Raw genomic sequence first — 56812 nt, 5'->3', positions numbered from 1 at the left:
TCGATGCATTCAAAGAAGAATTCGCAAAAGCTGGCGCAACTCGCTTCGGTTCTGGTTGGGCTTGGTTAGTAGTAAACAATGGTGAGTTAGAAGTAACAAGCACTCCAAACCAAGATTCTCCTTTAACTGAAGGTAAAACGCCAGTTATCGGTTTAGATGTTTGGGAGCATGCTTACTACTTAAACTACCAAAACCGTCGTCCAGACTACATCGGTGCATTCTGGAACGTTGTAGATTGGAACGCTGCTGAAAAACGTTACCAAGAAGCAAAATAATTGTAACAAATATAGAAAAAGCTAGGGAAGAGCCCCTAGCTTTTTTCTATGCTTTCCTTTTACATAATTGGGCTTGTCTTTGGAAGACTAGAACATGAAGTAAAGGAGAGTTGTGTATGAAATGGAAACATATAATTGGTGACGTTGAAGTGAATCGGGATTTAGTGTTATTGCTCCTTATAGGAGGTTTATACACGCTCGCAATTTCTTTATCGAATACGTTTGTAAATATTTATTTATGGAAACAAACACAAAATTATGTGAATCTTGGCTTGTATAATTTAGCCAGCGTGGTATTACAGCCTCTCACATTTCTTGTAGGGGGGAAATTAGCGAAACGTATCGATCGCTCGATTTTATTACGAATAGGGGTAGGAACGCTCGCAATTTTTTTTATCGTTGTCTTAGTAGCAGGGAAAAGTGCTTCTCAGTATATTCTATTAATGGGGGCTCTTTTAGGAGTAGGATACGGTTTTTACTGGTTGGCTTTTAACTTATTGACATTTGAAATTACAGAACCAGAAACAAGAGATTTCTTTAATGGGTTTCTTGGACTTCTTACATCCTTCTCTGGGATGATTGGACCAATAGCAGCAGGATACACAATTTCACGTATGGAGAAATGGAGTGGCTATACTGTTATATTCTTTCTTTCATTAGTTCTATTTGCAATTGCTGTCGTCTTAAGCTTCTTTTTATCTAAAAGAGAATGTGAAGGGCGTTATGAAATCGTGCAAGTATTGAAAGAACGACGGATTGATAAAAATTGGGGAAAGATTACACGAGCTCATTTTTTCCAAGGATTGAGAGAAGGGACGTTTATTTTTGTCATTTCAGTATATGTTTATTTAGCAACTAATAGTGAGTTCGCATTAGGGAAATACAGTTTAGTGAACTCTGCTGTATCCTTTGTATGTTATTACTTAGTTGCTCGTATGTTAAAGAAGGAGTGGCGAAAAAAAGCAATTTTACTTGGGGGCATTATTTTATATGCTGTCGTCTTTTTAGTTATTTTCAATGTTACATACACGAAATTACTTATTTATGCGGCATGTATTGCGATTGCATATCCTATTTTACTTGTTCCGTACGGATCAATGACATATGACGTAATTGGTAGAGCGAAAAATGCGAGAGAATGGCGTGTGGAATATGTCGTTGTTCGGGAGTTATGGTTAAACGCCGGAAGAATCTGTTCCATTTTAAGTTTTTTATGTGCTGTACTATTCTTTCCACCTGAAAAAAGTTTACCTTACTTATTATGTATTTTAGGTGCTGGACATTTTCTTATTTATTTTGCAGTTAAAAATGTCAAATATGATGAGGGAAATGCGAGTAAAACAAGTGTTGTAACGCAAGAGAACGCGCAAAACCAAACTGAACCAGAAGGTTAACTTCTCGTTTGTTTTATGCTAGAATAGAAAAAGATGTAAGACAGCAGTGAGGACACCTGTATGAGGGTGTCCCTTTCACATTACATAGCTGTTGGTAGAGGGGGTTTGTATGAGCAAGAAGCAGAAGCAAAATAAGAAAAAGACCCACGTTCCTTTTCGATTAAACGTGTTGTTTTTCTGCGTGTTTTTAATGTTCTCCGCGGTTATTGTAAGGCTCGGATATGTACAAATTGTTCGCGGTGAAGAATATAAGAATGAAGTGGAGAAGAAAGAAAACTCAACGATAAGTAATCCTGTACCGCGTGGGAAAATATTTGACCGTTATGGGCGACCTGTAGTAGATAATGCAGCCATTCGTACTATTACATTTACAAAAATGAAGGGATCAACTGCAGAGGATCGCTTAGAAACAGCGAAAAAGCTAGCAGATTTGATTGAAGTACCGACAGATAAATTAACAGATCGCGATAAAAAAGATTATTGGCTTGCTATGCATAAAGAGGAAGCTAAAGAAAAAATTACGAATAAAGATCGTCAAGAGTTTAAAGATAAAAAAATTGATGATAAAGAATTAGACGAGCGTCAGCGAAGTCGTGTAACAGAAGAAGAGATTAATCAATTATCCGCAAAAGATCTAGAAATACTAGCGATTAAGAGTAAGATGGACGGCGGATATGCAATGACACCTCAAGTTCTTAAGAAAAATGCAACAGATGAAGAATATGCGATTATTAGTGAAAATTTAGCGCAATTACCGGGAGTAGATACAAGTGTTGATTGGGAACGAAAATATGCATATGATGGTGATTTGTTCCGAAGTGTACTTGGTGGTGTAACAACTTCTGACGAAGGTTTACCGAGAGAAAGACTAGATTACTATCTTGTTCGTGATTACAATCGAAATGACCGAGTAGGAAAAAGTTATCTTGAACAACAGTATGAAGATAGTCTGCACGGTACGAAAGCAGAAGTTAGAAATGTTACAGATAAAAACGGTAATATTTTAGAAACGATTAATGTATCAAAAGGACAAAGTGGTAATGACCTGAACTTAACAATTGATATGGAATTACAAAAGCGCGTGGAAGATATTCTTGCGAAGAATTTAATGAGGTTTAAAGGAAGCGAACCTCTTTTAGATCGCGCATTTGTTGTAATGATGAACCCAAAAAATGGTGAAGTTTTATCTATGGCGGGGAAACAATTAGTTAACGAAGATGGCCAAACGAAAGTAAATGACTTTGCATTAGGTACCATGACAAGTTCTTATCCGATGGGATCAACTGTAAAAGGTGCAACAGTACTTACTGGATATCAAACTGGTGCGATTCAACCAGGGGCAGTACAATTGGATGAACCAATTAAATTAAAAGGTACACCTACGAAGTCGTCTTGGAAAACGATGGGATATATTAATGACCTTACAGCTTTAAAAATGTCTTCTAACGTTTATATGTTTAAAACAGCGATGAATATCGCCGGTGTTCAGTATGTGAGAGGTGGTACGTTAGATATACCTCAAAAAGCATTTGATACGATGCGTTATTATTTCGGACAGTTTGGACTTGGTGTAAAAACAGGAATTGATTTACCGAATGAATCTGCTGGTCAGATGGGTAAGAGTAGTCAACCAGGTTTCTTACTAGATTTATCAATTGGACAGTATGATACGTATACACCGCTTCAATTAGCGCAATATATTTCGACGATTGCCAATGGCGGATATCGTATGCAACCACAAGTTGTAAAAGAAATTCGTCAACCGGCAGTGAAACCAGATGAAGTTGGGAAAGTTGTTCAATCTATGGAACCGAAAGTATTAAATCGTATTGATATGCCGGAATCGCAAATTAAACGCGTTCAAGAAGGATTTAGACAAGTGTATAATGATTCAGGTGGTACAGCTACAAAGTACTTTACAGGTGCAAAATATAAAGCTGCTGGGAAAACTGGTACAGCTCAAACTGTGTATGGCGGAGATAAAGAGATTGGTAGAAAGGCAAACGGTGAACGTGTGGAAACATATAACTTAACATTAGTAGGTTATGCGCCACTTGAAGATCCAGAAGTAGCATTCTCTGTTGTCGTTCCATGGGTACATGATGATAAGACTGGTATTAATGGATATATTGGTCGTGAAATTATGGACGCTTACTTTGATTTGAAAAACAAAGAAGTAAATGGTGAAGCTCCAAAAGATGATAAAGACAATAAAAACAAAGATCAAGATGATGAATAAAAAAGTTGTAAAAAAGCACACTATATGAAAAGATAGTGTGCTTTTTTTTATGGTTTATGCATATCGTGTAATAAATGTGGACAAGTATACAACATTGAAAAAACGCGGCTCTATAAATGATACTTGTATATGGTGGGATAGGGGATAAATATTTTATAGGGAAATCATCAGAGGAAATGAATAGCTACTACTGAATTAAAATTGTATCGTATGTTGATTTTTGTGGAACTTTACAAAACTTTTACAAACAATTAAAACCGAATTAATAGTTTAGCAGTATTCTTATATCTGTAATCCTGTTATTTCCGGTTACTTCTAGGAGGAAGAACACGTGAAATGGATGCGTACACCGATTAAGATTATCGTATTATCAATATGGTTCCTCTGTTTTGAAATGTCTACTGCATTTGCTTTAAATGATACGGGAGAAGTGAGAGTTGATGGATCCTCAACGGTTTTTCCTATTATAGAAGCAGTAGCGGAGGAATATACAAAGGTGCATCCAGACGTGAAAATTTCCATCAGTATTTCTGGAACTGGGGGAGGATTTAATCGTTTCAGTAAAGGAGAAGTAGATATAAATAATGCTTCGAGAGTAATGAAACAAGTCGAGAAAAATGAAATGAAGAAAAACTCTATTCAGTTCACACCTTTTGAGGTTGCTAACGACGGTCTTACGATTGTTGTGAATCGCCATAATACATGGGTAGACGATATGTCAGTAGACGAGTTACGACTACTTTGGAGTGAAGATGGAAGAGAGAAGCGATGGTCACAAATTCATTCAACATGGCCACGTGAACAAGTGAAGTTTTATGCACCAGGCGTAGACTCTGGTACGTATGATTATTTTCAAAATGTCATCTTACAAAATCATCGCATTATAAAAAAAGTCTCTTTGTCTGAAGATGATCAAGTTATTATGCAAGGGGTAATGAATGATAAACATGCCATTGCTTTTGTAGGATATGCTTATTATATGGCTAATCGAGATAAGGTGAAAGCAATAAAAGTAAATGGTGTATTTCCGACGAAAGAGACCATTCAATCAGGTAAGTATAAGCCGTTATCTAGGCCGCTACTTGCTTATGTGAATAATGCATCTATCCGAAATAAAATGAATGTAGCAAACTATGTTGAGTTTATGATTCAGCATGTCGGTAACCTCGCTGAAGAGGTCGGGTATGTAAAATTACGAAAAGAAAAATACAATGAACAGCTGCGTATGTTAACAGAAATAAAAAGGTAATGTCAGGGTGGAAAGGGGTTTTCATCTTTGGCTCATAATGACAAAAGTCAAATTACATTTTCTGTACAACATTTGATTGAAAGAAATACAAAACAAAGAAAAAAAACGCAGCGAATCAATCGAATAGTGCCTTTATTACTAAAAATAATTGCTAGCGTTTCTATTGTGACGACACTTGGAATTGTTTTTACGCTCTCTAATGAAACAATCATGTTTTTTCAAAAAATATCATTATACTCCTTTTTGACGGAGAAAGAATGGTTACCATTTTTTGAAGACCCTAAATTCGGTATATTACCACTCATATGTGGAACGTTCCTTATAACTGCAATTGCTATGTTTGTAGCAATTCCTATCGGTTTAGCGTGTGCCGTATTTTTAAGCGAATATGCTTCAAATAGTGCACGGAAAATATTAAAGCCGATGTTAGAGCTATTAGCAGGTATCCCGACAATTGTATATGGTTTTTTTGCATTAACAATTGTTACGCCGCTTTTACAAAGGCTTATACCAGATTTACAGTTTTTTAATGCGATTAGTCCAGGAATCGTTATCGGATTTATGATGATGCCTACCGTTGCATCTCTATCTGAAGACGCGATGAGAGCTGTGGCGAAAGGGACGAAAGAAGCTTCATTAGCACTCGGAGCGACGCGGTTTGAAATGGTAAAACAAGTGGTGTTTCCGTCCGCTTTTACAGGGATTATGGCAGCAATTATATTAGCGGCTTCTCGTGCAATTGGTGAAACGATGATTGTTGTAATTGCAGCAGGATCCACACCAAATGTATCGCTTGATCCGACACATTCAATTCAAACGTTAACAGCCTATATTGTGCAAGTAAGTTTAGGTGATGCTCCGCATGGAACGATTACGTATTACAGCATGTATGCTGTAGGTGCAACGTTATTTTTGTTTACCTTTATTATGAACATCATTTCGCAGTCTATTATGCGCCGTTTTAGGAGGATGACATAATATGCGAATGTTGAATCATAAAAAAATACAAAAAAACATGGCATCACGCTTTTTAAAAGATCGAATTTACAAATTGTTATTTTATATAGCAATTTTATTTTCAATCGTAATTTTGTTTTTGTTACTGTTTCAAATTGTTGAAAAAGGTATAAGTTATCTTTCAATAGATTTCTTTACAAATTTCGCTTCACGTAATCCGAAAGAAGCTGGTATTGCTGCAGCTTTGTCAGGGACAATATTATTTATGAGTATTGTTATACCTGTTTCTTTTATATTTGGAGTTGGAACAGCACTTTATTTAGAGCAATATGCGAAGGAATCTCTATTTAAAAAAATAATAGAGATTAATAATCAAACGTTAGCAGGAGTACCATCCGTTGTATTTGGATTGCTTGGTTTAACTATTTTTGTATATGCTCTTCATTTAGGAGAGAGTATAGTTGCAGCAGCGCTGACGATGAGTTTACTCGTTTTACCAACAGTTGTTGTGGCGAGTCAAGAAGCAATTCGATCAGTACCAAGTGTATTATTAGAGGGTTCTTACGGATTAGGTGCTACGAAGTGGCAAACGATGTATCAAATTGTATTGCCATATGCTTTCCCAGGGATTATAACGGGCTGTACGTTAGCGATATCAAGAGCAATTGGAGAAGCTGCACCACTATTAGTTATTGGGGCACTTGCGTTTGCAAATTATGTTCCATTTAGTATGTTTGATAGATTTACAGTTCTACCAATTCAAATTTTTAATTGGATGAGTAGGCCACAAGAAGAATTTCAGTATGTAGCAGCAGCTGGGATGATTGTTTTGTTAGGTTTGTTGCTATTTATCAATATATTTGTTTTATGGTTACGAAATCGAAAATAAGTTAGAAATGGATGGAAGGGGAATTCAAATGGTAGCAACAGTAGTAAATGTACAGGTGAAAAATGAAGAGAAAATCGAGACTGCGCCAAAGAAGGTAGTATTTGATACGAAAAACTTAAATTTATGGTACGGGGAAGACCATGCTTTAAAAGATATTAATTTAAGTATTCATGAGAATGAAGTTACAGCCATTATCGGTCCAAGTGGCTGTGGTAAATCAACTTACTTAAAAACATTAAATCGCATGGTAGAATTAGTACCGATCGTTCGAACTACAGGTGTAATTGAGTATAGAGAACGCAATATATTTGATAAATCATATCCAGTTGAAGAATTAAGAACGCATGTAGGAATGGTGTTCCAAAAGCCAAATCCATTTCCAAAATCTATTTATGAGAATGTAGCATACGGTCCAAAAATCCATGGTATTCGTGACAAAAAGACATTAGATGAAATTGTTGAAAAAAGTTTACGTGGAGCAGCGATTTGGGATGAGTTAAAAGATCGTTTGCACGATAATGCATACGGTTTATCTGGTGGACAGCAACAGCGTCTATGCATCGCACGCTGCTTAGCTATTGAGCCAGACGTTATTTTAATGGATGAGCCAACATCGGCATTAGACCCAATTTCAACATTAAAAGTAGAAGAATTAATTCAAGAGCTAAAGAAAGATTTTAGTATTGTTATCGTAACGCATAATATGCAACAAGCAGCGCGTATTTCAGACAAAACAGCTTTCTTCTTAAGCGGGGAAGTTGTGGAGTATACAGATACAAACAAATTATTTACGACTCCTTCAGATAAGCGTACAGAAGATTATATTACAGGTCGCTTTGGTTGATATCGTTTCAAAGCTAAGAGCAAATGCCCTCTTAACAGAGGGCATTTCTTATTTTATCTTACTGTTAATAGAGAAGTAATACTTCTCCTTATCTTAAGGTTTATTACAAGCATAAAAGCCCGATTGATGAGGGGTGATTAAAGTTTCACTTTTATATAATGGCACATAATATTGAGGGGGAAGAAAAATGGTAAGAGAACAGTTTCGAGGTGATTTAAAAGCGTTACAGCAAAAGGTGATCGAGCTTGGAGAATTAGCAAATGCGGCTTTATTGATTGCTATGGAAGGTCTGCATACAAGGGATGTAGAGAAAGCGTTAGAGGTCATTGATGGTGATTACCGCATGGATAATTTAGAAGAGGAAATAAACGATCTTGCGCTTATGCTCATTACGAAGCAGCAACCTGTAGCAAGTGACTTAAGAAGGATTTTTATTTCAATTAAAACAGCGACAGATTTAGAGCGTATTGCAGATCATGCTGTTAATATTGCAAAGGCTACAATTCGTCTTGGGGAAAAAGAAGTGGCTGTTAGTTTGCACAACCTGGATGAAATGTTTGCGGTTGCAAATGAGATGTTGCATTTAGCGTTAGAAGCATATGAACAAGAAAATTTAACTTTTGCGAAACAAATTGCTGAAATGGATGATTCCGTTGATGAAATATATGGAAAAGCAATTCGTGAGTTTATATCTTCGGTTCCAGAACAACCAGAAGCAATTACGCAAATTACACAATTATCATTTGTCGCGAGATATATTGAGCGTGTAGCAGATCATATTACAAATATTGCTGAAAATGTCTTTTATTTAGTAAAAGGAAAGCATTATTTATTGAATGAGTAGGAATTAAAGTAGGTGATGGGAAATCACCTACTTTTTTTAGTCAAAACATGACAAAAAAAGCTCGTTGTTTCCTTTAGTTTATGATGATAAGATGTATCATAATGTAATGGGAAAATTAGTATATATGTTGGTCGTTAATAAGTATTATTTAACAATTAATAGTAAGCGCTTTCTTGTTGTTTGAAATGTACGTTTTTATAGGTGAGAAATTTAATTATATGGTCTTCTAAATGAGGATTTGTTTAACTAATCAAGTTTATGCTGCTAGTTCATGTGGGATAGGGAATATACATATGGTATATGAAGTTACTGAACATTATATAAGTGGAGGCTGAAGTATATGAAGGGGGTTATTTTAGCTGGAGGAAAAGGAAGACGCCTTAGACCATTAACATGTAATACTCCAAAGCCGATGTTACCATTATTAGAAAAACCAGTTTTAGAATATAATATTGAGTTATTACGCCAGCATGGTATTCGTGAAATTGCAATTACTGTTCAATATATGAGTACGACCATTAAGCAATATTTTGGTGACGGTAGTAAATGGGGAGTTAACTTGTATTATTTTGAAGACTCTCCTCCGCTTGGCACAGCAGGGAGTATTAAACAAGCAGAACAATTTTTAGATGAAACATTTGTTGTGATAAGCGGGGATGCATTAACTGACTTTCAATTATCAGAAGGAATTAGGTTTCATGAACAAAAGAAAAGAATGGTAACAATGTTTGTGAAAGAAGTAGAAAATCCGCTCTCATTTGGATTGGTTGTAATAAATAAAGACCAGGAGGTTACACGATATATAGAAAAGCCGGGCTGGAATGAGGTAGTATCTAATGTTGTGAATACAGGCATATATATTATGGAGCCAGAAATCTTTTCTTACATACCGCCTAGACAATTTTGTGATTTCAGTCATGATGTGTTTCCGTTATTGGCAAACAAAAATGTATTATTCGCATATTTGTCAGAAGGTTATTGGTTAGATATCGGCACATTTAATCAATATCGACAAGCACAATTTGATTTGTTAACGAAAAAGTTACAAGTACCTATTCCTTATACGGAAGTATTACCGATGGTATGGATGGGAGAAGGGGTGACGATTGGTAAAGGGACGAAAATTCATGGCCCCTCTTTTATTGGAGAAGGAGTAAAGATTGGTACAGGAGCTGTAATTGAGCCATATTCTATTATTGGGAAAAATAGTATCGTTTCAAGTTATTCTCATCTTCAAAAAAGTATTGTTTTTGCGAATGCCCACATTGGGAAGTATTGTGAACTATTAGAAACGACAATAGGAGAGCGTACAATAGTTGAAGATGATGTTACACTGTTTCAAAAAAGCGTTGTAGCGGATCACTGTCATATCGGGAGAAGTACGGTAATTAAGCAAAAAGGAAAAGTATGGCCTTATAAGGCGATTGATAGTCATTCGATAGTAGGAGCGGCTGGTATTCAAGAGAGTGAAATGAGTGCAGGGTGGTTACAAAAAAGCCGCATTGTAGGAAGAGGGAATGTTGAAATTACTCCCCAGTTTATCGTGAAGATTGCGATGGCGTATGGTTCTCTTTTTAAAAAAGGAGAAAGTATATTAATTGGAAGTCAAGAAAATATAGAAACAACCTCTTATAAAAATTTATTTTTACATGCTATTCATGGTATAGGGATTCATACGATGGAATGTAAAGAAATGAACGAGTCACTTTTTCAATATAGTGTTCATCATTTGCAATGTGCAGGTGGTGTTTTCATTCAAGTGGAGAATGAGAATGAGATTGTTATAAAGTTATACGGTCAAGCTGGCATGCCGTTAACGTATAAGCAGCAAAAAGAGATAGAACAAGTATATATGTCCGAATTGTTTTATTACGTGATGGAGAAAGAAATGGGGCGTAATAAGCTGGTTCATGTTTCTATGAATGAGTATATAGAAGTTATATTGGAGCATATTGATATCGAGAAAATACAGATGCAGAAGTTTCATCTTCTTATTAATAAGAGAAATGATACGTTGCAACATTTACTTATGCTCTTTCTGCAAAGACTTGGTTGTACAGTTACATGGATTTATGCAAGCGAACAAAAAGATCATGTGAAAGCTTTGATGAAATCAAGTAAAGCGAATATGGCTCTTATATTTTCTGAGCAAGGAAATCATTTCGAGTTATACGATAAACATAGTAATATTTACCAAGGTACAGATTTGGAAGAGGTAGATATTCCAGATTTCTTACTCGAATCGACAGGAAATATTTACCCAATGTCTTTGAAGTTAGGGGAATGTTATCTTCTATTTTATACGCAGGATGAAAGAAAGGCGTTTCAAGTAAGGTGGAAGCGAGATATTTTATATCGGATTGGAAAATTATTTGAGCTAATAGCATTGCAAGGAAAAACGTTTCTCAGCATAGTGGAGCAATCACCTCCGCTCTATTTACTTTATGATGAAGTGGTATGTTCATGGAATGAAAAAGGGGAAATTATGAGGAAATTATTGGATGATATAGAAAGGAAGGGAGAAGGTATATTTGAAGGAGTACAGTTCAAATATACTGAAAAAGAGTGGTCTTATATCGTTTCTGACACAAAACAACCAAAATTTTTGGTGTATTCACATGCTAGAAACCCAGTAATAGCAAGGGAAAACATGAAAAATCTTATAGAAAAAATTAGACAATATCAAAAGGTGTAGAATTTTTATTTTAAAAGTGGTATTATAGTATAGTCTGATTTAAGTTATTAGTACTGGAGGGAAATAAGAATGCGTGTGAATATTACTCTAGCATGTACAGAATGCGGAGATCGTAACTATATCTCAAAGAAAAATAAACGTAACAACGCTGAGCGTATCGAGCTTAAAAAGTATTGCAAGCGTGACAAGAAGTCTACGTTACACCGTGAAACAAAGTAAGCAGTAGGAATATTTTCCTACTGTTTCTTTTTTTTATTCGATTCCTATGTTAAAAGTGATACACTATCAGCATAGAGTAAAGTGTCACTGTAAGGGGGAGAGTGTGTGAAAGCAGAGAAAGTACGTTTGCGTAAACAAATAATAGAACACATGAATTCTTTATCAGAAGAACAGTATACAACTTTATCAGAACAGATTGCATTTTCGTTGTATGCGGAAAAAGAGTGGGTTGAAGCTAAAACAATTGGAATTACTCTTTCAATGGAAAATGAAGTGAATACATATCCTATTATCGAAAAAGCTTGGGAAGAAGGAAAGAAAGTTGTAGTTCCTAAGTGTAATAAAGGAACAAGAACGATGTCTTTCCGGCAAATTAATAATTTTGATCAATTAGAAACGGTGTATATGAATTTACGTGAACCGATTCCCGGGCTTACGGAAGAAGTGAATATGGATGAAATTGATCTTCAAATTGTCCCAGGCGTAGCTTATACAGAACGAGGAGAGCGAATTGGGTACGGCGGTGGCTATTATGATCGTTATCTCGTGCATTATAAAGGGAAAACGCTATCATTAGCGTATGATTTTCAAATGGTAAAACACATTCCGGTAGAGCCATTTGATAAAAATATAGAAAAAATTATTACAGAAAAAGGAACAATGCTTACAAATAAGCTTGTATAGACAAATAAAAATTGACGAGACTTTTTCTTCTTGATTATAATAAAATATGTGAACGTTTTCTTATTATAATTTTTTATAGTAAGTGAGCATAGAGGGTGATGAAATGGTATCTATTTATGATATTCAGCAATTGCTAAAGAAATTTGGTACGATTATTTATACGGGAGATCGAATTGCTGATTTACAATTAATGCAAGATGAATTGCGTGAATTAAATCAATCACAGCTAATCGATCCACAAGACTATCAAACAGCTTTATTTTTATTGAAGCAAGAAATTCAAAAAGAGCTAAATAAGAATTAGATAAAGGTAGGTAAGCAACATGGAAGAGAAATGGTTAGTTGGTGTTGACCTTGGTGGTACAACGATTAAATTAGCATTTATTAATGTATACGGTGAAATTTTACATAAGTGGGAAATCCCTACGAATACAGGTGAGCAAGGAAAACATATTACACTTGATGTTGCGAAAGCAATTGATAAAAAGCTAGAAGAATTAGGCGAATTGAAGAGCAAGTTAATTGGTATTGGTATGGGAGCTCCTGGTCCTGTACATGTGGCGTCTGGAATGATTTATGAAGCGGTTAATTTAGGATGGAAAAACTATCCGCTAAAAGATTTATTAGAAGTAGAAACAGGATTACCTGTTGTTATTGATAATGATGCAAACTTAGCAGCGCTTGGTGAAATGTGGAAAGGTGCTGGTGAAGGTGCAAAAGATTTAATCTGTATGACACTTGGTACGGGCGTTGGTGGTGGTGTAATCGCCAATGGTGAGATTGTACACGGCGTGAGTGGTGCTGCTGGTGAGATTGGACATATTACAGTCGTTACAGAAAATGCTTTCCCATGTAATTGCGGAAAGTATGGTTGCTTAGAAACAGTAGCATCTGCGACAGGTATTGTACGTGTTGCTATGCAAAAAATACAAGAGACTAATAAAGAGAGCATGTTGCGTTCTATGTTAGCTGAAGAAGGACGTATTACATCAAAAGATGTCTTTGAAGCACTTGGACAAGGTGATGAATTAGCAGGTGAAGTAGTAGAAAAAGTAGCCTCTTATTTAGGATTAGCTGTAGCGAACCTTTCTAGTACATTGAACCCAGAGAAAATTGTTATTGGTGGAGGCGTGTCTAAAGCTGGAGATGCGCTATTAGAACCAATTCAACGCTATTTCGAGCAATACGCTTTCTCACGTGCTGTAAAGAGCACGAAGTTAGCTATTGCAACACTTGGTAATGATGCAGGTGTTATCGGAGGAGCTTGGCTTGTAAAAAAGCACAAATACGAAGCGAAGATGATATAAGTTGTGAAATATGAAAAGAGGAAGGGGGAACCCTTCCTCTTTTTGTGTGAAATCTCGATGAAGAATAAAGTGTAAACGAATTAAGCTGCTGGTGGATACCCGTTATATAGAACAGTCATGATCGTAAACCATCCGAAAACGAGTACAGTTGCAATTGCAAAGCCGCTCGCGAAAAAGTTTTTTTCACGAAGTGTTCTAAGCGTAGCAAATACAGCTAACAGAGTGACAAGTGTAAAAATAATAACAAGGCCCATACAATATCCTCCTCTGTCTACCCATTTCTTATTATGAGTTTTTGGAATATTTACTCTTTTATATTGTACATGTTTTAAAAATGATTGTCGAGATAGCATCCTTTCTTTTCCTCAGAGAAAGAAATGTTGTATCATTAAAAGTAAGTTTAATAACTGGAGGAGATTTTCATATGAAATGGATACAAATGCCGTTAGGCCCATTACAAACAAATGCTTATATTTTAATGAACGATCAAAAAGAGTGCATTATCTTTGACCCTGGTCATGAAGGTGAAAAGCTCGTTACATATTTACAAGAAGAACAATTAAAACCATTAGCTGTTTTATTAACACATGCTCACTTTGATCATATCGGTGCTGTTGATGCGGTAAGAGACACTTTTCATATTCCTGTGTACGTACATAAAGAAGAAGCAGATTGGTTAGGAGATGCAACTGTAAACGGCTCTCAAATTTTTATGATGAACCGCAGTATTACAGCAAAACCAGCGGATCATATTATTGATGCAGAAGGTACATTAACAATTGGATCATTTAATTTTGAAATTTTTGAGACACCAGGACATTCTCCAGGAAGTATTTCTTATTATAGTAAAGAGGCGAATGCTGTATTCTCAGGAGATGTATTGTTCCAAATGAGCATTGGAAGAACAGATTTACCTGGTGGAAGTTTCGCTGAATTAATTGGAAGTATTGAAGAGAAATTATTTGTATTACCAGATGAAACAGCGGTTTTATGTGGACATGGTCCAGAAACAAGCATTGGCTTTGAAAAAGAAAATAATCCGTTTTTACAATAAGGAGTCATTATGGGAATGGAGCTCATTTTAAGAGAATGGATGGGGAAAGAAAAGGATTATTCAATTTCATATAGTACGTATATGAACCTTGTATTGTATACAGAAGGTCATGGATATTATATGAAAGAACGTGAAAAGATTGGAAGACAAGGGGATTTTTTTACAAGTAGCAACGTATCCTCTGTGTTTGCAAAAACTTTTGCTAAACTTTTTATTCGTCTTGTTGAAAATGGTGAAGTTGCTCCGAATATTTGTGAAATTGGCGGAGGAACAGGGAAGTTTGCCTATGATGTTTTACAAGAATGGAAGCAAGTATCTCCAAAAACCTTTATTGATTTAAACTATTCAATGATTGAAGTGAGCCCCTTTCATAGAAAATTACAGCAGGAGCACCTTGGCTCATTTTCTAATGTATCGTACTATACCTCCTATAGTGAAATGGGAGATTCTTTCGAGGGAATTCTTTTTTCGAATGAGTTGTTTGATGCATTTCCTGTTGAAATAATTGAGAAAAGAAATGGTATGTTGTATGAAGTACGTATTACATATACAGAGGAAGGAAACCTTTCAGAAGTATGTAGGCCGTTAGATAAAAGAATTGGTCGCTATTTATTAAAATATAATATTCATATTGCTGAAGGGCAACGTTTTGAAGTACCAATTGTGATGGAGGAGTATATAAAAGAAATTGCGAAATGGTTTCAAAAAGGTATATGTATTACAGTTGATTACGGATACACAAAAGAAGAATGGATGCATCCAGCACACCGTGAAGGAAGTTTGCGAGGGTATTATCAGCATAAGCTAATACGTAACCCACTAGCGCATCCAGGTGAAATGGATCTTACTACTCATATTCATTGGGACGAGCTAAAGGAGATGTTTAGTATGCAAGGAATGAGTGCAGTATGGCATAAGAAACAATCTGAGTTCTTGTTAGCTGCAGGGATATTAGAACAGCTTACGAGCCATCAAGATATGAATCCTTTTTCTGAAACGCAAAAACAAAATCGAGCCGTTCGTTCTATGATTTTGAATGGAGGAGTAGGGAGTGCATTTGATGTTGTTATACATACAAAAGATATGCAACATTTACATTTGGATCGGTATGTAACAATATAAAAAACAAGACACAGTATATACTGTGTCTTGTTTTTTAATACGACTTATGTAGTATTATATATTTCCTCTCATGATATATATTTATATTAAAGATATGAGATGAAAAATATAGAATACGTTCTTTTTCTTCGATTATTAGTCCCTAACCTAATAATACGCGAACGAGTTGAATGATTGTTTCATTCTCTACTTTGTAATAAATTTCCAATCCTTTTCTTTCACTAGAAACGATTTTAGCGCTTTTTAATTTTGCTAAATGCTGTGAAATTGTAGATTGTGGCATGTTTAAGCCAGTATACATTGTAGAAACGTTGCTTGGACCGCGCTCGATTAATCCTTTTACGATACATAAACGAACAGGATGAGCTAGCACTTTTAATAATTCTGCATTACTTTCATATAGTTCTAATTCTTTTTGAAAGGTTTCTAACATGTTCTTTTCCACCTCCGTGTGAGCTATTATACCATACTATACATACCAAAAATTTAAAGAAAAGAAAATAGTTGTTGCAGAAAAAAAGTCCTAAAGTAAAGAAATTGTAAGAAAAGAGACCCTGATGTAAATAAAATAGGTAAATTAGCATGTTTTTGTAAAATGACATTTTTGGGTGAAAATTTCGATGCGTTTTAAAAATTGAAAGATATAGATATATTTGTAACACAATTTTATCATGATTTTCTTATTCTTTCAAATGAATATACGAAATTTTTAAAATAATATGACAAAGGAATTATAATGATATATATAGAATATAAAACAGGTTAAAAGAAAAGAAGCTGAATGTAATTCGCTTCTTTATGGTGATAATGAAATATTTGCTTACAGCTGATAAATCTTAGGATGATCAAGTCATTAGTCATTTATTCTAAAATTCATCTTTTAGCAACGTTAAAAACCTGTGATTCCATATGTTCTCATAAAAATCAATTGTCTCTTTTGCGGACATAAAAGGATTATTCAACGTAGAGGTTGTTTTCTGTACCATAAAGTTTTCGTATCCTAGTCCGTGGGCAAACTTAATCGTAGCATCCATACAGTACTCTGTTTGGGCGCCGCAAAATTCAATGCAATTTACAGATAATTGATCTAAAATTTCTTTTAAGTTTGTTTTATAAAATGAATTTGCATGTGTTTTTCTTACAAAAAAATCTTGTTCTTGAACATCTAAATCGGTATGAATAGCCCAAAGTTCTTTCTCGGGTACTAAATCATCATCACAATGTTGAACAAAAAGGATTGGTTTATTTAATTTTCTGTATGAATAAATTCTTTTATTTACTTTTGTTAGTAAGTTCTGTAAATCAAATAAATGCTCCTCGCTATAACATACGCCATTTTGTAAATCGATAACGATTAAAATATCTGAACAAATATCCATTATTTTCACCCCTTTTTATTTCTTAATATATCAATTAATCCATTATTTAGAAATAGATGATATACTTTTATTTTTTTATGGACTATAAGAAAAGAAGAAATTCAAATGAATATAACTAAAACGCAGAAAAAGAAGATATGAAAACCTAATCTCATATCTTCTTTTTCTCTATGCATTTACAGGTTCTTCTACATAAGAAAGGGCATTTTCAAAATCGGATATTAAATCGTTAACATTTTCAAGACCGACTGATAACCGAAGTAATGAATTAGAGATTCCTCTTTCATCACGAGCTTCTTGCGACAGTGCTGCATGTGACATTTTTGCTGGATAAGAAAGAATTGACTCTACAGCTCCTAAACTAACTGCAAAAACAGGTAATTTTACTTTTGATAAAAATTGGCGGAGTGCATCTTCTGACTGCAAAGTAAACGATAAGACCGCTCCAGCTGATGTTGCTTGAGATTGTTGAATATCAAATCCGAGATGTGTTTGTAATCCCGGATAATAGACATTTTGTACTTTAGCGTGCTCTTGTAAATAATGTGCGATTTTATTGGCATTTTTAGCTGAATGCTCGAGGCGTACGTGCAATGTTTTTAGACCGCGAAGTACGAGAGAACAATCTTGAGGTCCTAAAATAGCACCGAATGCATTTTGTAAAAATCCAAGCTTTTGAGCGAGTTCTGCATCTTTTACTACTGCTAATCCGGCAGTAACATCACTATGACCAGCAATAAATTTTGTAGCACTATGAAGAACGACATCAGCTCCAAGTTCAAGTGGTTTTTGGAATAGTGGTGTCAAAAATGTATTATCAACAAAAGTAAGAGCGCCAATAGATTTTGCGAGTTTAGAAACCTCGCGAATATCTGTCACTTTTAAAAGTGGGTTAGAAGGTGTTTCTACATAAAAGAGCCTTGTATTTGGTTTCATGTTTTGTTTTATTTCTTCTAAATTGGTCATATCAACAAATGTATGTGAAACACCGTAACGGGAGAGTACCTCAGTTATCACTCGGTAAGTGCCTCCGTACACATCTTCTGAAATGAGTACGTGATCACCTTGTGAAAGAAGGAGGAATGCAGTGGAAATCGCTGCAATGCCTGATGCAAAGGCGAATCCTTTTGTTCCGCCTTCTAATAAAGCAATGATATCTTCAAGAGCTTCACGAGTTGGATTTCCTGACCTGCTATAGTCATATTTTCCGAACGTATCTACATCAAACTGGTGAAAAGTTGATGTGTTATAAATAGGAACGTTCACAGCGCCTGTTTGCGAGTCATGTTTATATTGGTTGTGTAGTAAGAGTGTATCTATAGAATAGCTCATATTCTTACACCTTCTTTTACAAGTTTAATGGCTTGCTTTAAGTCTTGAATTAAATCGTTACTATTTTCAATGCCAACTGAGAATCGAAGAAGACGATTGCATACGCCGTTTGCTGTTCTAATTTCTTCAGGAATATCAGCATGTGTTTGCGTTGCTGGATAAGTCATTAAACTTTCTACACCACCAAGACTTTCGGCAAATGTAATTAAGGATAAAGATTGTAAGAATGGATTAATCCAAGCTTCATCTTTAAGGCGGAATGAAATCATGCCGCCTCTTCCTGGATAAAATACATCTGTCACCCCGTCTTCATCATTTAAATACGCAACAACTGCTTTCGCATTTTCTTCATGTTGTCTCATGCGAAGCGCTAACGTTTTCATACCGCGAATTAATAACCATGAGTCAAATGGGCTTAAAACTGCACCTGATGCATTATGATAATGAGCGATTTCCTCGCAAAGTTCCTTTCCTTTTGCAACGACAAGCCCGCTTAGTACATCGTTATGTCCCCCTAAATATTTCGTTGCGCTATGAAGTACAATGTCAGCACCTTCTGTTAATGGTTGCTGTATATAAGGTGTGTAGAATGTGTTGTCTACAATAAGAAGTAGTCCGTGCCTTTTCGCTACAGTTGCGACAGCAGCAATATCAGTAACTTGCATTAATGGATTAGTTGGAGTTTCTATGAAAATAGCCTTCGTTTCAGTTGTGATAGCTTGCTCAATTTGTTTAATAGACTGTGTATTTACGTATCTACATCGAACATTCCACTTTTTTTCATGCTCAGAAAATAATCGATACGTTCCCCCGTATAAATCTTCAGATACAATAAGTTCGTCTCCAGAGCGGAATAGAGAAAGGACGAGGAGAACAGCCGCCATCCCTGAACTACAGGCATAACCTTGTTCGCCATATTCTAAGTCTGCGATCGCCTGTTCTAAAAGACAGCGAGTTGGATTACCAGTTCGTGAATAGTCAAAGCCAGTAGATTTACCAATTCCTTCGTGGCGATAAGCGGTTGAGAAATAAACTGGTGGATTAACCGTTCCAGTTGTAGTTTCACTACGATTTCCGATTTGTGCTAGTTTTGTTTCGATTGTTGACATGTGAAAATTCCTCCTTTTTAAATTGAAACATTAAGTGAATATAAAATAAAAAAAGCCTTCTAAGAAGAAGGCTTTCGGTTTGAATAGAGTCTTCTTCTCATCTGTCAAATCTTTCACAATTTGCTGGAATTAGCACCTTATTAACAAAATGTTAATGGTTGCTGAGGCGTCACAGGGCCAGTCCCTCTACCTCTCTAGATAAGAATGTTCGTATGAAATTTTTATTATGTTTTTAACTTTACAATAAAAGATAATTGAATTGCAACTTTATTTTAAATAATTTTTATTTTTCTGCAAGTGTCATTGACTTTTAATTTTGTGCATGCTAAATTTATTAAAAAATTAACAAACATTGTTAAAAGGGGAACGCATTTCCTTTTAGCTACATAAATAAAATAATAAAGACAACTCTTATTGAGAGCGGTGGAGGGAAAGGCCCTGTGAAACCCGGCAACCTTCAAACGAAATGTTTGAAACGGTGCTAATACCTGCAAAACGAATGTTTTGCATAATAAGAGGAGGAACAATTATGTCCCCCTCTTCAAAGTGAAGAGGGGGTTTTTATATTGATAGAAATGAGGGAGATTCGTGAAATTACTAGATTTATTATCAAAAGGAATTGTAATAGGTGATGGTGCGGTTTGAACGTTATTGCATTCACATGGTTTGCAAAGTAGCTTTGAAGAATTGAACGTATCTGATCCAGATCTAATTATATCCATTCATAAACAATATGTAGCTGCTGGAGCAGATGTAATTCAAACGAATACGTATGGAGCAAATGAGGCGAAATTACGTATGTATGGTTTAGAAAATCAAGTTACAAAAATTAATAGAGCGGCAGTGAAATTGGCGAAAGCATCTGTGACAGATAAAAATGCAATTTTAGGAACAATTGGTGGTATGAAACATATCGGAGCTGTTACAACGACTGATATGGAAAGGGATTTTATGTTACTTGAACAGGCGGGGGCTTTACTAGAAGAACAGGTTGATGGATTACTATTAGAAACTTTTTATGATGAATTTGAATTACTTCATGCTGTTAAAGTGTTGCGTAAGCAAACGAATATTCCGATTGTTGCGCAATTAGCGTTACATGAAGCAGGTACGACTCAAAATGGAAATGATGTCAATGAAATATTAAAGCAGTTTATAGATTACGGTGCAAATGTTGTTGGATTGAATTGTCAACTGGGGCCGCTTCATATGACGGAAGCTTTCAAAATGATATCGATTCCGCAAAATGGCTATTTATCAGCATACCCAAATGCAGGTCTCCCGAATTATGTAGAGGGACGTTACGTATATGAGGGAAGTCCAGCTTATTTTGAAGCAATGACACCGAAATTTATTGAGCAAGGTATTCGGTTATTGGGTGGCTGTTGTGGTACGACTCCAGAACATATTCAAAGTATGAAGCGCGCTGTTGCGAATATTACCCCTGTAATCGAAAAAGAAACGATTCAAAGGCCAAAAGTCGTTCATACGCATGAGAAACGTTCGAAGGCTCACGTCACTCTAGCAGAGAAAGCAAAAAAACAAACGACAGTTGTAGTGGAATTAGATCCACCGAAAACGTTAGATACACAGCGTTTTTTTGAAGGAGCAAGAGCGTTAAAAAGAGCGGGAGCAGATGCTATTACTCTAGCAGATAATTCATTAGCATCGCCTCGTGTCTCTAATATGGCGATGGGTGCGTTATTAACGAAGCATGATATCCCAGTATTGACGCATTTAACGTGTAGAGATCATAACGTCATTGGACTACAATCTCATTTGTTAGGTTTATCGGCGTTAGGGATGGAAGAAGTGTTAGCTTTAACTGGTGATCCAGCGCGCGTTGGTGATTTTCCCGGTGCCACTTCTGTATATGATTTATCCTCTATTGAGCTTATTAAAATGATTAAAGAAATGAACGATGGACGTTCAATTTTAGGGAAATCAATTGGACCGGCGACAGGGTTTTCTGTAGGCGGCGCATTTAATCCTCACGTGAGGCACTTAAAAGCAGCGGTTAAGCGAATGGAACGAAAAATAGATGCTGGAGCGGAGTATTTTTTAACTCAGCCAATTTACGATATCAAGTTGATTGAAGAAGTGTATGAAGCGACAAAGCATTTGGAACAACCTATTTTTATTGGAATTATGCCGTTAGTAAGTAAGCGGAATGCAGATTTTCTTCATTTTGAGGTGCCGGGTATTACTCTTCCTGAAGAAATAAGAGAGAGAATGGATGGACATGAAACGAAAGAGGCAGCAATTGAGGAAGGGATTCGCATTTCACAAGAATTGGTCGACGCAGCGATGAAATATTTTAATGGTATTTATCTTATTACACCATTTTTAAAGTATGAAATTACAGAACATCTTGTTAAATATGTAAGAGAAAAGCAAGAAGTGAAAGAAGGTATTAATTGATGAAGTGTATAGAAGAAAAATTGAAAAATAGCATTTTAATATTAGATGGTGCAATGGGGACAATGATTCAGCAAGAGGATTTAACTGCTGAAGATTTCGGAGGAGAAGAGTACGAGGGCTGTAATGAATATTTAGTGGAAACAAGACCAGACGTTATTTTAAAGATTCATAAAGCTTATATTGAAGCTGGAGCGGATATTATTGAAACAAATACATTTGGGGCAACGAATATTGTACTAAGTGATTATGAGCTGTCTCATTTAGATGAAGAACTAAATGAAAAGGCAGCACTTTTGGCGAAGCAAGCTGTTAAAGAAAGCGGGAATGAAGTATATGTTGCGGGAGCGATGGGACCAACAACGAAAGCAATTAGTGTTACTGGTGGTGTGACTTTTGAAGAATTGATTGAAGCTTATACAAGGCAGGCACGAGGATTATTAAAAGGAGAAGTTGATGTATTACTCGTTGAGACGAGTCAAGATATGCGTAACGTGAAAGCAGCTTATATTGGAATTCAAGCTGCTTTTGAAGAACTGAAAAAAACGGTTCCTATTATGATTTCAGGTACGATTGAGCCAATGGGAACGACTCTGGCTGGGCAAACAATTGAAGCTTTTTATTTATCAGTAGAACATATGAAACCATTATCTGTTGGGTTAAACTGTGCGACTGGTCCGGAGTTTATGAGGGACCATATTCGTTCACTATCTGATTTATCGGAGTGTTACATTTCTTGTTATCCAAATGCAGGTCTTCCTGATGAAGATGGACATTACCATGAATCTCCATCTTCTCTTGCTGAAAAGGTGAAGCGATTTGCTGAAGAAGGATGGGTTAATATTATTGGTGGTTGTTGTGGCACGACACCAGAACATATAAAAGCAATGAAATCCGCTCTAGCATCTCTTAAGCCTCGTGACCATCATGAGAGAGAAGGACATGGAATTAGTGGATTAGAAGCACTGCAATATGATGAGTCTATGAGACCGTTATTTGTAGGTGAAAGAACGAATGTTATTGGGTCACGTAAATTTAAACGATTAGTAGCAGAAGGGAAATTTGAAGAGGCTGCTGAAGTGGCAAGAGCGCAAGTGAAGAAAAATGCTCATATTATTGATATTTGTATGGCAGATCCTGATCGCGATGAAATAGAAGATATGGAAAACTTCTTAGCAGAAGTTACGAAAGTTTTAAAAGTACCGATTATGATTGATTCAACAGATGAAAATGTGATGGAGCGAGCTCTTACTTATATTCAAGGAAAAGCTGTTATTAATTCAATTAATTTAGAAGATGGAGAAGAACGATTTAAAAAAGTGACACCGCTTCTTCAGAAGTATGGTGCTGCTATAGTTGTAGGAACAATTGATGAAGACGGTATGGCGGTTAGTGCGGAGCGAAAGATAGAAATTGCGAAAAGAAGCTATGAATTACTTACAAAGAAGTATGGGATACGCCCGTCAGATATTATTTTTGATGCACTTGTGTTTCCGGTAGGGACAGGTGATGAAGAATATATTGGTTCAGCAGCAGCGACTATAGAAGGAATTCGCCTTATTAAAGAAGCGTTACCAGAGTGTTTAACGATTTTAGGGGTAAGTAACATATCATTTGGTTTACCACCGGCTGGACGTGAAGTATTAAATTCAGTCTTTTTATATCATGCTACGAAAGCAGGGTTAGATTATGCGATTGTGAATACGGAAAAATTAGAACGCTATGCGTCGATTCCAGAGGAAGAAAAACGCCTTGCAGATGCACTACTGTTTGAAACGACGAAAGAGACGTTAGAAGAATTTACAAACTTTTACCGAGTTGCTAAAAAGAAAGATATCGTTGTGCAAGAAACGTTAACGCTTGATGAAAGACTAGCAAATTATATTGTAGAAGGTACGAAACAAGGATTACACGAGGATTTAAGTCTTGCGCTTGAAGAAGGAAGAAAACCTCTTGATATTATTAACGGTCCGCTTATGACAGGGATGGATGAGGTAGGACGACTATTTAATAATAATGAACTTATTGTTGCTGAAGTATTGCAAAGTGCTGAAAGTATGAAAGCTGCTGTAAGCTATTTAGAGCCACATATGGAATCTAGTGATAGTGCGAAAAAAGGGAAAGTATTATTAGCAACTGTAAAAGGTGACGTGCATGATATTGGGAAAAATCTCGTTGAAATTATTTTAGCAAATAACGGATATGAGATTATTAATTTAGGAATTAATGTACGTTCGGATCGAATTGTTCAAGAAGTACAAGAAAAGAAGCCGGATATTATAGGCCTTTCCGGTTTATTAGTAAAATCAGCGCAACAAATGGTAACGACTGCTGAAGATTTAAAAGCAGCAAATATTGATGTTCCCATTGTTGTAGGTGGTGCAGCGTTAACGAGAAAGTTTACAGATAATCGGATTTCACCATCATATAAAGGGCTCGTTTGTTATGCGAGTGATGCGATGACGGGGCTCGATATTATTAATAAGCTTCAAAAAGAAGAAGAGCGTGAGAAGATGAAACAGGATAAAAACGAACGTCATCTTCATATCGTAAAAAAAGAGGAGAAGAAAGTAGAAATTCCAGCAGTAATTGAGCCATTACCGAAGGCTGAAGTTATCGTGCCTGATTCAACAAAACGAATTGTATTACGCGATATTCCGGCCCTTCATCTCGCTCCATTTTTAAATAGACAAATGCTACTTGGGCATCACCTTGGATTAAAAGGAAATGTGAAGAAGCTTTTGAAAGAGGGAGATAAGAGAGCACATGAATTAAATGATTTAATAGATGAATTATTGCAGGAAGGACAATCTTGGTTAAAGCCGAAAGCAGTGTATCAATTTTTCCCAGCGCAAAGCGACGGACAAAACATTGTAATATATGATCCAGAAGATCATACGCGTGTTATAGAGCGTTTCACATTCCCTAGACAAGGAAAGGCTCCCTATCGTACTTTAGGTGATTATTTGCGCCCAATAGGAGATGAGATGGACTATGTTGCTTTCTTATCTGTTACGGTTGGGGAAGGAGTTCGGGACATTGCTGAAGAGTGGAAGGCGAAAGGTGATTACTTACGTAGTCATGCCATTCAATCGTTAGCGCTTGAATTAGCGGAAGGACTTGCTGAAAAAACACATATGCTCATTCGTGACCGCTGGGGCATTCCGGACTCACCTGAACTGACGATGGAAGAACGTTTCCGTACGAAATATAGAGGAATACGAGTGTCATTTGGTTATCCGGCGTGTCCAGAACTTGCAGATCAAGAAAAGCTATTTCGCTTAATTCATCCAGAGGAAATAGGTATTTCATTAACAGAAGGATTCATGATGGAGCCAGAAGCGTCCGTAACGGCTATGGTATTTTCTCACCCTGAGGCAAGATATTTTAGTGTATTATAGTCTAGAAGGGGGAGACGTATGAAGAAAATAGTCTTTACAGGTGGCGGTTCGGCAGGACATGTAACACCTAATTTAGCCATTATCCCATATTTACAGGAAGACAACTGGGATATCTCTTATATTGGTTCTCATCAAGGTATTGAGAAAACGATTATAGAAAAGGAAGGCATTCCCTACTATAGTATTTCGAGTGGAAAGCTACGTCGTTATTTTGATTTGAAAAATATAAAAGATCCTTTTCTTGTAATGAAGGGTGTTATGGATGCGTATGTAAGGATTCGAAAACTAAAACCAGATGTGATTTTTTCAAAAGGCGGTTTCGTATCTGTACCAGTCGTAATTGGAGGATGGCTAAATAGAGTACCAGTTTTATTACATGAATCTGATATGACACCAGGACTAGCAAATAAAATTGCGCTTCGTTTTGCTTCGAAAATATTTGTTACATTTGAAGAAGCAGCGAAACATTTACCGAAAGAAAAAGTAATATATACGGGATCTCCTGTACGTGAAGAAGTGCTGAAGGGAAATCGTGAAAAAGGTTTAGTGTTTTTAGGTTTTTCACGTAAAAAGCCAGTTATTACGATTATGGGAGGCAGCTTGGGCGCGAAAAAAATTAATGATACGGCTCGAGAAGCATTACCAGAACTTCTTAAAAAATATCAAATTGTTCACCTTTGCGGAAAAGGTAACCTTGATGAAAGTTTACAAAATAAAGAAGGATATAGACAATTTGAATATGTACATGGAGAACTGCCAGATATATTAGCGGTAACAGATTTTGTTATTTCACGCGCGGGCTCCAACGCAATTTTTGAATTTTTAACATTACAAAAGCCGATGGTTTTAATTCCATTATCGAAATTTGCAAGCCGTGGAGATCAAATATTAAATGCAGAGTCCTTTGAAAGGCAAGGGTATGCCTCCGTATTATATGAAGAAGATGTAACTGTAAAATCTCTTATAAAGTATGTCGAAGAATTGAATCAAAATAATGAGAAGTATAAAACAGCACTAAAAAAATATAATGGAAAAGAAGCAATTAAAACAATCATTCAAAATATTTCAGAGGCATGATGAAACAATCATGCCTCTTTTAGTAGGGTGAAAGATTCCAAGAATTGATATTTTTATGTTACAATAAAGTGAAACTTTAATCAGTTGGGTTCATCCCACATCTAACTTCTTTACTGTTACTAAATTTTGAGGAGGTAGTCTTACTGCCCTCAAATAGCGGGATAACAAATGGGTTAATAGGGAAATTCCAATTAATGAGGCGTGAAAATACGAATGGATTAGGAGTGACTGTGTTGGAGCTAAGTCTCTATGAAAATACTGCACTTATTATATGCTTTGTGTTGTACGTTGGTAGTGTTATTGTTTATATTTCAAGGAAATTTTCGCAAGAAAGAGAGCTTGAAAAGTCAGAGATAACAGCTGAACTAGAAATGTTAGCTGATGAAAGTTATAAAAAACAAAAAATAAAAGAAGACCATGAAGCATCCCATCATTTAAACGCAAATAAGTTTTAAAGATGGGGATTTTTTTTGAAGTTGTTCTTTATTGTAGCTATAACAAATAACGCTAAAAAGGAGTTTCCCCATACACAATGAAGGAGTGTATATAAATGAATTTTTATATCGCCTCAGGTTTCCAAAATAAACATCTTGTACATTCCGTAGCAAATGAACTGAAACATGCAGGATGGCACCATACATATGATTGGACCAAAAACGAAAGAGCAGCGAATGAAGAACAATTAAGAGAAATTGGTCAGGCAGAACGAAATGCTGTAAAAGAAGCGGATGTATTTTTACTTATATTAGATGGTGGAAACGGGAGCCATACAGAGTTTGGAATGGCGATTGCACTAGAGAAAACGATATATGTATATCATGCAGGAAACCCGCTCCAAACAACGTTCTATCACTTGCCAGAAATAAATATTTTTGAAGGAGATGTAGCTGAGTTTGCATCTTTTGTTATGAATCATGTGAAATAATAGTAACTACCTAAAAGGTTATAAAAGTGATCTTTTGGGTACAGTGATGATAAGAAACGTATATAAAGGAGTACATAATATGAAATTAGAAAATGGATGGGAAACGAGCTTTTTAGAAGTCGTACAAAATAGTGAATTTAAGAAAGAGGCACTTCTTAGTCAATTGCTTTGTCAGGATAGTGAAGAAGTAGAAGAGCTTGTGGATGATTACGGCTACGAAGAACTTGTTGAACGTGAACATGATGATGAGTTAGCTGAAATCTTAGGAGAAGAACTTTTTAGTGAGATGGAACGCCAAGTATTCTTATCTTCAAATCCAGAAGAAAAACTTATTTCATTCGTCAATGGATTAGGTTTTCATGTGCTAGATTGGATCGTTCTTCTTGAAACAGAATTTGGCATTGATAGTGCAAACTTTACATCAGATGCTGTGAAGGTGTTAGAAAAGCGTTTCAGACAGTTTCCATACATAGAGGACAAGACAATTTTTGATATGACATTTGGAGAATCGATGGATGTATTAGAATCTGTTACAGGATTACAACTAAAGGAAAAGATGAACGTATAATGAAAAAAGAACGTGATTGAATCACGTTCTTTTTTTACATAATAATAATTTTATCATCTAGTTTTGTTTGCCCGGTAAGAAGTGCGTTTAAATATTCCACTTTTCTTATACAAGCTTGTATATGTCTTTCAATCTCTTGTAACTCTGCTTGGTGATGCGTTTCAATTGGATGAATTTGTACGTTGAATTTTTCAAATTGACTACTATATGTTATTTCTGCATAGCCGCTCATAATATCGGTTTCGTTATGAAATAAAAATTGCTTCGTTTTGTCACAGAATGATACATCCTGAAAGCCATATACTTTTAATGCTTCAATTACTTTTTTAATCATTTTTGTATTCATTTTTTAACCCTCTTTACGAAGTTCTACTTATATATTATAACATAAAAAATTACATAGAAAGCGCTTCCAAGTGTATTTTATTATAAACTTTACGTTTCAATCACAAAAATGAAACAAAGAAAAAATAATTGTAAAGAAGGAAGGACTCTTTTATTGTTTCGTCATATATATAGAGAAATAGTGCAATGAAAGGAAATTTTCCGAGGTGGAGATCGTATTTCCAATTTGAGCGCAGTAAAAGAGGTGAGAATTTTGAACTTTGATATTGTAGGACAAAAAGCATATATAAAAGATGGACCGCATCGGAACCGAATTGGAATTGTAAAGAAAAACGAGACAAAATTAGCATCGCAGTTTGCTATTGTAATTGGAGAACAAATCATTGATGTAGAGCTAAAGGATATCGTGTTAGTTGGAGTAGACGTAGGACAATTTCATAAATGGTGCGAACAAAATGGTTATTTGTGAAAAGGACGGGCTGTGAGATAATGAAATATATTTGAGGAAAGAGGATATGTTATCATATTCTCTTTTTCTATGTTTCAGGAGGCGAAAATGAAATATAAAGAACAGGAGTTTACGTTGGAGTTAAAAGAGAACATTCAATGTATGGAGAAGGAAATAGAGCGAATATCACTTAAACTGCATAAAGAGTATGCGATTTATACATAGAAAAACACATGGAATTAGATATGGGATTTGCAAGAGAAAAAGAGAATCCCTTTGAGGTGGGTTATTATTCATCAGTTGCCATAGCTATATTAGATGAAGAAAAAGAGATGATTGAATTTCACTATATTCCAATTTGGAAATGCGAAAAAATCTTTTTAGGAATGTCAATTCAATCAAACATTTTTGGGAGTAAGAAAGTAGGGGAACTTGTTGATGAATCTTGTTATGAGATTGAGGAGGAGTTAAAAGAGCAACTAGAAGGATACTTGGAGTAAGAATTCTCAAGATAAAATCTATAAAGAGGGAACGGAATAAAAAAGACGCTAACAATTGTATGTTAGCGTCTTTTTTTCATTATGAAGCAATTTCACCAGTTTTTGTATCATCTTGATTGTACGTATCTTGATTTAATTCACCAAGCCATTTACTTGAAATAAGACCTGCTGTCATAGAACCACTTACGTTAAGAGCTGTACGACCCATATCGATTAATGGCTCAACCGAGATAACTAGAGCAACAATACCGATTGGTAAGTTCATTGTAGATAGTACGATTAAAGCTGCGAATGTTGCACCGCCACCAACTCCGGCAACACCGAATGAGCTAATAGCAACAACAGCGATTAAAGTTAAAATAAATTGTGGTTGTAATGGATCAATTCCTACAGTTGGAGCGACCATCATTGCAAGCATTGCTGGATAAATACCTGCGCAACCGTTTTGTCCGATAGATACCCCAAATGAAGCTGCGAAGTTTGCAATTCCTTCGGAAATACCAAGCTTTTCTTTTTGAGCTTCAATATTTAATGGCATCGCACCAGCACTAGAGCGAGATGTGAATGCAAAAGTTAGTACAGGGAACACTTTTTTCAAATATTGAATTGGATTTAAACCAGACAATGCAATTAATAATAAGTGAATGATAAACATTACGATAAGTGCTACATAAGAGGCTAACACGAAGTTACCAAGCTTTAAAATAGCATTTATATCGCTACCAGCAACTGTTTTTGCCATAAGAGCTAATACGCCGTATGGAGTAAGGCGTAAAATTAATGTTACCATACGCATTACGATTGCATATACAGCATCAAGCATTTTCTTAAATAGTTCTGCTTGTTCTGGATATTTTCGTTTTACACCTATAAAGGCAATGCCGATAAAGGCTGCAAATATTACGACAGAAATTGTTGATGTTGGACGAGCGCCTGTTAAATCAAGAAACGGATTTGTAGGCAATAGCTCTAATAATTTATCTGGAATTGTTGTCTTTTCAATAGAAGTAAATCTTTCTTCAACTAGTTTCAGACGAGCAGATTCTGCATCACCTTGTTGCAAGCCTGCCGCAGATACATCAAATCCTGCACTTGCAGCGATACCGACAGCTGCAGCGATTCCTGTAGTAAGAATTAAAATTCCGATAATAAGACCACTGATTTTACCAAGGTTTTTCGTTAACTGTAATTTTGTAAAGGCTGAAATAATAGATACTAAAATAAGTGGCATAACGATCATTTGAAGTAATTTCACATAACCGTTACCGATTAAGCCAAACCAAGTATTTGATTCAATAATTATTTTAGAAGTTGGTTCATAAATAAATTGTAATATAAGACCGAATATAATTCCGACTCCTAAAGCAGTAAATACACGTTTATTAAAAGATACATGCTTACGTTGCATATAATATAATACGCCAACTAAAATGAGCATGACTGCAACGTTAATTCCGACAAGCAGTGTATTCATGTTGATTCCCCCTAATTCCAATCTGTTATATAGAATATAAGGCAATAAAACCTATAAGTCAACTAGGAAATTCCGGAATTAAAAAAAGATGGCAAAATGCCATCTTTTAATGTCCAGCCCCAGGGACAAGTAAAAACGTCGTGTAGTATGTAAATCCTATGAAGAAAACAGTTAAATATGCCCCAAATACGTATATATACATACGCTCTGTTAATTTTAAATAGCTTAAAAGTACGAAGAAACCTGTTTGTCCTAAAAATAGTAGTGCGGTCTGTTGCATATCCCCTACGTAAAACATAACCGAGAAAATTCCAGTCCAAAAGCCGAGAACGCGAAACATGCGCTCCATGCCATCTCCCTCCTTTTCTAAAAAAAGTAAACCTCACCTCATTATAGTTTATTTTTCTTACTATTGTAAATATTCATTCATATAAAAAGAAGCCAATTATTATTGGCTTCTTTTTATATGAGAAATTAAATTGTTAGTTTATAATTACAAGATTTACATCCATCTAATAGACTATCATTTCGAGTTAATTCCATGTTAGGGAATAGGATTTCAAAAATTCCTTTCATCATATCTCCGTGCATGTTACAAATTTCAGTTGGATGATGAACAGCAACTTCTTTAAATGGACAATTGTGTACATCATAGAAAATTTTTGTTCCATCTGCACTTAATTCAAATGCAGGTGATAAGCCAGCTGTTGAGAAAGCTTCTTTTGCAATTTGAACTTTTTGTTCCACTGTTAAAGCATCTTCACTCACATTTAAACGTTGCATATGTTGTTGCATTAATTCAGCTCCGAATTGTTTTCCTGTTTCGTATAGCGCTTTCTCACCAGCAGCGCCAAGGCTAAGTAAAGAATTAAATGCGATTCTTGCTAACAATTGATAATCACGGAATGGAAATTGTAATTGGATAACATCTTCAGATAAGACATACAATCTGCTCGGTCGTCCGCCTTTTCCAGTTTTCTTCGTTTCCGATTTTAGCATATGAACATCTTCTAATTTAGATAAATGTAAACGCGCTACGTTTGGATGAATATCGAATTCATCTGCAATTTCTTGTACCGTTACGTAACTATGTTTTTGCGAAATATATTTATAAATGTAATAACGAGTTGGGTCAGATAATACACCTGTAATTTTTAAAGCTTGTTCCATGAGGATCTCCACCTTTATCACTTTATCCAAGATAATAACATTATAATACAGATAAACATTAGTATAGGTAATTTCAGACAATAATTCGGAAATTGTTCATAATTTCACAAACATATTTTTCCTTTTTCCTCTATTGAAAATACAAAAGTCCAAATTTTTATTGCGAATGTTTTCATGCTATATACATAGTGAGGAGGGAAAAGTAATGAATGGGATTGAAATTTTTGCGAATACAATTTTAAAAGAAGCGTGTAGGGTACAAGCGTCAGATTTACATATTGTGCCCCGGCAGAAGGATGTAGCAGTGCAACTACGTATAGGAAAAGATTTAATGACGAGACAGTGTATTGAAAAGGAGTTTGGAGAAAAACTTGTCTCACATTTCAAATTTTTAGCATCTATGGACATAGGAGAGAAACGGAAGCCACAGAATGGTTCGTTGTATTTGCAAATTGATGGACAAGAAGTGTATTTACGCCTTTCAACACTTCCAACAGTATATCAAGAAAGTCTCGTTATTCGCCTTCATTTACAAGCATCTGTTCAGCCTTTATCACATCTTTCGTTATTTCCAAGTACGGCAGCAAAACTACTCTCGTTTTTACGCTATTCACAGGGGCTACTCGTATTTACTGGACCGACTGGATCTGGGAAGACGACGACAATGTATGCATTATTAGAAGTAATTAGAAAAAAGAAAACACGTCGCATCATTACACTTGAAGATCCGGTTGAAAAAAGAAGTGACGATGTATTACAAATTCAAATAAATGAAAAAGCGAGTCTCACATATGAAACAGGATTAAAGGCTATTTTACGTCATGATCCAGATATTATTTTAGTCGGTGAAATCCGGGATGAGGAAACAGCAAAAATAGCTATAAGGGCAAGTTTGACAGGACATTTAGTAATGACAACGCTGCATACGAATGATGCGAAAGGAGCAATCATTCGTTTCATGGATTATGGTATAACGAGGCAAGAGATTGAACAGTCTTTATTGGCTGTAGCTGCACAGCGACTTGTCGAATTGAAGTGTCCGTTTTGCAGAGGAAAGTGCTCAACTTTATGTAAATCAATGAGGCAAGTAAGGCAAGCAAGCATTTATGAGCTACTATATGGACATGAGTTAAAACAAGCACTTAAAGAAGCAGATGGAGAATGTGTTACTTACAAACATGAGACTTTAGAATCGTCAATACGAAAAGGATATGCTTTAGGTTTTTTAGAAGAAGATGTTTATGTTTAAGAAAACTTGGAGTTTAAGTGATCAAGTAGTATTGTTGAAACGTTTAGGAGAATTATTAGAAAAAGGCTACTCTCTTTTACAAGCATTAGAATTTTTACAGTTTCAATTACCTGTAGAAAAGAAAGTACAATTGCAGCGCATGATTGAGGGGTTAAAAGATGGGAAAAGTCTACACGATTCTTTTCATCAGTTAAAGTTTCATCAGGACATGTTAAGTTATCTATTTTATGCCGAGCAACATGGTGATATTTCTTTTGCTTTGCAACAAGGAAGTGCACTTCTTTATAAGAAAGATAAGTATAGGAAAGACATGATGAAAATAATGCAGTATCCTATGTTCTTGATGTTTTTTCTACTAATCATGCTTTTTATTTTTAACCTCATTTTATTACCTCAGGTTGAAATGGTTTATAGTTCGTTCGGTTCTAATACACCACTACTTACAGAACAAATTTTAAGTGCAATAAAACTGCTACCATACATTATTTTAACCGCTATTTTAACTGTTATTATTGGATGTAGTTTATACATGTTGTATTTTAGGAAACTTCCACATATTAGACAGGTAAAAATCATGCTTCGTATTCCTCTCATCAAAACATTTCTTATTTTAAAGCATTCACATTATTTTGCTACTCAGTTGAGTGGTTTATTAAATGGTGGACTATCAGTATGCGAAGCTTTAACAATAATGATGGAGCAAAGATATCATCCGTTCTTTCAATATGAAGCGAATCGGATTGAAAGACAATTAATTGGAGGAGAACAGTTACAATCTATCATTGCTAAAAGTGGGTATTACGAGAAAGAACTTTCTTATGTTATTACGCATGGACAAGCAAATGGCAATTTAGGGATTGAATTAGGTGACTATAGCGATCTTATTATGGAAAAGATGGAACGAAAAATTAAACATATGTTAGTTATCATTCAGCCTATTTTATTTACATGTATTGGAGGAATCGTTGTCCTTATGTATTTAGCGATGATTATGCCGATGTTTCAAATGATGAATTCTATTTAGGGGGCATTTGTATGCAGAATGAGGAAGGATTTACTCTGTTAGAGATGCTATTAGTAATGGTTGTCATAACTATATTATTACTATTAATTATTCCAAATGTAGTTACACAGCGTTCATCGGTCCAAGGAAAAGGGTGTGCAGCTTACGTGAAATCTATAGAAGCGCAAATACAAGTATATCAATTACAACATAATAAAATTCCATCGTTAAAAGAACTGGCAGATGAAAAGTATATTACAACTGATAAGTGTCCGAATGGCGAATCTATTCATATATCAGATGATGGCACAGTATCAATTAGGGCATTGTGAAACAACAAGGGTTTACTTTTTTAGAAATGTTACTCGTTTTATTTGTTATTTCTGTATTAAGTATAGTTACGTATTTTAGTGTTCATTCCTTATACGAGCGACAAAAAGTTGAACAATTTTTGAGACAGTTTTCAAATGATATTTTGTATATGCAGCAATTAGCGATAAACCATCAAAAGCACTACACATTACGTTGGCATAAAGATAGAAATATGTATGCTATAAAAGAGTCAGGTACAAAGTATTATATCGTCAAGCGAGAGTATGAAGAAGATATACAAATTGATTTGCATACGTTTCCAAATCCGATGACATATAACCCAAGTGGAAATATTAATAGAGGTGGTACGATTATAATTTCGTATAGAAATTATAAATATGAAATTGTATTTCAGCTTGGAAGAGGGAGATTTACGTATCGTGAAATGTCAAAAAGGATCCATAATGGCTGAAATGATTGTATCGTTACTACTACCGCAAACAGTATTAGTTATGCAAGAAAGAAAAAATATACAAATTCGTTATAAGGCAACTGGATTATTAAAAAAAGAAGCAGCTATATATATGTATGGAAATGAAGAAAAGCGAATAATAGAAAAGAATATAAATGGAATTGGGTATTACACATATTGGGGAGGCAATGAAGTTTGTACCATGTGGAAAGATGTGAAAGACAGAATGATGGAACAATGCTTTTATGTAGGAGAAAAAATAAATTAGAATTTGGTTTTTCATTAATAGAAATGATTGTATGTCTGTTTCTATTATCAATATTTTTTTTGCTCTTTCCCCGCCTACATTTCATTGAAATGGAAAATAAACAGTCGAAAGGGTTAAATGATTGGGAGTGGGATGTGTATTTAGGGCAAATGCAATTGGAGTTTCGTGAAGTATCATCTGGAGAACAGCTAGCATTTGAAAATGGAGAAAGTATTTTACAATTCCGATCGCGTAATGGGAGTGAAGTATCGTATGAAAAAGAGAATAGTCGTCTTATAAGAAAGGTAGATAGGCGCGGGAGGGAAGTTGTTTTACAAAATATTGGAACGGTTTCTTACAAACTAACACCTCATGTACTCATTATAAATGTGAAAGATACTAGTGGGAAAATATATGAAGGTGTAGTTATGCGATATAGCGAAATAGGAATAAACGTATGAGAAAGCAAAAGGGATTTACAATGCCTGGAACGATTATCTTTCTTATTTTATTAACTTCTTTTTTTATATACGAAACAAATATGTTGTTTACAGATAAAAATTTTTATATAGGAATAGAACAAAAATTTTTATTGGATGAATTACTTAACCGATCTATTACAGATATAAAAAAAGACTTACAGCAAAAAGAAAAAGAAGGTACGTTTTTCTTTCAGTATGAAAAGGGAGAAGCGAGTGGAAATTATGTCTTTGAAAATGATTTAATTCTCGTTGCTTTGCAGTGTACACTCAAACAGGAAGCTTTCTATACGGTGAGTTTTCGGTATAGAAAAAAGGATGGGAAAATAGTCGATTGGATAGAAGGATAATATGTAAAATATATATATAGATAAACCAGGATTTCCTATTGTAAATTGAATTGATTTTTTAGAAGAAATGGACAAATATAATGATCAAAAGTTTAAATTTTCTCAAAAAAGAGAAAGGTAGAAAGAATATGATATATTCATGCTATCCAATCATTATTTTTAGGGAGAATAGGGAAATGACAAACAACAATCAAATAGGTGAAAATAAGGAACAAACTATTTTTGATCATAAAGGAAATACGATTATGACAGAAGATAGAGAAATACACATTATTTCAAAATTCGAAGAACCTCTTATTGTCGTATTAGCAAATGTACTAAGTGATGAAGAGTGTGATGAATTGATTGAAATGTCTAAAAATAAAATGGAGCGTTCTAAAATTGGTTCATCACGTGATGTAAATGATATTCGAACAAGTAGCGGTGCATTTTTGGAAGACAATGAACTTACTTCAAAGATTGAAAAACGAATTTCATCTATCATGAATGTTCCGGTGGCGCACGGAGAAGGATTGCACATTTTAAATTATGAAGTGGATCAACAATATAAAGCACACTATGATTATTTTGCGGAACATAGTAGATCAGCTGCTAACAATCGTATTAGTACGCTTGTAATGTATTTAAATGATGTAGAAGAAGGCGGAGAAACGTACTTCCCAAAATTAAATCTTTCTGTACACCCTAGAAAGGGAATGGCAGTATACTTTGAGTATTTTTATCAAGATCAATCACTAAACGAGCTTACGTTACACGGAGGGGCACCTGTAACGAAAGGCGAGAAATGGATTGCAACGCAGTGGGTGAGAAGAGGTACTTATAAGTAAAAGCGAGTGTTACGTTTTGTTCTTTATAGTATAAGAACAAAACGTTTTTTTATTAAACAAAGTAGCATCTTTCGTTATAATAACAATTAATAAATGACGATTGAGAGGACAAGAAATGAAATCTATATACATAACCGGCTACATGGGAGCAGGGAAAACAACAATTGGAAAAGCGTTAAGTAAAGAACTTCAAATGGATGTTGTAGATACTGATCAAAAAATCGAAGAGAAGCAAGAGAAGGCAATTCGAAAAATTTTTGCCGAAGAAGGCGAAATGGCTTTTCGGGAATATGAAAGCGAAATGTTACGTGCGCTACCAGTCCACAATGTTATTATTACAACTGGTGGGGGAATTATTGAACGAGCGGAAAATCGCAAGTGGATGAAAGAGAACGGAACTGTCGTGTATTTATATTGTGATCCGCATGTAATTGCAGAAAGGCTTCGGGAAGATACGACACGTCCACTATTTCAAAAGAAAGATATAGATGCATTCGTAAAGAAATTTGAATCACGCCGAGCTTATTATGAAGAGGCTCATATTCATATCGATACGACAAATAAGTCTGTAAAGCAAATTATGAATGAATTAAAGGAAAAGATTAATGTATAAAAAAGTGGACATACTAATCAAGTAGAGGTGATGATAATATGTCTACTAATGATTATGTTCGCTTTGTGACGCAGCAGTTTGTATCGTATATGGATGCTCCGAAAGAAGATCGTAAACAAAAGAAAGAACAACGCCGTGCTGAAAAAGAGCCATTTATGAATAAGTGGTTTGGTGTTATGCCGCTGAGTGCTGCTTTGTTTTACCGAAATGTAAAAAGTAAAAGAAAAAAATCAAGTTAAATTTTAGTCATATGTTTAGCAAACCCAAAATCCCCTAGTGTCGTATTACACTAGGGGATTTTTATTTACTGCACGGATTCTTGTTCTTCCGTAACGGCATGTATTTTATTGTTCACCCATACGAACCCTATTCCGATACAAATAGAAATGCCCCAGCCGACAGCGGTCATAATCGCTCTCATTTCACCATAGCCATCTACACCAAAAACAGAGATGAAATAAATTTTTAAAAAGCTTTTTAATATAAATTGCAGCCCGAAAAATAGCGTTAAATATTGCAGTGCTGGATATATACGACTATCACGATAAAGCTCACGACTTTTATCGCGATCATGGCCTTGCAGTGCGGCAATATCCGCAGCGAAATATAACATAAGTGGTTTCTTTATAAAAATTGTACATATGACGATAATACCGAGTACGATGTGATAATATGCATCATTCCACAACATTCGTTCAGCTGACCCAGATAATAAATCTACCGTTGTATTAGAAATGAGTGTAATTAAAATAAAGAACCCTGTCACGTTAAACTGTTTTTCTTTTTTAAAGGTATACAGTGTATAAATAATCCCCGGAACAGAGGAAAGTAACATCGCGTAATAAGGATCGATATAAGGTTTTGCAAATTTCCAAATGAGGAATGGGATTACGAGATAAAAGACAAGATCTAATATAGCTTTTTTATTTTGATTCATACAAAGCCTCCTTAAGTCATACATATATTTTATAATATAATTTCTGAAAATTGTATAAGGTTTAATGGGAAAAGAAAAAATATATCAATTTTCGAGGGGGGAGTAGATTGAAAAAAATTGCCCCTAGCGTAGTAAGTTTTTTTAGTATATAATAAAGGAAACGCTTTCATTTTTAATTTGTTCACAAAATGGACGGAAAATCACATATTTACTATCGATATGTTGCTTTATAATGAAACTAATTAAATATACATGCATACAATATTGTGAAATAAATAACATAAATAATCTATATAAATGTAAACGTTATCAAAATAGAGAGGTGGAGACAATGAGTAAATTTTTCTTCAATCATAATCCAGCAACAGTAGAGGATGGAAGGCTTGTTAAATATGCTGAAATTATTTATGGAGAAGGTGGCCGTTCTGTATTAGAAAATTTAATGGTGAAGGCATCTATCAGATTGCGTGATCGTTATCCGAATAAATCTGACGAGCAGATCTCGAACCTAGTAAATAAAGGCATCCATGATATGTTTCAAAAATATGTGAGCGAGTAAGAGTGGCCAATGGCTGCTCTTATTTTTTTGTATAAGGATTGTAACTCTAGCTGAAAATAAACATGTATTCTGAAAAACGTAAAAAGGAGTGGGAAAGATGAGCAATGGAATTGGACGTTCGAAAGAAAATCTTCCAACTGATGCAAATCATGTGAGCGCGAAGGATCGTGCGTATCAAAAACGCATGGCAAAGCAAAAACAACAAGAGCGTAATGAGGATAGAGAATAACTCGAAATAAAGCTCCTTCTAAAGCAGAAGGAGCTTTATTTTGATAGAAAATGATTCGCGGTAACATAAAAGAGTCCACCGTTAATAATTTGCACTGTAATACGTGGTTCATACTGTTCTTGCAGAGCTTGTTTTTCAATTTCATAGCTCTCAGGAAGTTCGTCACTTTCTTCATAAAAACGGTTTAAAAGGTCTAAATCATGATTCCAACGCACTCTTGCTTCTTTTGCCCACGTATGGTCATCTTCTGCAATTATATTTTTTAAAGCGTCTTCTATGCGTTGTAAACCACTTTGAGGTTTAATGATGGGCGAGAGCGTAAAACAAAAATCAGGTATTTTTGGTGTAAGTTTAATGTTTGTTAATGTTTCATGAAAGTTTGCCATCATTGTTCCAGAAATGAGATGAATACCAATCGAGTGAAGGATGTCTTTTTTTCGATCACATTGATAGGAAACTTTTATATTAATACCGAGCCAAGGGTGGAGCGGTGTATGTGTTGCTCCATTATGTCTTACATCCTCATATAAACGTATGTATGAGCCTAATTCTTTTGTCGTTTGGAAAATTTGATGTAGACGTGGTGAACCGTAGTGAATAAGCTCACCATCATTTTCTTCATTTTCTGGATTTGTAATAAGAGTAAGGCGCATCGGATTCGGTACGCCTCCTGTTTTCTCAAGATAGTGCCAATAAAAAGGGCGATTCATTAATAATTTATCCATCTCAATTGTTAACTGTACATCTAATAAATGAGGAGAACGTTCTAAAATTTCACAGTTATTCGCCTCAAAGAAATTGTATAAGTAATTATGAATTTCATGTTGCTGCATAGCCTTGCACCTCAGCTTCATTTCGTTTCGCAAAGTCGATAATAGATGTTAAGTTTTCCATCTTAATTCTAATTTCACCTTCGCTTTTTGATTGCGCGAAAATTTCTTGAATGTGCGCGTCGATGTTTTTCATATTAATTCTCGTTAAAATTTCATCGAGTTCACCGATAACACGCTCGAATAAGTTGATTTTTTCATATAACAGTTTCAGAATATGTTCTTCAACAGTATGCTTTGTAGCTAAGTTATAAATATGAACATCATTTTTTTGACCGAGACGGTGAATACGTCCGATTCTTTGCTCAAGACGCATTGGATTCCATGGCAAATCATAATTGATCATATGGCTACAAAACTGTAAGTTAATCCCTTCACCACCAGCTTCAGTTGCAATTAATACTTGTGCGTGGTTTTGGAAAAGCTCCTTCATCCAATCTTTCTTCCCGCGTTTAAACCCGCCGCGGAATGGAACGGAAGAAATACCGTGTTGTTGTAAAAACCATTGTAAGTACATTTGTGACGCTCGATATTCTGTGAAGATAACGACTTTATCGTCAATTTCTTTTATAAGCTCAAGAGCTTTATTTGCTTTTGAGTTGAAAGGAATATGATTAATTTTGTCCATTAGCACATCGATATGTGGATCTTTTATATAATGTTCGTTTTCTTTCTGTCTTTTTTCTACATGCTTTTTCAATGAATAGTAAACAGCCTCACGACTACTACACGCTTCCCGTTTTAAAGTTAACGATGAGAAAGCAGATGTGAAGGCGTCTTGTCCTCGCCAATTTTCGATATCATTATATAGAGCTTGTTCTTGTTCATTAAACTCAACAAAAATTGTACGTACATGTCTCTTCGGCCAATCGATACCGGTATTATGTCGTCTATTTCGCACCATTACTTTATTAATGAGAGCTTTTAAGTCTTCATCTGATTCGGCTGAGCGATTTTTGGAAGCGTAATATTCTTCAAAGTTGGATTGATTGCCTAAATGTCCTGGCTTTAATAAAGAAACAAGGTTAAAAATTTCATCAATCTTATTTTGAACAGGAGTAGCGGTTAGTAATAAACAAAACTTCTTTTTTAATCGTTGTGCAAATTCATAGTTTTTTGTTTTATTATTTTTCAGTTTATGTGCTTCATCGATAATAATAAGGTCATATTCCAAGTTCAACACGATATCGCGATGTGGTGAACGTTTCGCAGTATCAATTGATGATACGATTACGTCAGCTTGTTCCCATGAGTAGCTTTTCTTTTGTGCTACAGCGGGAATGAAAAACTTTGTATTCAGTTCGTATGCCCATTGTGATACGAGAGAAGCTGGGACAAGTATAAGTACCTTTTTCACAAGCCCGCGGACCATATATTCTTTCAAAATAAGTCCAGCTTCGATTGTTTTTCCAAGGCCTACTTCATCTGCTAGAATCGCTTTACCGTTCATTTGTTCAATCACATTTTGAGCGACTTCTAATTGATGCGGAAGCGGTGTGAAATGGGATAAATGTTTCGGTGCTTGTAGTCCATCAAAAGTAGGAACAAGTAACGATTTTTCTGTTTCATAAGCTAAGTGATATAAATCCCAGTTTGTCCAAGGACCATCTTCGTCAATTCTATTTAAAAAATTGTTTTGCCATGTCCGATCTACGGAAATATCGACATTCATTACAACTCTCCCACCTTTTATAAACTAAAGTAATTATTTTTTAATGTATGATGATTTGCCTTAAAAGAAGGCATAATTATCGTTATTAAAGGCTATATGATAGACAATAATAAAGTATTAAATCTCAAAAGCTGTATTTATTGTGTTTTAACATAAAAAATTCTAAATTATTTTTTATGCTAGAATATTGATGAAATATAGCGAATGATGTTAGGATAATGGTGTGAAATGTGTGGAATCTTTCGTATTTTATCCAAGAAAGTGATTTTTTATTTACGCTTTCATAAAAAAATATAATGAGATTCCGTATATCCTATCTTTTCAGAATGAAAATGTTTAGAAAAGGGAAGCAACTTTTATTGATTTGTCAAAGCATAAGGGGGAGAGAGCATGATTACATTACAACGTACACCGTTATTTGATGTATACGCGAAGTATGGTGGAAAAACAATCGACTTCGGTGGTTGGGAATTACCAGTTCAATTTTCAAGCATTAAAGAAGAACACGAAGCTGTACGTACAGCTGCAGGTTTGTTCGATGTGTCTCATATGGGAGAAGTTGAAGTAAAAGGTGTAGATAGTTTAGCATTTTTACAACGTGTTGTTACAAATGACGTATCTACCTTAAAGGTAGGGGGCGCACAATATACAGCTATGTGCTACGAAAATGGTGGTACAGTAGATGATTTATTAATCTACAAACGTGGTGAAGAAGACTATTTATTAGTAATCAATGCATCAAATATCGAGAAAGATTACGAATGGTTAGCAAGTCATGTAATTGGCGATGCGACAGTAGTCAATGTTTCTAGTGAAGTTGCACAGCTTGCAATTCAAGGACCAAAAGCAGAAGGCATTTTACAAAAAGTTGTGTCAGAAGATTTGAAAGAAATTAAGTTCTTTAAATTTAAAAACGATATTCTTGTAGATGGAATTCCAGCACTTGTATCTCGTACAGGTTACACAGGTGAAGATGGATTCGAAATTTACTGTAAGAGTGAAGATGCTGCAAAACTTTGGGAGAAACTTCTTGAAGTTGGAGCAGAAGAGGGCTTAAAAGCATGTGGTTTAGGTGCTCGTGATACACTTCGATTCGAAGCAACATTACCACTTTATGGACAAGAATTATCAAAAGATATTACACCGATTGAGGCTGGAATTGGCTTTGCGGTAAAAACAAATAAAGAAGCAGACTTCTTTGGAAAAGCAACGTTAAAAGAGCAAAAAGAAAACGGTGCGCCTCGTAAATTAGTCGGCATCGAAGTAATCGAACGTGGAATTCCTCGTACGCATTACCCTGTATTTATTGGTGAAGAAAAAATTGGGGAAGTAACGAGTGGTACACAATCTCCAACGTTAAAGAAAAGCATTGGTTTAGCACTAATTGATGTAAAATACGCAGCAGTTGATACAGAAGTAGAAATTGAAATTCGTAATAAACGCGTCAAAGCAGTAGTTGTTCCAACACCATTTTACAAACGTTCAAAGTAACGGGGAGAGGGGTAGATTTCATGTTGCATCGTTATCTTCCAATGACAGAAGAAGACAAAAAAGAAATGTTACAAACGATCGGCGTTCAAACGATCGATGAATTATTCTCTGATATTCCAGAGAGTGTTCGTTTTAAAGGGGATTTAAAAATTAAAGAAGCAAAATCAGAGCCAGAGCTTTTAAAAGAGCTATCTCAAATGGCTAGTAAAAATGCTAACTTAAAAGAATACGCTTCTTTCTTAGGAGCAGGCGTATACGATCATTATGCTCCAGTAATTGTAGATCATGTTATTTCTCGCTCAGAATTTTATACAGCTTACACACCATACCAACCGGAAATTTCACAAGGGGAATTACAAGCAATCTTTGAATTCCAAACAATGATTTGTGAATTAACAGGAATGGATGTAGCAAACTCTTCTATGTATGACGGGGGTACAGCTTTAGCTGAAGCGGCAATGTTAGCAGCTGGTCATACTCGCAAAAAGAAAATTCTTGTATCTAGCGCGGTTCATCCAGAATCAAGAGCAGTACTTGAAACGTATGCAAAAGGACAAAATCTTGAAGTTGTTGAAATTAATCATAAAGATGGTGTAACAGATTTAGACGTATTACAAAGTGAAGTAGATGATACAGTTGCTTGTGTAATCGTTCAATATCCAAACTTCTTCGGACAAGTTGAAAAATTAGCTGATATTGAAAAAATCGTTCATCAACAAAAATCATTATTTATCGTTTCTTCAAATCCATTATCATTAGGCGCATTAACACCACCAGGGAAATTTGGTGCTGATATTGTAATCGGTGATGCACAACCATTCGGTATTCCAACGCAGTTTGGTGGACCGCACTGTGGTTACTTTGCAACAACGAAAGCATTTATGCGTAAAATTCCAGGACGTCTTGTTGGACAAACTGTAGACTCAGATGGTAAACGTGGATTTGTATTAACGTTACAAGCACGTGAACAGCATATTCGTCGTGATAAAGCGACATCTAACATTTGTTCAAACCAAGCGTTAAATGCATTAGCAGCTTCTGTTGCAATGACGGCACTTGGCAAACAAGGTGTGAAAGAAATGGCACGTCAAAACATTTCTAAAGCACAATATGCAAAACGTCAATTTGAAGCGAAAGGCTTCACTGTAACATTTGCTGGACCATTCTTCAATGAGTTTGTTGTAGATTGCAAGCGTCCAGTGAAAGAAGTAAACGATGCATTATTACAAAAGAATATTATCGGCGGTTACGACCTAGGCCGTGATTATAAAGAGCATGAAAACCATATGCTTGTAGCAGTAACTGAGCTTCGTACAAAAGAGGAAATTGACACACTTGTAAACGAAATGGGGGCTATCCAATGAAGAACCAAGACCAAGCACTTATCTTTGAAGTGAGTAAAGAAGGACGCATAGGATATAGCTTACCCAAATTAGATGTAGAAGAAGTGAAACTAGAAGATGTGTTTGAGAGCGATTATATTCGAGTAGAAGATGCAGAGCTACCAGAAGTATCTGAACTTGATATTATGCGCCACTATACAGCACTTTCAAACCGTAACCACGGTGTGGATTCTGGATTCTATCCACTTGGATCTTGTACGATGAAATATAATCCGAAAATTAATGAGAGTGTAGCTCGTTTCGCAGGATTTGCAAATATTCATCCGTTGCAAGATGAAAAGACAGTACAAGGTGCAATGGAATTAATGTACGACTTACAAGAGCATTTAATTGAAATTACAGGTATGGATACTGTTACTTTACAACCAGCAGCTGGTGCACACGGAGAATGGACAGGTTTAATGTTAATTCGTGCATACCATGAAGCGAATGGTGACTTTAACCGTACGAAAGTAATTGTGCCTGACTCTGCTCACGGAACGAACCCAGCATCTGCAACTGTAGCTGGTTTTGAAACAATTACAGTAAAATCAAATGAAAATGGCCTTGTTGACTTAGAAGACTTAAAACGTGTTGTAAACGAAGAAACAGCAGCACTTATGTTAACAAATCCTAATACATTAGGTCTATTCGAAGAAAATATTTTAGAAATGGCAGAAATCGTCCATAATGCAGGCGGTAAATTATACTATGATGGTGCAAACTTAAATGCGGTATTAAGCCAAGCACGCCCAGGAGATATGGGATTTGACGTTGTGCATTTAAACCTTCATAAAACATTTACAGGTCCTCACGGCGGTGGTGGCCCAGGTTCTGGTCCAGTAGGTGTGAAAGCTGATTTAATTCCGTACTTACCAAAACCGATTTTAGAGAAAACGGAAAATGGTTATCACTTCAACTACGACCGTCCAGAAGCAATTGGTCGTGTGAAACCATTCTATGGTAACTTCGGAATTAACGTTCGTGCATACACGTATATTCGCTCTATGGGTCCAGATGGATTGCGTGCAGTAACTGAGTATGCGGTATTAAATGCGAACTATATGATGAGAAGATTAGCGCCATTCTACGATCTTCCATTCGATAGACATTGTAAACATGAATTTGTATTATCAGGTCGTCGTCAAAAGAAACTTGGTGTACGTACATTAGATATTGCAAAACGTCTGCTTGATTTCGGTTATCATCCACCAACAATTTACTTCCCATTAAATGTGGAAGAATGTATTATGATTGAGCCGACAGAAACAGAATCAAAAGAAACATTAGATGGTTTCATTGATAAGATGATTCAAATCGCTAAAGAAGTAGAAGAAAATCCAGAAGTTGTACAAGAAGCACCGCATACGACAGTCATTAAACGTTTAGACGAAACGATGGCTGCACGTAAACCAGTTTTACGTTATGCGAAGCCAGCTCCTGTACAAGTTTGATTAAAATAACAAAAGAAGAACTCGCTGAGGCGGGTTCTTTTTTTGTATGGATAATTTGTCCCGCATTAACGGACAGTAAACTCTCAACTCAAAACTTAGCTGGTGCAAAGAAGACAGGTGGGAGATAAACTGTCCGTAAATGCCCGATTGGTTCAACTAATAATCAGTGGGGATGAACAAAAATCCCCACTGATTAAAGTTTCACTTTATGCAGAAATAGTGAAGAAAATGTTAAAAAAATATGTTTTTTGTTTCCTAATGGTGTAAAGGTGTAGTTTTATAGGTAGTTTTGTTGAAAAAGTCGGTTTGATAAAAGTATTTATTTTTGTTAGAATTTTATTGAAATTAAGAAGATGTGATGAGGCAAAGATTACTCATTTTTATGTATATGTGAAAAAACGAACAAGACGGGGGTGAAAGTGTGGGATATCGATGTTATAGAATGGTATACCATTTAGAAAATGGAGAAACAATTAAAGATGTAAAAGAATTTTGCTATCGAGACCAGGGAAAAGTGTTAGAAAGAGTAGCAAATCGTGTAATGGATAATAGAGAAGTGACGGCGATTGATAAACAAGGAACAATCATTTCAATAGCATGTGAGGACATTGTAAAGGTAGAACTTGATTACATAACAGAAAGTTAACCTTGAGTCATATCGAATTATTCGATAAAATAAACTGTTGAATGGTGAAGTGAGAAGAGAGGAGTTTATCATGGGTAGTACAAGACACTTTTATATGTTTATCTTAGCGTTTGTTCTTGTTGTGGCATTAACGATTTACTTAATTGTTGACAGCAGCTGGTACAATACAGTTCATCCGGCATTCCTTCTGTTTATGTATATAGGAATTGCAGTAGTAAGTTTCGGAATGAGAGACGAGATGTTAGATCGCTTTGAAAAGTGATACATATACGAAAGACCAACAGGAAAATGTTGGTCTTTTTTTCTTGCCAAAAATAGGATGCTGTGTATATACTGTATATATAAGGTATACACAGTATATACACACACTGGAGGAAAACATGAATATTATTATTTCGAATTCTTCCCAAGACCCTATTTATGTGCAAATAAGAAAACAATTAAGCCAGCTTATTTTAAATGGCGGTTTAAAGGGTGGAGATCAATTACCGTCTATTCGTAGCTTAGCGAAGGAATTACAAATTAGTGTCATTACAACGAAGCGTGCATACGAGGAGCTTGAAAAAGAAGGATATATAGAAACTGTTGCTGGGAAGGGGACTTATGTTTCACGTAAAAATAATGAACTATTAAAAGAACAAAGGCTTCGCCTATTGGAAAGTAAAGCGGAAGAGATTGTGAATGAAAGTAAAGCGTTGCAGCTTTCACTTGAAGAATTACAGCAGATGATTGCGTTTTTATATAAGGGGGAATGAGAGAGATGTTAGAGTTAAAAAATGTTTGTAAAAGTTATGAAGGTTTCGCAGTGAAAAATATAAGTTTTACGTTACCACGCGGATATATTATGGGGTTTGTCGGACCGAATGGGGCCGGGAAAAGTACGACAATCAAAATGATTATGAATTTAATTAAAAAAGATAACGGAGATATAAAAATTTTTGGCAAGGACAATAAGAAAGCTGAAAAGGAAATAAAACAAAATATCGGCTTTGTATATGATGAAAATCATTATTACGAAGATTTAACGTGTGAACAAATGAAGCGTATTATTGCACCGTTATATAAAAAGTGGGACGAAGAGCAGTATCAATCGTATATGCATAGATTGCAAGTTCCCAAGTATAAAAAAATTAAAGAATTATCAAAAGGAATGAAAATGAAATTTGCGATTGCCATCGCACTTTCGCACCACGCAGAGTTTATTATTATGGACGAACCGACAGCAGGGTTAGATCCAGTTGTTCGAAGTGAATTACTTGATATGTTGCAAGAAATTGTAATGGAAGATGAAGTATCCGTATTATTCTCAACGCACATTACAACAGATTTAGAGCGCATTGCAGATTATGTTACGTTCATCAATGATGGAGAAATTATATTTACTGGTGAAAAAGAAGACTTAATGGAGAACTACGTAATCGTAAAAGGAAGTAATGATTTATTAGACCAAGAAGGAAAAGAACTATTTGTTGGATTACGAAAAAATAAATTTGGTTTCGAAGGTTTAGCGAAGGATAAACAAGGAATTATCGATTGGTTTGGAAATGAGGTTGTACTAGAAAAGCCTACATTAGATGACATTATCGTTTACACTGCGAAAGGGAGAGGTGCCTATGCGTCAGCTTGTATATAAAGATTTGTTCTTTTTTCGGGTAATGTGGTTAGTGAATTTTGTTATGCCTCTTTTGTTTTTTATGTTAGAGCCAAGTGGTGAATTTTTATTTCCGATGAGTTGTCTATTTATAACCCTCTCCTCCGTTATGACGTTAACCTTTATGGATGAAAGAAATAAAAGTGACATTATTATAAATAGTTTACCAGTAAGTCGGAAGGATATCATTATTGCTAGATATATTTCCTGTGCAATATTTATTGTCGGTGCCATGGCTTCAACTATGATAATTGTATTCCTTTTAAGAGGTATTGCTGTTATTGATGATATTGGTGTATACCATCCTAATTTTTATATTGAAATTCCATGGTATGTAGTGGTAAGTGGAGTGATTTATTCTGTAGTATTTGTGGCGACATTTTTTCCTAGTTATTATGGTACAAAATCAAAGGGCATGAGAAGTATAGTATCAGCCGCAGCAATGGGGATTGGTGTACTTCTTTGGATATTTATTAGTGATGGGCTGAATGAAACAACATCTTCATTCAGTGAGTGGATTATGAATCCAGTACATATTGGTGTATTTACAGTTGGAGGAATGATATTAGCTAGTGCCTATATCGCTTCTATGTTTCTTACAATTAAAATTTATAAAACGCGTGATTTATAGAGAGGGGAATTCATATGCAACAGTTGATTTTGAAGGAGTTTTTTTTACAGAAGAAGATGTTTCCTTTCTATTTTTTAATCCCTATTTTATCTATTTTTAAGAATTCCGTCGAACCAATGGGGATTGCAATAGGATTATTTATAACATGTAGTACGATTATATATATTTCTTTTTATTATGACGAGAAAAGTAAAGCGGAAAAAGTATTAGTGAGTTTACCTATAACGAGAAAAGAGATAATTATAGCTAAATATATTTCAAGCACATTATTTATTATGGCTGGTTTGAGTGTAACTTTTATAGTCGTAATATTAGGAAATATTTTATTGGACAGGGATATAGTCATGCCTGGATATGCAGTGTTTTCAGCGATAGTAGCAACTTTGATTTATTGTGTAGTAACGATACCGACTAATTACATTGGGGGATATAAAGTTATTACAGTCTTGAATTTGATTATGCTGTTTCCTTTAATGGGTATGATTGGTCTTATGTGCAATATTTTTGGTGATAAAACAATTATGTTAAAAGTACTTCACTCTCAAGAGGCTACACTAGCAATGGGTGTTCTTAGTATTGGAGTATTAGTGAGTATATTCATATCAATGTTCCTCTCAATGAAAATGTTTCAGCAGGCAGAGTTATAGAAGGGACATTTTCATATTAGGAGGTGCAATACATGATCAAGCAACTAATTTTAAAAGATTTCATTATTCAATGGAAATTTTTAATTTGGTACATACTGTATCCTGTTTTCTTTTATATGGCCTTAACAGATACGGAAAATCTGTTCATAATTATGTCAGTAATTATTACAATTGGGGCAACAGTAAAAACGTTTGAAGCAGATAGTAAAAATAAGAGTGAAGTTATAGTAAATAGTTTACCAATATTGAGAAAACAAATTGTATTTGCAAAATATATAGTAGCAATTATTATTCTTTTTATAAGTGTAATGGTCGGTTGTTTTACGATGGGAATGAAGAATGGGGTTAACCTATTTGAATTTATTGAAACGACAATGGTTGCTAGTATTAGCTTTATTTTAGTGTATTTAAGCTTTGTTTTACCGATATCGTTTTGGTTGGCCTATAAAAAAACTATTTTTATTGCGATTTTTATACTAATAGCACCTATGGCCGTTTCTTCTATTTTCTTTGGAATCAACCTAGAACAAATTCAACTATATAACAGCTTGTTATTCATTAGTTCAATATGCATGTTCATAATATCTATCTTTGTTTCAGTAAAAATATATGAAAAAAGAGAATTTTAAAAGGTGCCTTAAAAAAGGCACCTTCTTCAATAACGACAATACGAGAGCAGTAGTTTATAAAAAGAAACGCTATTTGGTACATCTTTTGGAGTATGTAATATAAAGCTGAAAACGATAACGAGAATAAGAAAGAGGAAAAATAAAAATAGAATTTGCTTATGTATAGAATTTTGCATATTATCCACTCCTTTTTTAGTTAGTATGTCCAAAAGAAAGGAGTGTATGAAAAATTTTAGGAGGGGAGAATGATGAACAAAAGAAAATGGTTATATAGAATAGGGGTATTTTTATTTTCAATCGGTCTCATATTAGCAAATTTTTATTCTAATATACCACCACTATTTCCAAGTTTACATAAAGGGGTTGGTATAAGTATTGCCATAATTGGTCTGTTTTGTCTTATCACATGTAACTTCTACAGAAAGTCTGAATGAATATAAAAAAGGACAGTTATTCTTTTTCAGAAATACTGTCCTTTTTAAATAACTTATTCCATAGTTTGGTGATACTCCATATAATGACGATTGCAATGGAGGCGATAATGGACCAAACAATCGATATAATTTCAAGTGTCATGTTAGGAAGGAATGTGAGAATGGATAATACTTTATGAAACAATGATTCTATTATATGAAAACTTATTTGTAATAGAATGACGATACAAAGTGTGATCCATGCTAATATTTTCTTTCCTTGTTCTTTCCACATGACATTCACCTCACGTTAGCTTAATAGTTTTAAGCCAACAGCGCCGCATAAAATGCAGCTTAAGAAAGCAAGACGACGCCAATCCGCTGATTCTCGGAAAATAAGGATGCCTAGAAGTGCGCTTCCGGCAGTTCCAATTCCAGTCCAAATCGCGTAAGCAGTTCCCATCGGTAATGTGTTCATCGCAAGAGATAAGAAGAAGAAGCTTACGCCGAAGTTAGCGATTAAAATAACTTTTGGTGCCCAGCCTTTCTTTTCAGTGGCTACTTTCATAAAGAGTACACCAATAATTTCACAAATACCAGCTAGAATTAAAAATACCCAAGCCATTTTATGCAGCCTCCTTCGCTTCTTTTTCTTCTGTTACTCGTTTTAAACCAATTACTCCGAAGAAGATTAAACCGATTAATAAAACTTTTACGATAGAGAAAGGTTCTCCGAAAATGAAAATCTCAGTAAGAACGATTCCACCAGCTCCGATTCCTGTAAAGACTGCGTATACAGTGCCGACAGGTAAATCTTTATAAGCTCTAAATAATAAGACGAAACTAATTGTAATTAATAGAGCAACACCAGCCCATTCAAGTGGTGCCTCTGCTTTTTTTAGTCCAATCACCCAAAAGATTTCAATAATACCAGCGATGATTACATAAATCCATGCCATATGTCATTTCTCCTTCCTACCAGTCGTTAGGTAAAGGGCTTAAAAACGACGCATTGCAAAGGGCAATCCGTCAGTTTGAAAGTCCGCGCCAAAATACTTTCCAAGAAGCGTCTAAACGTGTCTCAAAACGATTTAAACCTGCGTATAATAGTTCAACCATAAGACCGTCGAGTAAGCATAGAAAAGCCTCTAAGGCGTCTTTTACTTCAATGTTATGCAGCTCATCTTGTTCGCTTGCTCTTTTAAATACAGGGAATAAAAGTTTTCCGACGTTTTCAATGTGTACATTTGCTTTATTAATAATTTGTTCGCGAAATGCATCAGGCGGAAAATAAGAAGTTCGTAACCAAAACATTGATTCTTCACTTTCACCAAATCGTTTTGCATACCCTTTTAATAATTTTAAAAGCAATTCTTCAGTGGACGAATTGGAAAAGCTTTCGATATCGCCTGTGAAGCTCTGCAAATCTTTTTGAAGAGCAGATTCTAAGCATATGAAATATAGCTCTTCTTTTCCTTTAAAGTGTGCGTAAATCGATGGTTTTTTAATCCCAACTTCTTGAGCAATATTTGCCAATGAAGTTCCTTCATAGCCGTAGCGTGCGAAATGAGAAAGTGCTACAGCTTTAATGCGGTTTGCTGTCATTTTCATCCCCTACCTACCGTTCGTTAGGTTCATTATATGAGATGGGAAATATAAAGTCAATAGGTGAAGAGCTGAGAAAGAGCGTTATAGGTAACGCTCTTTTTAGACAGTCTCTCGCTCAATTAAATGGAATGAAAGTTCTTTTGCACTGCCGACAATTTGCTCGCTTTGGATCTGCTTATGGAATAAAGAAAAAGCATGTGAGCCCATTGCGAGACCGGGATGTTCAATTGTGGAAATTTCTAATGCCTTTGAAATTTCATGATTATCAAATCCAAGGATAGCAAGGTCTTCAGGTACTCGAATACCATGTTTTCGAGCCTCTGTTAATAAACCAGCTGCAACTTGATCGTTCGCTGTGAAAATAGCAGTTGGACGATTTGTCATATTTAAAATACGATGGAGTATTTGTGCTCCGTCCTGCATTGTATAGCATTGGTGGAAAATCCATTCAGGATGCAACGTTTTCCCTTCGTTACGAAGTGTATCGGCGAACGCTTTTTCGCGCTCCATGGAATTTACACTTGTTTTTCTTGCTAAACAAATTCCGATTTTTTCATGGCCTCTACTTAGTAAATAGGCAGTACCGAGACGGAAACCTTCATAATGATCTACGTAGATGGATGAAATGAGGGGATGCTTCATTTTTTCACATGAAATAATAGGGGCAAATTTTGCAAAAGGTTCGATTTGTTCCCAAGAGCTCGTTCGGGAGCAAATAATCATCCCATCAAATTGTTTCATTTTCATCATTTCAAGAACACGAATTTCTTCAATGCTATCGTAATTCGTTTGACATAAATTAATGTGATATCCGGCAGCTAACGCTTCGTTTCCGATTCCTTCAATAATCGTACTGAAGTAGGGGAGGTTAATGAAAGGAAGCATAACGCCAATTGTATATGTTTTCCCTCTTATTAAATGGACAGCATTTATATTTTTTGCGTAGTTTAATTCTTCAACAGCATCTAGAACACGCTTACGCTTTTCTTCTTTTACGTAAGGGTGATTATTCAGGACACGAGAAACAGTTGATATCGATACACCAGCAGTTTTAGCAATTTGTTTTATATTGGCCATATGTATCACCTCTTTCCCTTATTATAAAGGGAAAATAATAAGAAAGAAAAAATCTTGACCTGAAAAGCTTTTCACAAACTATGGTATTAATAAGACTTCTTTTTATTCGCGTAACCTTTTCACTTGGGCGTAAGAATGATAGGGGTCTTTTTTGTTTGCAAAAAGTGTTGTCAAAATGTGTGAGAATAACGTGGAAAGTTTTCAAAGGTGGAGTTTGGTGACAAAGCGAATATGAAGAGAATATCAACGCTTCGTTCGTTAAGAGAGCGGTATGAAAGGGCGGAAACAAATTGAAAAAAAGAATCATTTGTTTCGTGTTTTCTAGTTTCATGCTTAGTTCGTGTTCGTTTCAGCAAACGATGCAAGAAGAAAAACACTTTGTGGGAACAACAGGAGGAGCTATGGATCGTGTTACGGATCCTATTCCGCTAAAGGAACTTCCAAAATATTTTCCGGTGAAGTTTAAAGTTCCAACGTTTTTACCGTACGACATTACAAGTGATGTGAAGGGGGAAGTAAGAACGCTTGGGAAAAAGAACACTGTCTTAACGATTAAATATAAACAGAAGGAGTCAGGTAGAAATGAGTATATTGAGTTAAATGTCGCGAACTTTCCCTATAGTTTTCCGGATCTTGTGGAAGAGAAGCGATTTCAAGAACAAATGAAACTGAATAATGGAACGTCTGCTTATTTTAAAAATAAAGATGATTATGAACGTGGTGACGAATTTGCTACGCTTATATGGAAAGAGAAAGGAATTGAATATCAACTGCTGTATCGGAATGTAGAAGAGAACGATGAAAAGGTAATCAAGCAGAATTTATTATACATTGCGAATAAGATGAAATGAAAAAACTAGCTGATTTATTCAGCTAGTTTTTTGTATGTTATTATTTCTTTTTAATTTTGCCTGTCCAAGATTTAAATCCACCTTGTAATTGGTAGAAATCTTTGTAGCCTTGTTTTTTTAAGTATTGCGCTGCACGACCTGTACGGAATCCGCTTTGGCAATATAAGTAAACAGGTTGATCTTGACGAAGTTCTTTATGGCGAAGGCGAATTTGTGATAACGGAATGTTACGTGCACCTAAAATATGCCCTGCGTTATATTCATCTGCTTCACGAATATCGATAAGCTGTGCTTTACGGTAGCCAGCGCGAAATTCTTCTTCTGTAAGAGTTTTAATTAATTTTTTCTGATAGAAGTACATCCATACAGTGTAGCCGATAAATGCTACGATTACGGCTAATAAAATAATCCAAGTTGTTGACACGATTCTATCGCTCCCTTTTTTCTTATCCTACTTTCAATATTATAATGCCCATATGTATTTATGCAACAGATTCATTTGCATATAAGAAGAAATTTCGTATTCTTTCACAAATTTTGTCGAATTTGGTAGACTAGAGAATGTGAAAAATAATTGGTTATATGAGGTGCAGGATGGGAAAAGAAAAATGGTGTTATATTAACTCTGGTCAATGTTCACCGGCATTTAATATGGCGTTAGATGAATGTTTATTAAATTGGCAAAGTGACAAGAAAATGCCACCAACAATTCGTTTTTATGAATGGGAAGTACCAACATTAACAGTTGGATATTTTCAACGTGTTGAAAAAGATATTAATATGGATGTAGTTAACGAAAAGAAATATGGATTCGTTCGTCGTCAAACAGGCGGCAGGGGTGTACTACATGACAAAGAGTTAACGTATAGTGTTATTGTGTCTGAAGATCATCCGAACATGCCGAAAACAGTTACAGAAGCGTATCGTGTTATTTCGCAAGGTTTATTAGATGGTTTTAAGGCATTAGGGTTAGAAGCCTATTATGCAGTTCCAAAAACAGAAGCAGATCGTGAAAATTTAAAAAATCCACGTTCAGGCGTATGTTTTGATGCACCATCTTGGTATGAAATTGTAGTGGAAGGACGAAAAATTGCTGGTAGTGCTCAAACACGTCAAAAAGGTGTTATTTTACAGCATGGATCGATTCCATTAGAAATTGATTTAGATGAACTATATGATCTATTTTTATTCCCAAATGAACGTGTGAAGGAACGTATGAAGAGTATGTTCTCTTCTAAAGCAGTAGCAATTAATGAATTAACAGACCGTACATTTACGATAGAGCAGTTAATTAAAGCGTTTGAAGTTGGCTTTGAAAAAGGATTAGATGTAGAACTTGTTCCATATGAATTAACAGAAGAACAGTTACATGAAGTTCAAACGTTAGCGAAAGAAAAGTATGAAAGTAATGAGTGGAATTATAAAAAATAAGAGATGGCGATAGCCACCTCTTATTTTTTTATAGTAAATTAAGTACTTTTTCTACTTTGATTCCTTTATCTTGTAAAGAACGAAGGCGACTTACAACGTCCATAATTTCTTTGTCAAATGTAACGCTAATACCTTGGCTTTGTAGTTCTTCTTTTAAGCTTTCAATAGAATCATCTATGTCGATGCCAAGCTCGTAATCTTGACAAACTTCAATTGTCTTTTTCACGAGTTTAACATAATTTTCTTGTAGTTTTGAATTTGTTTCAGTCAAAGCAGGCTGCTTCGGTTTTGCAGGAGCAACCGGTGCTGTCTCTTGCTTTGTAACTGGAGTAGGGACTGCTTTTTTCACAGGCGCTGGAGTAACTAGTTCTACAGCTGCTTCTACGCTTACTGGCTTCGGTGTCGGTACCGGAGTAGGCTTAGGTGCCATAGCAGGTGTTTCCACACGCGTAACAGGCTTAGGAGCAGGCGTAATTGCTTTTGGAGCTTCTACAACTACTTCTTTTTTCGGTGCTGCTTCTACCTGTGTTTCTTCTTGCTCGGCAGCTTCTTTATTTTCTTTACTCCACATAACGCGTTCAATTTCTAGAGAAACATTGTTTTTGTTCATCGCTGTTAATGTAACTTTACCAACTTCAGCGTTTCCAGTGAAATCAACAATTTTATAAATAACACTCTTGTTCCAATCCACGTTTCCGCTCAAAAATAATTCTTCGTTACATTTCGGCGTTAAGCCCTCGATTTTAATTTCTGCGTTTACACCGTTTTCACTATATACCATAATTAGCGAAGCATTTACATCTTCGTCTGCTAACATTAGTTCACGTACCATTTTGCCGGTGCGTACTTGCGTTTTCTTCTTAACTGACATCTAATTTCTCCTCTCAAAAATTCAGTAATAATAAAAAAATCGTATAACGAAAAATAATTGCTCACGAAGATTTATGATACCGATAATAAAAGCATCACGTCAACAATTAACTTTAATTATTTTGCATTTTTCTTATTTTCTTTATGAAATTTTTCAATTTGTAAAATTAGACAGAAGAAAAAACAGCCTTTTGAAGGGCTGTTAAAAATTTGATTTTTTGTATAGTAGTTTATATAAAATAAAAAATAAGATTGCGATTAAGGCGTTTTGCCAAAAAGTTAGATGGTAAATGAAATAAGGTTGTTTTCTGAAATAAATATTTACGAATATAGC

General features: G+C 35.2%; 66 protein-coding genes, 2 pseudogenes and 2 riboswitches (1 of these 70 cut by a window edge). Of the genes and pseudogenes, 48 read left to right on the top strand and 20 right to left on the bottom strand.

What is annotated here, in order from left to right; genetic code table 11:
* The 13 genes from sodA to glcK form a co-directional block, all read left to right on the top strand.
* Positions 1 to 275: the 3' portion of a superoxide dismutase [Mn] gene (gene sodA, locus GBN78_RS10400; RefSeq protein WP_001052031.1), read on the top strand. 337 nt of this gene lie to the left of the window's left edge; 275 of the gene's 612 nt are visible here — the last part of the coding sequence; its start codon lies off the left edge, out of view; the stop codon is at positions 273 to 275.
* A 116-nt stretch (positions 276 to 391) separates the two neighbouring features.
* Positions 392 to 1669: an MFS transporter gene (locus GBN78_RS10395; RefSeq protein WP_000871385.1), complete on the top strand. Its 1278-nt coding sequence runs from the start codon at positions 392 to 394 to the stop codon at positions 1667 to 1669.
* A gap of 109 nt (positions 1670 to 1778) precedes the next feature.
* Positions 1779 to 3908, top strand: coding sequence for a peptidoglycan D,D-transpeptidase FtsI family protein (locus GBN78_RS10390; protein WP_098300069.1), 2130 nt, complete (start codon positions 1779 to 1781; stop codon positions 3906 to 3908).
* Positions 3909 to 4239: 331 nt separating this feature from the next.
* Positions 4240 to 5157 carry a PstS family phosphate ABC transporter substrate-binding protein gene (locus tag GBN78_RS10385; RefSeq protein WP_152127326.1) on the top strand — a complete coding sequence of 306 codons (918 nt, stop codon included), beginning with the start codon at positions 4240 to 4242 and terminating at the stop codon, positions 5155 to 5157.
* Between the two features lie 27 nt (positions 5158 to 5184).
* Positions 5185 to 6135: a phosphate ABC transporter permease subunit PstC gene (gene pstC, locus GBN78_RS10380; RefSeq protein WP_000940912.1), complete on the top strand. Its 951-nt coding sequence runs from the start codon at positions 5185 to 5187 to the stop codon at positions 6133 to 6135.
* A gap of 1 nt (position 6136) precedes the next feature.
* Entirely contained in the window at positions 6137 to 7003 is an 867-nt protein-coding gene (gene pstA / locus GBN78_RS10375; RefSeq protein ID WP_001242557.1) for a phosphate ABC transporter permease PstA, read from the top strand.
* Between the two features lie 28 nt (positions 7004 to 7031).
* On the top strand, positions 7032 to 7847 hold the full coding sequence (pstB, locus tag GBN78_RS10370) for a phosphate ABC transporter ATP-binding protein (RefSeq protein ID WP_000226681.1): 816 nt from the start codon (positions 7032 to 7034) through the stop codon (positions 7845 to 7847).
* A gap of 187 nt (positions 7848 to 8034) precedes the next feature.
* The gene (phoU, locus tag GBN78_RS10365; protein WP_088045462.1) at positions 8035 to 8691 is read left to right on the top strand and encodes a phosphate signaling complex protein PhoU; all 657 of its coding nucleotides are present in this window, start codon (positions 8035 to 8037) and stop codon (positions 8689 to 8691) included.
* 340 nt (positions 8692 to 9031) lie between these two features.
* Positions 9032 to 11386: a sugar phosphate nucleotidyltransferase gene (locus GBN78_RS10360; RefSeq protein ID WP_000679333.1), complete on the top strand. Its 2355-nt coding sequence runs from the start codon at positions 9032 to 9034 to the stop codon at positions 11384 to 11386.
* A 69-nt stretch (positions 11387 to 11455) separates the two neighbouring features.
* Positions 11456 to 11605: a 50S ribosomal protein L33 gene (gene rpmG / locus GBN78_RS10355; protein WP_001265616.1), complete on the top strand. Its 150-nt coding sequence runs from the start codon at positions 11456 to 11458 to the stop codon at positions 11603 to 11605.
* Between the two features lie 105 nt (positions 11606 to 11710).
* On the top strand, positions 11711 to 12289 hold the full coding sequence (locus GBN78_RS10350; protein ID WP_000642746.1) for a 5-formyltetrahydrofolate cyclo-ligase: 579 nt from the start codon (positions 11711 to 11713) through the stop codon (positions 12287 to 12289).
* A 103-nt stretch (positions 12290 to 12392) separates the two neighbouring features.
* Positions 12393 to 12593, top strand: coding sequence for a YqgQ family protein (locus GBN78_RS10345; protein WP_000253699.1), 201 nt, complete (start codon positions 12393 to 12395; stop codon positions 12591 to 12593).
* A gap of 19 nt (positions 12594 to 12612) precedes the next feature.
* Entirely contained in the window at positions 12613 to 13596 is a 984-nt protein-coding gene (glcK, locus tag GBN78_RS10340) for a glucokinase (protein WP_152127323.1), read from the top strand.
* Between the two features lie 80 nt (positions 13597 to 13676).
* On the opposite strand, the gene GBN78_RS10335 is transcribed toward glcK, so the two are convergent.
* Positions 13677 to 13850, bottom strand: coding sequence for a DUF2759 domain-containing protein (locus tag GBN78_RS10335; RefSeq protein WP_000524852.1), 174 nt, complete (start codon positions 13848 to 13850; stop codon positions 13677 to 13679).
* Between the two features lie 170 nt (positions 13851 to 14020).
* On the opposite strand from GBN78_RS10335, the gene GBN78_RS10330 reads away from it, so the two are divergent.
* Together GBN78_RS10330 and GBN78_RS10325 are read left to right on the top strand one after the other, a co-directional pair.
* Positions 14021 to 14650 carry an MBL fold metallo-hydrolase gene (locus tag GBN78_RS10330; RefSeq protein ID WP_000871233.1) on the top strand — a complete coding sequence of 210 codons (630 nt, stop codon included), beginning with the start codon at positions 14021 to 14023 and terminating at the stop codon, positions 14648 to 14650.
* A gap of 9 nt (positions 14651 to 14659) precedes the next feature.
* On the top strand, positions 14660 to 15772 hold the full coding sequence (locus GBN78_RS10325; RefSeq protein ID WP_000525144.1) for a class I SAM-dependent methyltransferase: 1113 nt from the start codon (positions 14660 to 14662) through the stop codon (positions 15770 to 15772).
* A gap of 142 nt (positions 15773 to 15914) precedes the next feature.
* On the opposite strand, the gene GBN78_RS10320 is transcribed toward GBN78_RS10325, so the two are convergent.
* The 4 genes from GBN78_RS10320 to metI all read right to left on the bottom strand — a co-directional run bounded on the left by GBN78_RS10320 (position 15915) and on the right by metI (position 19592).
* Positions 15915 to 16205 (bottom strand): ArsR/SmtB family transcription factor, encoded by a 291-nt coding sequence (locus GBN78_RS10320; RefSeq protein ID WP_000894377.1) that lies wholly within the window; start codon positions 16203 to 16205, stop codon positions 15915 to 15917.
* Between the two features lie 433 nt (positions 16206 to 16638).
* The gene (locus tag GBN78_RS10315) at positions 16639 to 17151 is read right to left on the bottom strand and encodes a cysteine hydrolase family protein (protein WP_000350341.1); all 513 of its coding nucleotides are present in this window, start codon (positions 17149 to 17151) and stop codon (positions 16639 to 16641) included.
* Positions 17152 to 17319: 168 nt separating this feature from the next.
* Positions 17320 to 18483: a cystathionine beta-lyase gene (gene metC / locus GBN78_RS10310; protein WP_000122304.1), complete on the bottom strand. Its 1164-nt coding sequence runs from the start codon at positions 18481 to 18483 to the stop codon at positions 17320 to 17322.
* Complete coding sequence (gene metI, locus GBN78_RS10305) at positions 18480 to 19592, bottom strand: cystathionine gamma-synthase/O-acetylhomoserine thiolyase (RefSeq protein ID WP_030028076.1); 1113 nt, start codon at positions 19590 to 19592, stop codon at positions 18480 to 18482. The genes metC and metI overlap by 4 nt, the downstream gene beginning before the upstream one ends.
* A gap of 94 nt (positions 19593 to 19686) precedes the next feature.
* Positions 19687 to 19797: riboswitch (SAM riboswitch) on the bottom strand.
* A gap of 203 nt (positions 19798 to 20000) precedes the next feature.
* Positions 20001 to 20110, top strand: a riboswitch (SAM riboswitch).
* Between the two features lie 70 nt (positions 20111 to 20180).
* Between metI and GBN78_RS10300 the strand changes: the two are divergent.
* The 6 genes and pseudogenes from GBN78_RS10300 (at position 20181) to GBN78_RS10275 (ending at position 27981) form a co-directional block, all read left to right on the top strand.
* A pseudogene (locus GBN78_RS10300) lies at positions 20181 to 22013 on the top strand (bifunctional homocysteine S-methyltransferase/methylenetetrahydrofolate reductase).
* Positions 22013 to 25411: a methionine synthase gene (gene metH, locus GBN78_RS10295; protein WP_152127321.1), complete on the top strand. Its 3399-nt coding sequence runs from the start codon at positions 22013 to 22015 to the stop codon at positions 25409 to 25411. Before GBN78_RS10300 ends, metH begins: the two are co-directional and overlap by 1 nt.
* 18 nt (positions 25412 to 25429) lie before the next feature.
* Positions 25430 to 26488, top strand: coding sequence for an undecaprenyldiphospho-muramoylpentapeptide beta-N-acetylglucosaminyltransferase (murG, locus tag GBN78_RS10290; RefSeq protein ID WP_152127319.1), 1059 nt, complete (start codon positions 25430 to 25432; stop codon positions 26486 to 26488).
* Between the two features lie 194 nt (positions 26489 to 26682).
* A complete protein-coding gene (locus GBN78_RS10285) occupies positions 26683 to 26943 on the top strand; it encodes a DUF3966 domain-containing protein (RefSeq protein WP_001250699.1) in 261 nt (86 codons plus the stop codon).
* Positions 26944 to 27038: 95 nt separating this feature from the next.
* On the top strand, positions 27039 to 27413 hold the full coding sequence (locus GBN78_RS10280) for a nucleoside 2-deoxyribosyltransferase (protein WP_001012333.1): 375 nt from the start codon (positions 27039 to 27041) through the stop codon (positions 27411 to 27413).
* 79 nt (positions 27414 to 27492) lie between these two features.
* Positions 27493 to 27981 carry a hypothetical protein gene (locus GBN78_RS10275; protein WP_000764267.1) on the top strand — a complete coding sequence of 163 codons (489 nt, stop codon included), beginning with the start codon at positions 27493 to 27495 and terminating at the stop codon, positions 27979 to 27981.
* A gap of 34 nt (positions 27982 to 28015) precedes the next feature.
* Here the strand turns inward: GBN78_RS10275 and GBN78_RS10270 are convergent, their stop codons facing one another.
* On the bottom strand, positions 28016 to 28327 hold the full coding sequence (locus GBN78_RS10270) for a hypothetical protein (RefSeq protein ID WP_001093237.1): 312 nt from the start codon (positions 28325 to 28327) through the stop codon (positions 28016 to 28018).
* A 252-nt stretch (positions 28328 to 28579) separates the two neighbouring features.
* Here GBN78_RS10270 and GBN78_RS10265 point away from each other — a divergent pair, with 252 nt between their 5' ends.
* On the top strand, positions 28580 to 28795 hold the full coding sequence (locus GBN78_RS10265; RefSeq protein ID WP_001008326.1) for a DUF3912 family protein: 216 nt from the start codon (positions 28580 to 28582) through the stop codon (positions 28793 to 28795).
* An 87-nt stretch (positions 28796 to 28882) separates the two neighbouring features.
* A pseudogene (locus GBN78_RS10260) lies at positions 28883 to 29274 on the top strand (hypothetical protein).
* 79 nt (positions 29275 to 29353) lie between these two features.
* Here GBN78_RS10260 and GBN78_RS10255 read toward each other — a convergent pair.
* From GBN78_RS10255 to GBN78_RS10245, 3 genes are all read right to left on the bottom strand, one after another.
* Positions 29354 to 30748 (bottom strand): L-cystine transporter, encoded by a 1395-nt coding sequence (locus GBN78_RS10255; protein ID WP_001094332.1) that lies wholly within the window; start codon positions 30746 to 30748, stop codon positions 29354 to 29356.
* 106 nt (positions 30749 to 30854) lie between these two features.
* Positions 30855 to 31097, bottom strand: coding sequence for a DUF2626 domain-containing protein (locus tag GBN78_RS10250; protein ID WP_000440721.1), 243 nt, complete (start codon positions 31095 to 31097; stop codon positions 30855 to 30857).
* 125 nt (positions 31098 to 31222) lie between these two features.
* A complete protein-coding gene (locus GBN78_RS10245; protein WP_000434125.1) occupies positions 31223 to 31918 on the bottom strand; it encodes a helix-turn-helix transcriptional regulator in 696 nt (231 codons plus the stop codon).
* A gap of 205 nt (positions 31919 to 32123) precedes the next feature.
* Here GBN78_RS10245 and comGA point away from each other — a divergent pair, with 205 nt between their 5' ends.
* The 10 genes from comGA to GBN78_RS10195 all read left to right on the top strand — a co-directional run bounded on the left by comGA (position 32124) and on the right by GBN78_RS10195 (position 37709).
* On the top strand, positions 32124 to 33167 hold the full coding sequence (gene comGA / locus GBN78_RS10240) for a competence type IV pilus ATPase ComGA (RefSeq protein WP_152127317.1): 1044 nt from the start codon (positions 32124 to 32126) through the stop codon (positions 33165 to 33167).
* Positions 33160 to 34191, top strand: a complete 1032-nt coding sequence (gene comGB, locus GBN78_RS10235; RefSeq protein ID WP_000475184.1) for a competence type IV pilus assembly protein ComGB — start codon at positions 33160 to 33162, stop codon at positions 34189 to 34191. Before comGA ends, comGB begins: the two co-directional genes overlap by 8 nt.
* An 11-nt stretch (positions 34192 to 34202) precedes the next feature.
* Positions 34203 to 34502 (top strand): competence type IV pilus major pilin ComGC, encoded by a 300-nt coding sequence (comGC, locus tag GBN78_RS10230; RefSeq protein WP_001178686.1) that lies wholly within the window; start codon positions 34203 to 34205, stop codon positions 34500 to 34502.
* Complete coding sequence (gene comGD / locus GBN78_RS10225) at positions 34499 to 34954, top strand: competence type IV pilus minor pilin ComGD (protein WP_000813142.1); 456 nt, start codon at positions 34499 to 34501, stop codon at positions 34952 to 34954. Before comGC ends, comGD begins: the two co-directional genes overlap by 4 nt.
* Positions 34947 to 35222: a type II secretion system protein gene (locus GBN78_RS10220; RefSeq protein WP_152127335.1), complete on the top strand. Its 276-nt coding sequence runs from the start codon at positions 34947 to 34949 to the stop codon at positions 35220 to 35222. Before comGD ends, GBN78_RS10220 begins: the two co-directional genes overlap by 8 nt.
* Positions 35192 to 35662, top strand: a complete 471-nt coding sequence (comGF, locus tag GBN78_RS10215) for a competence type IV pilus minor pilin ComGF (protein ID WP_000923098.1) — start codon at positions 35192 to 35194, stop codon at positions 35660 to 35662. Before GBN78_RS10220 ends, comGF begins: the two co-directional genes overlap by 31 nt.
* Positions 35659 to 36030, top strand: a complete 372-nt coding sequence (gene comGG, locus GBN78_RS10210) for a competence type IV pilus minor pilin ComGG (protein ID WP_001231273.1) — start codon at positions 35659 to 35661, stop codon at positions 36028 to 36030. The genes comGF and comGG overlap by 4 nt, the downstream gene beginning before the upstream one ends.
* Before the next feature lie 176 nt (positions 36031 to 36206).
* Entirely contained in the window at positions 36207 to 36857 is a 651-nt protein-coding gene (locus GBN78_RS10205; RefSeq protein WP_000183860.1) for a 2OG-Fe(II) oxygenase, read from the top strand.
* 115 nt (positions 36858 to 36972) lie between these two features.
* The gene (locus GBN78_RS10200) at positions 36973 to 37470 is read left to right on the top strand and encodes a shikimate kinase (RefSeq protein WP_000836650.1); all 498 of its coding nucleotides are present in this window, start codon (positions 36973 to 36975) and stop codon (positions 37468 to 37470) included.
* Positions 37471 to 37508: 38 nt separating this feature from the next.
* Positions 37509 to 37709 carry a YqzE family protein gene (locus GBN78_RS10195; RefSeq protein ID WP_000106083.1) on the top strand — a complete coding sequence of 67 codons (201 nt, stop codon included), beginning with the start codon at positions 37509 to 37511 and terminating at the stop codon, positions 37707 to 37709.
* 65 nt (positions 37710 to 37774) lie between these two features.
* Here the strand turns inward: GBN78_RS10195 and GBN78_RS10190 are convergent, their stop codons facing one another.
* Positions 37775 to 38407, bottom strand: a complete 633-nt coding sequence (locus GBN78_RS10190) for a VC0807 family protein (protein WP_001073111.1) — start codon at positions 38405 to 38407, stop codon at positions 37775 to 37777.
* Between the two features lie 141 nt (positions 38408 to 38548).
* Positions 38549 to 38665: a hypothetical protein gene (locus GBN78_RS10185; protein ID WP_001987222.1), complete on the bottom strand. Its 117-nt coding sequence runs from the start codon at positions 38663 to 38665 to the stop codon at positions 38549 to 38551.
* 73 nt (positions 38666 to 38738) lie between these two features.
* Here GBN78_RS10185 and GBN78_RS10180 point away from each other — a divergent pair, with 73 nt between their 5' ends.
* Positions 38739 to 38966, top strand: a complete 228-nt coding sequence (locus tag GBN78_RS10180) for a hypothetical protein (RefSeq protein ID WP_000032702.1) — start codon at positions 38739 to 38741, stop codon at positions 38964 to 38966.
* A 97-nt stretch (positions 38967 to 39063) separates the two neighbouring features.
* Complete coding sequence (locus GBN78_RS30865; RefSeq protein WP_000064668.1) at positions 39064 to 39195, top strand: hypothetical protein; 132 nt, start codon at positions 39064 to 39066, stop codon at positions 39193 to 39195.
* A gap of 35 nt (positions 39196 to 39230) precedes the next feature.
* Here GBN78_RS30865 and GBN78_RS10175 read toward each other — a convergent pair whose 3' ends face one another.
* Positions 39231 to 40028 (bottom strand): YqhG family protein, encoded by a 798-nt coding sequence (locus tag GBN78_RS10175; RefSeq protein WP_001183964.1) that lies wholly within the window; start codon positions 40026 to 40028, stop codon positions 39231 to 39233.
* Positions 40015 to 41697 carry a DEAD/DEAH box helicase gene (locus GBN78_RS10170; protein WP_001100037.1) on the bottom strand — a complete coding sequence of 561 codons (1683 nt, stop codon included), beginning with the start codon at positions 41695 to 41697 and terminating at the stop codon, positions 40015 to 40017. Before GBN78_RS10170 ends, GBN78_RS10175 begins: the two co-directional genes overlap by 14 nt.
* Before the next feature lie 390 nt (positions 41698 to 42087).
* Here GBN78_RS10170 and gcvT point away from each other — a divergent pair, with 390 nt between their 5' ends.
* The 11 genes from gcvT (at position 42088) to GBN78_RS10110 (ending at position 50662) form a co-directional block, all read left to right on the top strand.
* Positions 42088 to 43188: a glycine cleavage system aminomethyltransferase GcvT gene (gene gcvT / locus GBN78_RS10165; protein WP_000631769.1), complete on the top strand. Its 1101-nt coding sequence runs from the start codon at positions 42088 to 42090 to the stop codon at positions 43186 to 43188.
* A 20-nt stretch (positions 43189 to 43208) separates the two neighbouring features.
* Positions 43209 to 44552 (top strand): aminomethyl-transferring glycine dehydrogenase subunit 1, encoded by a 1344-nt coding sequence (gcvPA, locus tag GBN78_RS10160; protein ID WP_000903240.1) that lies wholly within the window; start codon positions 43209 to 43211, stop codon positions 44550 to 44552.
* Positions 44549 to 46024, top strand: coding sequence for an aminomethyl-transferring glycine dehydrogenase subunit 2 (gcvPB, locus tag GBN78_RS10155; protein ID WP_000795702.1), 1476 nt, complete (start codon positions 44549 to 44551; stop codon positions 46022 to 46024). The genes gcvPA and gcvPB overlap by 4 nt, the downstream gene beginning before the upstream one ends.
* Positions 46025 to 46466: 442 nt before the next feature.
* A complete protein-coding gene (locus GBN78_RS10145; RefSeq protein WP_000262496.1) occupies positions 46467 to 46670 on the top strand; it encodes a DUF3929 family protein in 204 nt (67 codons plus the stop codon).
* A 70-nt stretch (positions 46671 to 46740) separates the two neighbouring features.
* Entirely contained in the window at positions 46741 to 46932 is a 192-nt protein-coding gene (locus GBN78_RS10140) for a hypothetical protein (protein WP_000535933.1), read from the top strand.
* Positions 46933 to 47050: 118 nt separating this feature from the next.
* Positions 47051 to 47425 (top strand): GntR family transcriptional regulator, encoded by a 375-nt coding sequence (locus GBN78_RS10135; RefSeq protein WP_001021353.1) that lies wholly within the window; start codon positions 47051 to 47053, stop codon positions 47423 to 47425.
* Positions 47426 to 47430: 5 nt separating this feature from the next.
* Positions 47431 to 48303, top strand: coding sequence for an ABC transporter ATP-binding protein (locus tag GBN78_RS10130; RefSeq protein ID WP_061138955.1), 873 nt, complete (start codon positions 47431 to 47433; stop codon positions 48301 to 48303).
* The gene (locus GBN78_RS10125) at positions 48284 to 48952 is read left to right on the top strand and encodes an ABC-2 transporter permease (RefSeq protein WP_001249563.1); all 669 of its coding nucleotides are present in this window, start codon (positions 48284 to 48286) and stop codon (positions 48950 to 48952) included. The genes GBN78_RS10130 and GBN78_RS10125 overlap by 20 nt, the downstream gene beginning before the upstream one ends.
* Before the next feature lie 14 nt (positions 48953 to 48966).
* The gene (locus tag GBN78_RS10120) at positions 48967 to 49599 is read left to right on the top strand and encodes an ABC-2 transporter permease (protein WP_001186558.1); all 633 of its coding nucleotides are present in this window, start codon (positions 48967 to 48969) and stop codon (positions 49597 to 49599) included.
* Positions 49600 to 49631: 32 nt separating this feature from the next.
* A complete protein-coding gene (locus tag GBN78_RS10115; protein WP_070756949.1) occupies positions 49632 to 50228 on the top strand; it encodes an ABC-2 transporter permease in 597 nt (198 codons plus the stop codon).
* A gap of 245 nt (positions 50229 to 50473) precedes the next feature.
* Positions 50474 to 50662 (top strand): hypothetical protein, encoded by a 189-nt coding sequence (locus tag GBN78_RS10110; RefSeq protein WP_033685729.1) that lies wholly within the window; start codon positions 50474 to 50476, stop codon positions 50660 to 50662.
* 16 nt (positions 50663 to 50678) lie between these two features.
* Here GBN78_RS10110 and GBN78_RS10105 read toward each other — a convergent pair whose 3' ends face one another.
* The 5 genes from GBN78_RS10105 to GBN78_RS10085 all read right to left on the bottom strand — a co-directional run bounded on the left by GBN78_RS10105 (position 50679) and on the right by GBN78_RS10085 (position 53326).
* On the bottom strand, positions 50679 to 50936 hold the full coding sequence (locus tag GBN78_RS10105) for a DUF3975 family protein (RefSeq protein ID WP_000265428.1): 258 nt from the start codon (positions 50934 to 50936) through the stop codon (positions 50679 to 50681).
* A gap of 15 nt (positions 50937 to 50951) precedes the next feature.
* Positions 50952 to 51266 (bottom strand): DMT family transporter, encoded by a 315-nt coding sequence (locus GBN78_RS10100; RefSeq protein WP_000312623.1) that lies wholly within the window; start codon positions 51264 to 51266, stop codon positions 50952 to 50954.
* A 1-nt stretch (position 51267) separates the two neighbouring features.
* Complete coding sequence (locus tag GBN78_RS10095) at positions 51268 to 51600, bottom strand: DMT family transporter (RefSeq protein WP_000312339.1); 333 nt, start codon at positions 51598 to 51600, stop codon at positions 51268 to 51270.
* Between the two features lie 70 nt (positions 51601 to 51670).
* Positions 51671 to 52252: a TetR/AcrR family transcriptional regulator gene (locus tag GBN78_RS10090; protein WP_002005730.1), complete on the bottom strand. Its 582-nt coding sequence runs from the start codon at positions 52250 to 52252 to the stop codon at positions 51671 to 51673.
* A gap of 96 nt (positions 52253 to 52348) precedes the next feature.
* Positions 52349 to 53326: a LacI family DNA-binding transcriptional regulator gene (locus GBN78_RS10085; protein WP_001273983.1), complete on the bottom strand. Its 978-nt coding sequence runs from the start codon at positions 53324 to 53326 to the stop codon at positions 52349 to 52351.
* Between the two features lie 314 nt (positions 53327 to 53640).
* Between GBN78_RS10085 and GBN78_RS10080 the strand changes: the two genes are divergently transcribed.
* Positions 53641 to 54177 (top strand): hypothetical protein, encoded by a 537-nt coding sequence (locus tag GBN78_RS10080; protein ID WP_025966335.1) that lies wholly within the window; start codon positions 53641 to 53643, stop codon positions 54175 to 54177.
* Between the two features lie 40 nt (positions 54178 to 54217).
* Here GBN78_RS10080 and GBN78_RS10075 read toward each other — a convergent pair whose 3' ends face one another.
* Positions 54218 to 54601 carry a rhodanese-like domain-containing protein gene (locus tag GBN78_RS10075; protein ID WP_000108653.1) on the bottom strand — a complete coding sequence of 128 codons (384 nt, stop codon included), beginning with the start codon at positions 54599 to 54601 and terminating at the stop codon, positions 54218 to 54220.
* Between the two features lie 170 nt (positions 54602 to 54771).
* On the opposite strand from GBN78_RS10075, the gene GBN78_RS10070 reads away from it, so the two are divergent.
* Complete coding sequence (locus tag GBN78_RS10070; protein WP_000514067.1) at positions 54772 to 55608, top strand: lipoate--protein ligase family protein; 837 nt, start codon at positions 54772 to 54774, stop codon at positions 55606 to 55608.
* Positions 55609 to 55636: 28 nt separating this feature from the next.
* On the opposite strand, the gene GBN78_RS10065 is transcribed toward GBN78_RS10070, so the two are convergent.
* Positions 55637 to 56479, bottom strand: coding sequence for a hypothetical protein (locus GBN78_RS10065; protein ID WP_000111900.1), 843 nt, complete (start codon positions 56477 to 56479; stop codon positions 55637 to 55639).
* Positions 56480 to 56812: the final 333 nt, after the last annotated feature.

Source organism: Bacillus sp. B2-WWTP-C-10-Post-4, from assembly GCF_009183805.1.
GTDB lineage: Bacteria > Bacillota > Bacilli > Bacillales > Bacillaceae_G > Bacillus_A > Bacillus_A cereus.
This window is presented reverse-complemented; position numbering and strand designations above follow the sequence as displayed.

Coding starts and splice junctions, on each gene's coding strand:
- GBN78_RS10395 (WP_000871385.1), top strand. CDS start 392: ATGAAATGGAAACATATAATTGGTGACGTTGAAGTGAATCGGGATTTA.
- GBN78_RS10390 (WP_098300069.1), top strand. CDS start 1,779: ATGAGCAAGAAGCAGAAGCAAAATAAGAAAAAGACCCACGTTCCTTTT.
- pstA (WP_001242557.1), top strand. CDS start 6,137: ATGCGAATGTTGAATCATAAAAAAATACAAAAAAACATGGCATCACGC.
- pstB (WP_000226681.1), top strand. CDS start 7,032: ATGGTAGCAACAGTAGTAAATGTACAGGTGAAAAATGAAGAGAAAATC.
- phoU (WP_088045462.1), top strand. CDS start 8,035: ATGGTAAGAGAACAGTTTCGAGGTGATTTAAAAGCGTTACAGCAAAAG.
- GBN78_RS10360 (WP_000679333.1), top strand. CDS start 9,032: ATGAAGGGGGTTATTTTAGCTGGAGGAAAAGGAAGACGCCTTAGACCA.
- rpmG (WP_001265616.1), top strand. CDS start 11,456: ATGCGTGTGAATATTACTCTAGCATGTACAGAATGCGGAGATCGTAAC.
- GBN78_RS10345 (WP_000253699.1), top strand. CDS start 12,393: ATGGTATCTATTTATGATATTCAGCAATTGCTAAAGAAATTTGGTACG.
- glcK (WP_152127323.1), top strand. CDS start 12,613: ATGGAAGAGAAATGGTTAGTTGGTGTTGACCTTGGTGGTACAACGATT.
- GBN78_RS10335 (WP_000524852.1), bottom strand. CDS start 13,850: ATGGGCCTTGTTATTATTTTTACACTTGTCACTCTGTTAGCTGTATTT.
- GBN78_RS10330 (WP_000871233.1), top strand. CDS start 14,021: ATGAAATGGATACAAATGCCGTTAGGCCCATTACAAACAAATGCTTAT.
- GBN78_RS10325 (WP_000525144.1), top strand. CDS start 14,660: ATGGGAATGGAGCTCATTTTAAGAGAATGGATGGGGAAAGAAAAGGAT.
- GBN78_RS10320 (WP_000894377.1), bottom strand. CDS start 16,205: ATGTTAGAAACCTTTCAAAAAGAATTAGAACTATATGAAAGTAATGCA.
- GBN78_RS10315 (WP_000350341.1), bottom strand. CDS start 17,151: ATGGATATTTGTTCAGATATTTTAATCGTTATCGATTTACAAAATGGC.
- metC (WP_000122304.1), bottom strand. CDS start 18,483: ATGAGCTATTCTATAGATACACTCTTACTACACAACCAATATAAACAT.
- metI (WP_030028076.1), bottom strand. CDS start 19,592: ATGTCAACAATCGAAACAAAACTAGCACAAATCGGAAATCGTAGTGAA.
- metH (WP_152127321.1), top strand. CDS start 22,013: ATGAAGTGTATAGAAGAAAAATTGAAAAATAGCATTTTAATATTAGAT.
- murG (WP_152127319.1), top strand. CDS start 25,430: ATGAAGAAAATAGTCTTTACAGGTGGCGGTTCGGCAGGACATGTAACA.
- GBN78_RS10285 (WP_001250699.1), top strand. CDS start 26,683: ATGAGGCGTGAAAATACGAATGGATTAGGAGTGACTGTGTTGGAGCTA.
- GBN78_RS10280 (WP_001012333.1), top strand. CDS start 27,039: ATGAATTTTTATATCGCCTCAGGTTTCCAAAATAAACATCTTGTACAT.
- GBN78_RS10275 (WP_000764267.1), top strand. CDS start 27,493: ATGAAATTAGAAAATGGATGGGAAACGAGCTTTTTAGAAGTCGTACAA.
- GBN78_RS10270 (WP_001093237.1), bottom strand. CDS start 28,327: ATGAATACAAAAATGATTAAAAAAGTAATTGAAGCATTAAAAGTATAT.
- GBN78_RS10255 (WP_001094332.1), bottom strand. CDS start 30,748: ATGAATACACTGCTTGTCGGAATTAACGTTGCAGTCATGCTCATTTTA.
- GBN78_RS10250 (WP_000440721.1), bottom strand. CDS start 31,097: ATGGAGCGCATGTTTCGCGTTCTCGGCTTTTGGACTGGAATTTTCTCG.
- GBN78_RS10245 (WP_000434125.1), bottom strand. CDS start 31,918: ATGGAACAAGCTTTAAAAATTACAGGTGTATTATCTGACCCAACTCGT.
- comGA (WP_152127317.1), top strand. CDS start 32,124: ATGAATGGGATTGAAATTTTTGCGAATACAATTTTAAAAGAAGCGTGT.
- comGB (WP_000475184.1), top strand. CDS start 33,160: ATGTTTAAGAAAACTTGGAGTTTAAGTGATCAAGTAGTATTGTTGAAA.
- comGC (WP_001178686.1), top strand. CDS start 34,203: ATGCAGAATGAGGAAGGATTTACTCTGTTAGAGATGCTATTAGTAATG.
- GBN78_RS10220 (WP_152127335.1), top strand. CDS start 34,947: ATGGCTGAAATGATTGTATCGTTACTACTACCGCAAACAGTATTAGTT.
- comGF (WP_000923098.1), top strand. CDS start 35,192: ATGCTTTTATGTAGGAGAAAAAATAAATTAGAATTTGGTTTTTCATTA.
- comGG (WP_001231273.1), top strand. CDS start 35,659: ATGAGAAAGCAAAAGGGATTTACAATGCCTGGAACGATTATCTTTCTT.
- GBN78_RS10205 (WP_000183860.1), top strand. CDS start 36,207: ATGACAAACAACAATCAAATAGGTGAAAATAAGGAACAAACTATTTTT.
- GBN78_RS10200 (WP_000836650.1), top strand. CDS start 36,973: ATGAAATCTATATACATAACCGGCTACATGGGAGCAGGGAAAACAACA.
- GBN78_RS10195 (WP_000106083.1), top strand. CDS start 37,509: ATGTCTACTAATGATTATGTTCGCTTTGTGACGCAGCAGTTTGTATCG.
- GBN78_RS10190 (WP_001073111.1), bottom strand. CDS start 38,407: ATGAATCAAAATAAAAAAGCTATATTAGATCTTGTCTTTTATCTCGTA.
- GBN78_RS10185 (WP_001987222.1), bottom strand. CDS start 38,665: ATGCATGTATATTTAATTAGTTTCATTATAAAGCAACATATCGATAGT.
- GBN78_RS10180 (WP_000032702.1), top strand. CDS start 38,739: ATGAGTAAATTTTTCTTCAATCATAATCCAGCAACAGTAGAGGATGGA.
- GBN78_RS30865 (WP_000064668.1), top strand. CDS start 39,064: ATGAGCAATGGAATTGGACGTTCGAAAGAAAATCTTCCAACTGATGCA.
- GBN78_RS10175 (WP_001183964.1), bottom strand. CDS start 40,028: ATGCAGCAACATGAAATTCATAATTACTTATACAATTTCTTTGAGGCG.
- GBN78_RS10170 (WP_001100037.1), bottom strand. CDS start 41,697: ATGAATGTCGATATTTCCGTAGATCGGACATGGCAAAACAATTTTTTA.
- gcvT (WP_000631769.1), top strand. CDS start 42,088: ATGATTACATTACAACGTACACCGTTATTTGATGTATACGCGAAGTAT.
- gcvPA (WP_000903240.1), top strand. CDS start 43,209: ATGTTGCATCGTTATCTTCCAATGACAGAAGAAGACAAAAAAGAAATG.
- gcvPB (WP_000795702.1), top strand. CDS start 44,549: ATGAAGAACCAAGACCAAGCACTTATCTTTGAAGTGAGTAAAGAAGGA.
- GBN78_RS10145 (WP_000262496.1), top strand. CDS start 46,467: ATGGTATACCATTTAGAAAATGGAGAAACAATTAAAGATGTAAAAGAA.
- GBN78_RS10140 (WP_000535933.1), top strand. CDS start 46,741: ATGGGTAGTACAAGACACTTTTATATGTTTATCTTAGCGTTTGTTCTT.
- GBN78_RS10135 (WP_001021353.1), top strand. CDS start 47,051: ATGAATATTATTATTTCGAATTCTTCCCAAGACCCTATTTATGTGCAA.
- GBN78_RS10130 (WP_061138955.1), top strand. CDS start 47,431: ATGTTAGAGTTAAAAAATGTTTGTAAAAGTTATGAAGGTTTCGCAGTG.
- GBN78_RS10125 (WP_001249563.1), top strand. CDS start 48,284: ATGCGTCAGCTTGTATATAAAGATTTGTTCTTTTTTCGGGTAATGTGG.
- GBN78_RS10120 (WP_001186558.1), top strand. CDS start 48,967: ATGCAACAGTTGATTTTGAAGGAGTTTTTTTTACAGAAGAAGATGTTT.
- GBN78_RS10115 (WP_070756949.1), top strand. CDS start 49,632: ATGATCAAGCAACTAATTTTAAAAGATTTCATTATTCAATGGAAATTT.
- GBN78_RS10110 (WP_033685729.1), top strand. CDS start 50,474: ATGATGAACAAAAGAAAATGGTTATATAGAATAGGGGTATTTTTATTT.
- GBN78_RS10105 (WP_000265428.1), bottom strand. CDS start 50,936: ATGTGGAAAGAACAAGGAAAGAAAATATTAGCATGGATCACACTTTGT.
- GBN78_RS10100 (WP_000312623.1), bottom strand. CDS start 51,266: ATGGCTTGGGTATTTTTAATTCTAGCTGGTATTTGTGAAATTATTGGT.
- GBN78_RS10095 (WP_000312339.1), bottom strand. CDS start 51,600: ATGGCATGGATTTATGTAATCATCGCTGGTATTATTGAAATCTTTTGG.
- GBN78_RS10090 (WP_002005730.1), bottom strand. CDS start 52,252: ATGAAAATGACAGCAAACCGCATTAAAGCTGTAGCACTTTCTCATTTC.
- GBN78_RS10085 (WP_001273983.1), bottom strand. CDS start 53,326: ATGGCCAATATAAAACAAATTGCTAAAACTGCTGGTGTATCGATATCA.
- GBN78_RS10070 (WP_000514067.1), top strand. CDS start 54,772: ATGGGAAAAGAAAAATGGTGTTATATTAACTCTGGTCAATGTTCACCG.
- GBN78_RS10065 (WP_000111900.1), bottom strand. CDS start 56,479: ATGTCAGTTAAGAAGAAAACGCAAGTACGCACCGGCAAAATGGTACGT.